Origin of the sequence: Couchioplanes azureus (assembly GCF_014648355.1) — a bacterium.
In the GTDB taxonomy this organism is placed as follows: Bacteria; Actinomycetota; Actinomycetes; order Mycobacteriales; family Micromonosporaceae; genus Actinoplanes; species Actinoplanes azureus.
Genome location: NZ_BMQY01000001.1, coordinates 1,314,575 through 1,371,272, shown reverse-complemented (window position 1 = coordinate 1,371,272; position 56,698 = coordinate 1,314,575). Strand labels below are relative to the sequence as shown.

General features: G+C 72.5%; 50 protein-coding genes and 1 pseudogene (1 of these 51 only partly in view). 24 read left to right on the top strand and 27 right to left on the bottom strand.

From position 1 onward, the window contains the following. Both IEY99_RS34025 and IEY99_RS06310 read right to left on the bottom strand, forming a co-directional pair. On the bottom strand, positions 1-873 hold the start of the coding sequence (locus IEY99_RS34025) for a hypothetical protein (RefSeq protein WP_229798170.1). Its footprint begins 2,106 nt before the window's first position; only the first 873 of its 2,979 coding nucleotides appear in the window; the start codon lies at positions 871-873; its stop codon lies beyond the left edge, outside the window. 22 nt (positions 874-895) lie between these two features. Next, complete coding sequence (locus tag IEY99_RS06310) at positions 896-1,672, bottom strand: deoxyribonuclease IV (RefSeq protein WP_189200118.1); 777 nt, start codon at positions 1,670-1,672, stop codon at positions 896-898. A 127-nt stretch (positions 1,673-1,799) separates the two neighbouring features. Here IEY99_RS06310 and IEY99_RS06305 point away from each other — a divergent pair, with 127 nt between their 5' ends. From IEY99_RS06305 to rplI, 5 genes are all read left to right on the top strand, one after another. Then, positions 1,800-2,771: a hypothetical protein gene (locus IEY99_RS06305; RefSeq protein WP_189200116.1), complete on the top strand. Its 972-nt coding sequence runs from the start codon at positions 1,800-1,802 to the stop codon at positions 2,769-2,771. A gap of 289 nt (positions 2,772-3,060) precedes the next feature. Then, positions 3,061-3,351 carry a 30S ribosomal protein S6 gene (gene rpsF, locus IEY99_RS06300; protein WP_189200114.1) on the top strand — a complete coding sequence of 97 codons (291 nt, stop codon included), beginning with the start codon at positions 3,061-3,063 and terminating at the stop codon, positions 3,349-3,351. Positions 3,352-3,416: 65 nt separating this feature from the next. Next, positions 3,417-3,953: a single-stranded DNA-binding protein gene (locus IEY99_RS06295; protein WP_189200112.1), complete on the top strand. Its 537-nt coding sequence runs from the start codon at positions 3,417-3,419 to the stop codon at positions 3,951-3,953. 39 nt (positions 3,954-3,992) lie between these two features. Further along, the gene (gene rpsR / locus IEY99_RS06290; protein ID WP_007073789.1) at positions 3,993-4,232 is read left to right on the top strand and encodes a 30S ribosomal protein S18; all 240 of its coding nucleotides are present in this window, start codon (positions 3,993-3,995) and stop codon (positions 4,230-4,232) included. 14 nt (positions 4,233-4,246) lie between these two features. Next, on the top strand, positions 4,247-4,696 hold the full coding sequence (gene rplI / locus IEY99_RS06285; RefSeq protein WP_189200110.1) for a 50S ribosomal protein L9: 450 nt from the start codon (positions 4,247-4,249) through the stop codon (positions 4,694-4,696). 111 nt (positions 4,697-4,807) lie between these two features. Here the strand turns inward: rplI and IEY99_RS06280 are convergent, their stop codons facing one another. Further along, entirely contained in the window at positions 4,808-8,665 is a 3,858-nt protein-coding gene (locus IEY99_RS06280) for a hypothetical protein (RefSeq protein WP_189200108.1), read from the bottom strand. A gap of 943 nt (positions 8,666-9,608) precedes the next feature. Here IEY99_RS06280 and dnaB point away from each other — a divergent pair. Continuing rightward, positions 9,609-11,048, top strand: coding sequence for a replicative DNA helicase (gene dnaB, locus IEY99_RS06275; protein WP_189200106.1), 1,440 nt, complete (start codon positions 9,609-9,611; stop codon positions 11,046-11,048). Positions 11,049-11,160: 112 nt separating this feature from the next. Here dnaB and IEY99_RS06270 read toward each other — a convergent pair whose 3' ends face one another. From IEY99_RS06270 to IEY99_RS06260, 3 genes are read right to left on the bottom strand one after another with little or no spacing between them, the layout of a single operon-like run. Then, positions 11,161-15,603 (bottom strand): toxin glutamine deamidase domain-containing protein, encoded by a 4,443-nt coding sequence (locus tag IEY99_RS06270; protein WP_189200104.1) that lies wholly within the window; start codon positions 15,601-15,603, stop codon positions 11,161-11,163. Further along, positions 15,600-15,929 carry a hypothetical protein gene (locus tag IEY99_RS06265; protein ID WP_189200102.1) on the bottom strand — a complete coding sequence of 110 codons (330 nt, stop codon included), beginning with the start codon at positions 15,927-15,929 and terminating at the stop codon, positions 15,600-15,602. The genes IEY99_RS06270 and IEY99_RS06265 overlap by 4 nt, the downstream gene beginning before the upstream one ends. Further along, on the bottom strand, positions 15,926-16,339 hold the full coding sequence (locus IEY99_RS06260) for a YbaB/EbfC family nucleoid-associated protein (protein WP_189200100.1): 414 nt from the start codon (positions 16,337-16,339) through the stop codon (positions 15,926-15,928). The genes IEY99_RS06265 and IEY99_RS06260 overlap by 4 nt, the downstream gene beginning before the upstream one ends. A gap of 97 nt (positions 16,340-16,436) precedes the next feature. Between IEY99_RS06260 and IEY99_RS06255 the strand changes: the two genes are divergently transcribed. Next, positions 16,437-17,669, top strand: coding sequence for an SUKH-3 domain-containing protein (locus tag IEY99_RS06255; protein WP_189200098.1), 1,233 nt, complete (start codon positions 16,437-16,439; stop codon positions 17,667-17,669). 121 nt (positions 17,670-17,790) lie between these two features. On the opposite strand, the gene IEY99_RS06250 is transcribed toward IEY99_RS06255, so the two are convergent. Genes IEY99_RS06250 through IEY99_RS06240 form a run of 3 tightly spaced genes read right to left on the bottom strand, consistent with a single transcriptional unit; the run spans position 17,791 to position 21,966 of the window. Then, the gene (locus IEY99_RS06250) at positions 17,791-18,231 is read right to left on the bottom strand and encodes a TFIIB-type zinc ribbon-containing protein (protein WP_189200097.1); all 441 of its coding nucleotides are present in this window, start codon (positions 18,229-18,231) and stop codon (positions 17,791-17,793) included. A 1-nt stretch (position 18,232) separates the two neighbouring features. Continuing rightward, a complete protein-coding gene (locus tag IEY99_RS06245) occupies positions 18,233-19,465 on the bottom strand; it encodes a glycosyltransferase 87 family protein (RefSeq protein WP_229798167.1) in 1,233 nt (410 codons plus the stop codon). Next, entirely contained in the window at positions 19,462-21,966 is a 2,505-nt protein-coding gene (locus IEY99_RS06240; RefSeq protein ID WP_189200705.1) for an EAL domain-containing protein, read from the bottom strand. The genes IEY99_RS06245 and IEY99_RS06240 overlap by 4 nt, the downstream gene beginning before the upstream one ends. Positions 21,967-22,552: 586 nt before the next feature. Between IEY99_RS06240 and moaC the strand changes: the two genes are divergently transcribed. From moaC to IEY99_RS06220, 4 genes are read left to right on the top strand one after another with little or no spacing between them, the layout of a single operon-like run. Continuing rightward, entirely contained in the window at positions 22,553-23,026 is a 474-nt protein-coding gene (gene moaC, locus IEY99_RS06235; protein ID WP_373293291.1) for a cyclic pyranopterin monophosphate synthase MoaC, read from the top strand. Further along, entirely contained in the window at positions 22,999-23,508 is a 510-nt protein-coding gene (locus tag IEY99_RS06230; protein ID WP_189200093.1) for a MogA/MoaB family molybdenum cofactor biosynthesis protein, read from the top strand. The genes moaC and IEY99_RS06230 overlap by 28 nt, the downstream gene beginning before the upstream one ends. Before the next feature lie 11 nt (positions 23,509-23,519). After that, positions 23,520-24,731: a molybdopterin molybdotransferase MoeA gene (locus IEY99_RS06225; RefSeq protein ID WP_189200703.1), complete on the top strand. Its 1,212-nt coding sequence runs from the start codon at positions 23,520-23,522 to the stop codon at positions 24,729-24,731. Between the two features lie 22 nt (positions 24,732-24,753). Further along, a complete protein-coding gene (locus tag IEY99_RS06220) occupies positions 24,754-25,185 on the top strand; it encodes a molybdenum cofactor biosynthesis protein MoaE (RefSeq protein WP_189200091.1) in 432 nt (143 codons plus the stop codon). Here the strand turns inward: IEY99_RS06220 and IEY99_RS06215 are convergent. Continuing rightward, entirely contained in the window at positions 25,172-26,527 is a 1,356-nt protein-coding gene (locus tag IEY99_RS06215; RefSeq protein WP_189200089.1) for a glycosyltransferase 87 family protein, read from the bottom strand. The genes IEY99_RS06220 and IEY99_RS06215 overlap by 14 nt on opposite strands. A 111-nt stretch (positions 26,528-26,638) precedes the next feature. Further along, positions 26,639-27,214 carry a DoxX family membrane protein gene (locus IEY99_RS06210; RefSeq protein WP_189200087.1) on the bottom strand — a complete coding sequence of 192 codons (576 nt, stop codon included), beginning with the start codon at positions 27,212-27,214 and terminating at the stop codon, positions 26,639-26,641. Between the two features lie 57 nt (positions 27,215-27,271). Between IEY99_RS06210 and IEY99_RS06205 the strand changes: the two genes are divergently transcribed. After that, positions 27,272-27,751 (top strand): GNAT family N-acetyltransferase, encoded by a 480-nt coding sequence (locus IEY99_RS06205; RefSeq protein WP_189200085.1) that lies wholly within the window; start codon positions 27,272-27,274, stop codon positions 27,749-27,751. Here the strand turns inward: IEY99_RS06205 and IEY99_RS06200 are convergent. Further along, on the bottom strand, positions 27,748-28,950 hold the full coding sequence (locus IEY99_RS06200) for an ATP-binding protein (RefSeq protein ID WP_189200083.1): 1,203 nt from the start codon (positions 28,948-28,950) through the stop codon (positions 27,748-27,750). The genes IEY99_RS06205 and IEY99_RS06200 overlap by 4 nt on opposite strands. A 44-nt stretch (positions 28,951-28,994) precedes the next feature. Further along, entirely contained in the window at positions 28,995-29,696 is a 702-nt protein-coding gene (locus IEY99_RS06195) for an LppU/SCO3897 family protein (protein WP_229798165.1), read from the bottom strand. Positions 29,697-29,834: 138 nt separating this feature from the next. Between IEY99_RS06195 and IEY99_RS06190 the strand changes: the two genes are divergently transcribed. Then, on the top strand, positions 29,835-30,536 hold the full coding sequence (locus tag IEY99_RS06190) for a prepilin peptidase (protein WP_229798163.1): 702 nt from the start codon (positions 29,835-29,837) through the stop codon (positions 30,534-30,536). Here the strand turns inward: IEY99_RS06190 and IEY99_RS06185 are convergent. Further along, positions 30,533-33,751: a UvrD-helicase domain-containing protein gene (locus tag IEY99_RS06185; RefSeq protein WP_373293290.1), complete on the bottom strand. Its 3,219-nt coding sequence runs from the start codon at positions 33,749-33,751 to the stop codon at positions 30,533-30,535. The genes IEY99_RS06190 and IEY99_RS06185 overlap by 4 nt on opposite strands. Positions 33,752-34,217: 466 nt before the next feature. Further along, positions 34,218-35,161, bottom strand: a pseudogene (locus IEY99_RS34020) (metallophosphoesterase); the annotation flags it as partial. Between the two features lie 164 nt (positions 35,162-35,325). Here IEY99_RS34020 and IEY99_RS35230 point away from each other — a divergent pair. Further along, on the top strand, positions 35,326-35,655 hold the full coding sequence (locus IEY99_RS35230) for a hypothetical protein (protein ID WP_373293289.1): 330 nt from the start codon (positions 35,326-35,328) through the stop codon (positions 35,653-35,655). Between the two features lie 226 nt (positions 35,656-35,881). Here IEY99_RS35230 and IEY99_RS34010 read toward each other — a convergent pair whose 3' ends face one another. The 3 genes from IEY99_RS34010 to IEY99_RS06165 form a co-directional block, all read right to left on the bottom strand. After that, entirely contained in the window at positions 35,882-36,118 is a 237-nt protein-coding gene (locus IEY99_RS34010; RefSeq protein WP_229798253.1) for a MoaD/ThiS family protein, read from the bottom strand. A 287-nt stretch (positions 36,119-36,405) separates the two neighbouring features. Further along, on the bottom strand, positions 36,406-37,464 hold the full coding sequence (gene moaA, locus IEY99_RS06170) for a GTP 3',8-cyclase MoaA (protein WP_229798162.1): 1,059 nt from the start codon (positions 37,462-37,464) through the stop codon (positions 36,406-36,408). 419 nt (positions 37,465-37,883) lie between these two features. Continuing rightward, positions 37,884-38,765: a fructosamine kinase family protein gene (locus IEY99_RS06165; RefSeq protein ID WP_189200075.1), complete on the bottom strand. Its 882-nt coding sequence runs from the start codon at positions 38,763-38,765 to the stop codon at positions 37,884-37,886. A gap of 56 nt (positions 38,766-38,821) precedes the next feature. On the opposite strand from IEY99_RS06165, the gene IEY99_RS06160 reads away from it, so the two are divergent. Together IEY99_RS06160 and IEY99_RS34855 are read left to right on the top strand one after the other, a co-directional pair. Beyond that, entirely contained in the window at positions 38,822-39,325 is a 504-nt protein-coding gene (locus IEY99_RS06160; RefSeq protein WP_189200073.1) for a GNAT family N-acetyltransferase, read from the top strand. A 193-nt stretch (positions 39,326-39,518) separates the two neighbouring features. Continuing rightward, on the top strand, positions 39,519-41,135 hold the full coding sequence (locus IEY99_RS34855) for a DUF4192 family protein (RefSeq protein WP_268245095.1): 1,617 nt from the start codon (positions 39,519-39,521) through the stop codon (positions 41,133-41,135). Positions 41,136-41,532: 397 nt separating this feature from the next. Here IEY99_RS34855 and fdhD read toward each other — a convergent pair whose 3' ends face one another. Then, the gene (gene fdhD, locus IEY99_RS06150) at positions 41,533-42,360 is read right to left on the bottom strand and encodes a formate dehydrogenase accessory sulfurtransferase FdhD (RefSeq protein ID WP_189200071.1); all 828 of its coding nucleotides are present in this window, start codon (positions 42,358-42,360) and stop codon (positions 41,533-41,535) included. Positions 42,361-42,898: 538 nt separating this feature from the next. Between fdhD and mobA the strand changes: the two genes are divergently transcribed. The 3 genes from mobA to IEY99_RS06135 all read left to right on the top strand — a co-directional run bounded on the left by mobA (position 42,899) and on the right by IEY99_RS06135 (position 45,331). Then, complete coding sequence (gene mobA, locus IEY99_RS06145) at positions 42,899-43,498, top strand: molybdenum cofactor guanylyltransferase (RefSeq protein ID WP_229798160.1); 600 nt, start codon at positions 42,899-42,901, stop codon at positions 43,496-43,498. Positions 43,499-43,775: 277 nt separating this feature from the next. Next, on the top strand, positions 43,776-43,970 hold the full coding sequence (locus IEY99_RS35380) for a DUF6457 domain-containing protein (protein ID WP_505661150.1): 195 nt from the start codon (positions 43,776-43,778) through the stop codon (positions 43,968-43,970). 269 nt (positions 43,971-44,239) lie between these two features. Next, positions 44,240-45,331 carry a T3SS (YopN, CesT) and YbjN peptide-binding chaperone 1 gene (locus IEY99_RS06135; RefSeq protein WP_189200069.1) on the top strand — a complete coding sequence of 364 codons (1,092 nt, stop codon included), beginning with the start codon at positions 44,240-44,242 and terminating at the stop codon, positions 45,329-45,331. On the opposite strand, the gene IEY99_RS06130 is transcribed toward IEY99_RS06135, so the two are convergent. Beyond that, complete coding sequence (locus IEY99_RS06130; RefSeq protein WP_189200067.1) at positions 45,328-47,190, bottom strand: beta-propeller domain-containing protein; 1,863 nt, start codon at positions 47,188-47,190, stop codon at positions 45,328-45,330. The genes IEY99_RS06135 and IEY99_RS06130 overlap by 4 nt on opposite strands. Before the next feature lie 36 nt (positions 47,191-47,226). After that, on the bottom strand, positions 47,227-47,685 hold the full coding sequence (locus IEY99_RS06125) for an Lrp/AsnC family transcriptional regulator (RefSeq protein ID WP_189200065.1): 459 nt from the start codon (positions 47,683-47,685) through the stop codon (positions 47,227-47,229). 67 nt (positions 47,686-47,752) lie between these two features. On the opposite strand from IEY99_RS06125, the gene ddaH reads away from it, so the two are divergent. Further along, positions 47,753-48,580, top strand: coding sequence for a dimethylargininase (gene ddaH, locus IEY99_RS06120; protein ID WP_189200063.1), 828 nt, complete (start codon positions 47,753-47,755; stop codon positions 48,578-48,580). Between the two features lie 49 nt (positions 48,581-48,629). Then, entirely contained in the window at positions 48,630-49,199 is a 570-nt protein-coding gene (locus IEY99_RS06115; protein WP_189200061.1) for a bacterial proteasome activator family protein, read from the top strand. On the opposite strand, the gene IEY99_RS06110 is transcribed toward IEY99_RS06115, so the two are convergent. The 3 genes from IEY99_RS06110 to serS form a co-directional block, all read right to left on the bottom strand. After that, entirely contained in the window at positions 49,194-50,003 is an 810-nt protein-coding gene (locus IEY99_RS06110) for an HAD family hydrolase (RefSeq protein ID WP_189200059.1), read from the bottom strand. The genes IEY99_RS06115 and IEY99_RS06110 overlap by 6 nt on opposite strands. Beyond that, positions 50,003-50,815 (bottom strand): Cof-type HAD-IIB family hydrolase, encoded by an 813-nt coding sequence (locus IEY99_RS06105; RefSeq protein WP_189200057.1) that lies wholly within the window; start codon positions 50,813-50,815, stop codon positions 50,003-50,005. Before IEY99_RS06105 ends, IEY99_RS06110 begins: the two co-directional genes overlap by 1 nt. Before the next feature lie 107 nt (positions 50,816-50,922). Beyond that, the gene (gene serS, locus IEY99_RS06100; RefSeq protein WP_189200055.1) at positions 50,923-52,185 is read right to left on the bottom strand and encodes a serine--tRNA ligase; all 1,263 of its coding nucleotides are present in this window, start codon (positions 52,183-52,185) and stop codon (positions 50,923-50,925) included. Between the two features lie 74 nt (positions 52,186-52,259). On the opposite strand from serS, the gene IEY99_RS06095 reads away from it, so the two are divergent. From IEY99_RS06095 to IEY99_RS06085, 3 genes are read left to right on the top strand one after another with little or no spacing between them, the layout of a single operon-like run. Further along, a complete protein-coding gene (locus IEY99_RS06095) occupies positions 52,260-52,688 on the top strand; it encodes an OsmC family protein (RefSeq protein WP_189200053.1) in 429 nt (142 codons plus the stop codon). A gap of 47 nt (positions 52,689-52,735) precedes the next feature. Next, on the top strand, positions 52,736-53,098 hold the full coding sequence (locus tag IEY99_RS06090) for a metallopeptidase family protein (protein ID WP_189200051.1): 363 nt from the start codon (positions 52,736-52,738) through the stop codon (positions 53,096-53,098). A 52-nt stretch (positions 53,099-53,150) separates the two neighbouring features. After that, the gene (locus tag IEY99_RS06085) at positions 53,151-53,885 is read left to right on the top strand and encodes an AIM24 family protein (RefSeq protein ID WP_189200049.1); all 735 of its coding nucleotides are present in this window, start codon (positions 53,151-53,153) and stop codon (positions 53,883-53,885) included. A gap of 284 nt (positions 53,886-54,169) precedes the next feature. Here the strand turns inward: IEY99_RS06085 and pheA are convergent, their stop codons facing one another. The 3 genes from pheA to IEY99_RS06070 all read right to left on the bottom strand — a co-directional run bounded on the left by pheA (position 54,170) and on the right by IEY99_RS06070 (position 56,623). After that, positions 54,170-55,126, bottom strand: a complete 957-nt coding sequence (pheA, locus tag IEY99_RS06080) for a prephenate dehydratase (RefSeq protein WP_189200047.1) — start codon at positions 55,124-55,126, stop codon at positions 54,170-54,172. Between the two features lie 71 nt (positions 55,127-55,197). Beyond that, positions 55,198-55,875, bottom strand: a complete 678-nt coding sequence (locus IEY99_RS06075) for a hypothetical protein (protein WP_189200045.1) — start codon at positions 55,873-55,875, stop codon at positions 55,198-55,200. Positions 55,876-56,233: 358 nt separating this feature from the next. Then, positions 56,234-56,623, bottom strand: coding sequence for an ACT domain-containing protein (locus IEY99_RS06070; RefSeq protein WP_189200023.1), 390 nt, complete (start codon positions 56,621-56,623; stop codon positions 56,234-56,236). Between the last annotated feature and the right edge of the window lie 75 nt (positions 56,624-56,698).

The following is a 56,698-nucleotide window of genomic DNA, read 5'->3' as shown; positions in this document are numbered from 1 at the left end:
CCACGGGTCGGGCGGTGCGCCGGGAGGACGGGCGGTCGGCAACGCCCCCTTCCGCCGCCGGAAGCGCCCGCCCGACACCCCACCCTCACCTGGCGTGATCGACTCCCCGACCGTGATCGACTCTCCGGCGGTGCTGGGCTCTCCGGCGGTGGTGGGCTTCCCGGCGGTGGTGGGCTTCCCGGCGGTGGTGGGCTTCCCGGCGGTGGTGGGCTTCCCGGCGGTGACGGGTTCTCCGGGGGTGCTGGGCCTCCCGGCGGTGACGGGTTCTCCGGGGATGGGCTTTCCGGGCTCGACCGCTTCTCCGGGCGGGACGAACTCGCCTGGCGCGACGGACTTCCGTGGCGCCGCCGTGGCGCCGGCTGTTGCTGCGTCGCCCTGTGTGGCCGCGACGGTCGCGGCGGCCATACGAGGCACGGCGGGCCGTAGACCTCGGCCCATGCCCAGGGGGTCGGTCACCTTCGCGACGCGGCCGCGACGCAGCCCGGCCCACCTCCGGAGCCTCGGCCTTTCGGGCACGCGCTCCTCACTCCCCGTGGCCCCGCTCCCGCTGGCCTCGGTCGGGCTCGTCCCGATCCCGATGCTCTCGGTCGGGCTCTCCCCGATCCCGATGCTCTCGGTCGGGCTCGCCCCGGTCCTGATGCTCTCGGTGGCGGCGTCGGTCTTGACACCCTCGGTGGCGTCGGTCTCGGTCGTGATGTTCTCAGTCGCGGCGGTCCCGTTTTCGGTCGCGGCGGTGCCGGTCGTGTCGCTCTCGGTCTCGACGGTCGGGGTCCCGATCGGCTCGGGCTGGACCGCGTCGGGTGTGGTGGGTTCGTCGTCCCCGGGAGGAGTCGTCTTCCCGGAGGCGCCGACCTGCGGCCGCTCGGTCGTCATCCCGCTCCCTCGTGCCGCTGGTTCAGCTGCCTGCTCGCTCCCGCAACAGAGCGATGTCCGCGGACTGGCCCTCGACCCCTCCGGGAGTCTCGACGATCGCCGGGGCGCCCGCCGCCCGGATCGCCGCCACGACCAGCTCAGGGTCGATCTTGCCATTTCCGAGGTTGTCGTGGCGGTCCCGGCCCGAGTCGAAGGCGTCCTTGGAATCGTTGGCGTGGATCAGGTCGATGCGGCCGGTGATCGACTTGACCCTGTCCACGATGTCCAGCAGTTCCTCGCCGCCGGCGTGGGCGTGACAGGTGTCCAGGCAGAATCCCGCGCCGAACTCCCCGACGGCGTCCCAGAGGCGGGCCAGGTTGTCGAAGCGGCGGGCCATCGCGTTGTCGCCACCGGCGGTGTTCTCGATCAGGATCGGGAGCGGCAGGCCGCCTTCCTTCTCCGCGTACGCAAAGGTTTTGCGCCAATTGTCGAAACCGACGGCCAGGTCGTCGCCCGCGTTGACGTGGCCACCGTGGACGATCAGCGCGCGAGCGCCGATCTCGGCGGCCGCGCGGGCGTGCGTGAGCAGCAGCTTCCGGCTCGGGATGCGGATGCGGTTGTTCAGCGTCGCCACGTTGATCACATAGGGCGCATGGACGTAGATGTCCACGTCGGACGCCTTGAGTGCCTCGGCGTCGGCGCGGGCCGCCGGGGCCTTCCACCCCTGCGGGTCGGCCAGGAAGAACTGGACCGCCTCGGCACCACGAGCGGCGGCCGCGGCGAGGGGCTCGGTGGGGTCGACATGGGCTCCGATGCGCATGGGACCGAGCCTACGACGCGGGTACGACGCTCACCCATTGTCGCGGACCGGCCACCGAATGCGTCACCGCGCCGAACGAGACGTCGTTATTCGAGGGTATTGCACCCGAACGCTTGAGGATGGTGGCATGTCGCGGCAAGTCCGACACCGGGTGGCAGCGATCGTGGTCGGCGGGTTCCTGCTGGGCACGGCGGTCGCCACGACGGGTACGGCGAACGCCGAGCAGGCGGGCGAGACCGGCCGGCAGGTCGTCTTCGCGGGCGGCGGAGTGCTGGGTCTGTCCTGCAAGTCCACGCCGTCGGTGGGCTCGATGACCGTGCCGGCGGAGAGCACCGTACGGGTGGTCAACCGCACCGGCCACGGCGCGAACCTGCTGCTCAACGGCGCCTCGCAGGGATCCATTCCGGACGACGGCTCGACCGAGGTGGTGTTCCGCCGCGGGACGACGGCGGTCATGCTCGACCCGAGCTGCGCGATCGCCGACCAGGCGACGCCCGTGCTGGTGACGGCCACGCCGTCCACCTCGCCCGCGACGCCCGCCCCGATGCCGTCGCCCTCGGACGTGGCCACCGGCGGCGGCACGGCGACGCCTTCCGGGCCGGGCACGGCGCCCACCACGGGCGGCGATCCCTCCCAGCCGGACGCCGGCTTCCCGGCCACGCGGCGTCCGGCGATGCCCGGCAACGCCGGCTCGATCGTGCTGCGGCCCGGCGCGCGCCCGCCGGCGGCCGCCGCGCCCGCCGGCTTCCCGCCCGGGTCCATGCCGCTGGGCGGTCACGCGGCGCGGACCCAGACCACCACCATGCGGGGTACGGCGGAAGGCGGCCTGCCGGGAATGCCGCCGGGTGGGGACAAGACGCTGCTCCCCGCCGTACCGTCGGCGGATCTGGGGGCGACGACCGAGGCCGTGCCCGCCCACCAGGCCGGACCGGCGACGGAGATCGCCGCGGCGGAGCCGGTGGCGGCGATGCGGCCGATGTCCGACTCGCGGCCGATCGGCCTGCTCGCGCTGGTGGCGGCGATCGCAGTGCTCGGCGTCACAGTTGGGGCAATTCGGGCAATCGTGTCGCAACGTGCATCTCGGGCAACTGTCGCGTAGACTTATCGGCACAAGCTCCGCGGGGCGGCCGTTCCAACCTCATCGGTGTGGTCGTTCCTCCCCAGGTCCCACCCAGCGAATGCGGACCGGACGCCCCGCGGCTCCACGAAAGAGAGCCCCGTCCACGGACGGGGCTCTCTTTTTGGTTGCCCCGCTCCGCGCGGGTATGCTGGCTCGGATCGCAGCAGCCCGCCGTGGGACGACCGCCCACGGCTTCTTTCTGCGATCGACACAAGACCTCCTGCCACGGAGAGACCGTGGCCGTTCAGCCCATAGGAGGTGAGACGTCTTGCGTCATTACGAACTCATGGTGATCCTCGACCCCTCGCTCGAGGAGCGCACCGTCGCCCCGTCGCTCGAGACGTTCCTGAACGTGATCCGCAACGCGGGTGGCTCGGTGGAGAAGCTCGACGTGTGGGGCCGGCGCCGGCTCGCGTTCGAGATCAACAAGAAGTCCGAGGGCATCTACGCCGTCGCGGACATCCAGGCCACGCCCGAGGCGGTGGCGGAGCTGGACCGTCAGCTGAAGCTGAACGAGTCCGTCCTGCGTACCAAGGTCATCCGGCCGGAGACCCGCTGACCCTCGTTTTTGTCGTAGGGCTCTGAGAGCCTTCTGCGAACGAGAGAAGCGGCGAGGAGAAGATCATGGCAGGAGAAACCACCATCACGGTCGTCGGCAACCTGACCGACGACCCTGAGCTGCGCTTCACCCCTTCGGGTGCGGCGGTCGCCAAGTTCCGCATCGCGTCGACGCCGCGGACCTTGGACCGGCAGTCGGGCGAGTGGAAAGACGGCGAGCCACTCTTCCTCGCGTGCAACATCTGGCGTGACGCCGCCGAGCACGTCGCCGAGTCGCTGCAGCGTGGCGCTCGGGTGATCGTGCAGGGCCGGCTGCGCCAGCGGTCTTACGAGACCCGCGAGGGCGAGAAGCGCACCGTCTACGAGCTCGAGGTCGACGAGATCGGCCCGTCCCTGCGCTACGCCACGGCGAAGGTGCAGAAGATGAGCCGGTCCGGTGGCGGCGGAGGCGGCTTCGGCGGCGGTGGTGGCAACCGGCAGTCCAGCGGTGGCGGCGGAGGCGGCAACAACTTCGACGACCCGTGGGCGACGGCGGCACCGGCCTCCGGCAACCGCTCCGGCGGTGGCGGCAGCTCCTCTTTCGACGACGAGCCACCTTTCTAAGCCCCACCACGGGCTTTCTCGAGTTCAGGAGTTAGAGCAATGGCGAAGGCTGCGGCACTGCGCAAGCCGAAGAAGAAGGTGAACCCGCTCGACAAGGACGGGATCACCTACATCGATTACAAGGACACCGCCCTGCTGCGGAAGTTCATCTCCGACCGGGGCAAGATCCGTGCCCGCCGCGTCACCGGGGTGACCTCCCAGCAGCAGCGGCAGATCGCCCGCGCGGTCAAGAACGCCCGCGAGATGGCGCTCCTGCCGTACACGGCCACGGCGCGCTGAGGGGAGGCACCGAGATGAAGATCATCCTCACCCACGAGGTGTCGGGCCTCGGCACCCCCGGCGACATCGTCGAGGTCAAGAACGGCTACGGCCGCAACTACCTGCTGCCGCAGGGCTTCGCGATCCAGTGGAGCAAGGGCGCCGAGAAGCAGGTCACGGTCATCAAGCGGGCCCGCGAGGCCCGCGAGATCCGCGACCTGGGCCAGGCCACCGAGGTCAAGGGCCAGCTCGAGGGCCTCAAGGTCACGCTGACCGCGCGCTCCGGCAACGGCGGCCGCCTGTTCGGCTCGATCACCCCGACCGAGATCGTCGACGCGGTCAAGGCCGCCGGCGGTCCGGCCCTCGACCGGCGTCGCCTCGAGCTGCCCGGTCACATCAAGACCACGGGCTCGTACACGGTCCAGGTCAAGCTGCACCCCGAGGTGACCGCGAAGTTCCCCGTGAACGTCGTGGCCGCCAAGTAACACCCGCGCCAGGAAAGCGCGTCACCCTCACCGGGGGTGGCGCGCTTTTTCCGTGTACGGCCATGGACGGCGCCACGACCGCGTCGTCCCATCCGTGGCCGGATTTGCTCGTCAGCTGAGCGATTGGCCGGTGATCGCCGACGTCAGCACCGTGGCGAGGCCGCCGCCCATGACGGCCGACGCCAGGCCCACGCTCGCCGCCTTCCACGAGCCGCTCGCCCAGCGCAGACCGACCGCCACCAGCATGCTCAGCACCAGCGACAGGCCGAACTGCGGCGCCGCGTCGGCGAGGGTGCCCAGGGCGTGCGCCCGCTGGTTGCCGTTGAGCACCAGCATGTAGAGCACGAAGAGGACGACCGGCACGCCGTACCAGACGACGGTGTAGCCGACCGCCGCCAGCGGGTTGCCGGTTTCCTCCTCGAACTCCTCTTCCGGCTCCAGCAGGTCGCTCTGCCGGGAGGTGGCCGCCGCGAACGTCCTGACCGGGCGCCGCTCGTACGTGCCCGCGGAGCTCGCCATGACCGCGCCCCGCGGCGGCCATTCGGTGTCCGGGGGGTTCTGCCAGTTCGCGCCCGTACGCTGGATGACCTCGGTGATGCCCTCGGAGGCCGAGTTGGCGACCGGCACCTTGACCGACGCGGAGGCCCCGCTCGTCGACGGCGGCCGGAACGGCACGAAGTCGTTCGTCCCGAAGCGCCGCGACTCACCGTCGGCGAGGTCGCTCTCGGCCTTGAGTTCGCGCCGCCAGTCCCCCGAGCCGCCCTCGCGGTAGGTGGCCCCGCCGCGCGCCGGCTGGTCCCGCCACGTCGCGGCCGGCCCGGCCTGCCGGGCCTCCGTCAGCCCCTCGCCGGAAGCGTCCTGCCCGCCCTGCTCCGCCCGCAGCTTGCTGCGCCATGAGTCGGTGCGCGCCGCGGCCTGCGCCTCGGCACGCCACGCGCCAGGCTGGGCGGCCTCGGCACGCCACCCGCCGGGCCCGGCCGCCTCGGCACGCCACCCGCCGGGCCCGGCCGCCTCGGCACGCCACCCGCCGGGCCCGGCCGCCTCGGCACGCCACGCGCCCGGCTCGGCCCTGCCGGCGGGCCTGGCGGACACCGGACGGGACGCGCCCGGGCCGCCACCCGGTCGCCGGTCGGCGGGCGGCGCCGAAACGGGATCCTCGTCCGAGGGGCCGGCATCGCGCTCCCGGGCCGCAGGGGCCGCGGACACCGGCCGGTCGTCGTCCCCGGGCGCCGGGGGCGCCGACGCCGGGGCCTCGGACCGGGCGCTGAGCTGCAGCGGACCCTCGAGAGCCCGCCGGCGACCGCCGACCTGCCGGCGGGGGGCGTCGTCCTCGTCGTCGTCCGCGGTACCGCGCCGGGGAGACTCCTCGTCCCGGCGCCTTCCACTCTCGATCGCCAGCGGGCCGCCCGGCGCGCCGCCGCGGCGGGACCGGCGGCGTGGCCGCTCGTCGTCCCGATCGTCCTCGTCGTCTTCGTCGTCGTCGACCTCGGCGCGGTGCCACTGCCCGGTGTCGGAATCGCGGAGCCAGACGTCCGACTCCGGGTCGCGGTGCCACTGGCCGGACTCCAGCTCGCGCTGCCAGCTGGTGTCGGGCTCGCGCCTGCGGGCGTACGCCGCGGCACCCTCGCGGCGGGGCATTCCCGCGCCGCGCTGGGCGTCCAGGCCACGGCGCGGCTCGCGCTGGGCCTCCGGACCGCGCGGGCGGCGTCCACGCGTGCCGTCGGCATCGCGCCGCCAGCCGCCGGTGCCGTCGCCCGGGTCGGCGTCCCGCCGCCTTGCGCCGCCGTCCCAGCCGTCGGCGTCGAGCCGCGGGCCGCCGCCGTCGCGGCCGTCGGCGTCGCGTCGCCACGACCCGGTGCTGTCGTCCTCGTCCCGGCGGCTTTCGCCCGTGCCGCGCCACCGCCCGGCCGGGCCGGCGTCCCCACGGCCCTCGCCCGCGTCGAGGTCGCGACGCCGCGCGCGGGAGCCGGGGTCCGATCGCCGATCGTCCCGGCCGTCGGCGTCCCGCTGCCACGAGCCGGGGCCGGACTCGACCCCGCGCTGCCAGGAACCGGTGTCGGTGCGGTCCGCCCGGCTGCGCCGGCCGTCGCCGCGCTGGTCCCGGCCCGCGTCGGGGTCGCGCTGCCAGGAGCCCGTGTCCGTACGGCTGCGCCAGCCGCCCGTGTCGCCCTCACGCGGCTGGGCCGGCAGCGGGATGACGCCCGTCTCGGCGGCGCTCTGAGCCCATGGGTCGGCCGGCGGGCGTGTCTCGCCGTCCCGGCGCCGGGAACCGGCGTCCCGCCATCCGTCGCGCGCCTCGGCGCCGTCCGTCCGGCCGTCTCCGCGCCGGTCTTCTCCGTATCCCTGGTCACCGCCGCGCCAGCCGTCACCGGCTGCCTGGCCGCCGCTGCGCCAGCCGTCACCGGCTGCCTGGCCGCCGCTGCGCCAGCCGCCGCCTGCCTGGTCGCCGCTGCGCCACGTGTTGCCGGTCTGGTCGCCGCGCCAGGTGCTGTCGCCCGTCTGATCGCCGCCGCGCCGTTCGTCGGTGCCGCCGCCCTGCCAGCCGTTGGTGCGTGCCTGACCGCCGCGCGACCACCCGTCGTCGTCGGGCTCCACGGCGCGACGGCCGTTCGGGCGTGCCGCGCCACCGCTGGCCTCGTCGGCGCTGCGCCAGCTGTCGGTGGACGGGTCGGCGGTGCGCCAGCTGTCCGTCGCGGGTGCGCTCTGCCAGCCGTTCGTGGTCGAGCTGGTGCGCCAGCTGTCGGTCGCCGGTTCCGGGAACCTGGGGATGCTGCCGGTGTCTGTGTGTCCCGCCCAGTTGTCGGCGTCCGAGCGGTCCGCCCAGCCCGTGCCTCCGCTCGTCCGGGAACCGGGTTCGGCGGCGCGGTGGCCCGCTCGGCCGGCGGCCGACTCGCGACGCCACTGGGCGCGGTCGTCCTCACGGACGAGGTGGCGGCCGTCGTCGGACCAGCTGCCGGCGTACGAGACCGGCTCGGCCGGTAGCTGTGTATTTTGCCGGTTCGGCGAGCTTTCTCCCGGCCGGTCCGGAGGGCTCTGCCATCGGCCGTTGCCCGGCTGGTCGGTCTGCCAGCTCGGGGCGTCGCTCCGGGCCGCCCTGTCGGTCTGCCAGTCGCCGCGTGAGGCCTCCGAGCGGCTGGAGCCGGTGAATTGCTGCCAGCTCGGCGGGCTGTCCCAGGACGGCCGGTCCGTGCGGGGCCGCGGTGCGTCGGCCGGCTGCGGGGACGACGCCTCCCACGAAGGAGCCGCCGCGGGCGTGGCGAACTGCTGCCACGACGGCCGGTCGTCACCGCGTGGCCGGCTCGGTGGCGCGTCGGCGGGACGTTGTTGCCAGCTCGGGGCGTCGGCGGAGCGCTGTTGCCAGCTCGGCGGCGCGTCGGCCGGAGTTTGTTGCCAGCTCGGCGGCGCGTCGGCCGGAGTTTGTTGCCAGCTCGGCGTGTCGACGGGGCGTTGCTGGCCGTTCGGTGCGGCGTCGGCGGGGCGTTGCTGCCAGGACGGCGTGTCCGGCGCCGAGGGCTGCTGCCAGCTCGGGGGTGCGTCGGTCGCGGACTGCTGCCAGCCGGAAGCCGCCGAGGTCGGCGGCGTGCCGGACTGGTCGATGATCTCCGGCGTGGGCCAGGCGGTGCCGGAGATGGCCGGCAGGCTGGAGGACGGCGGGTCGACCGGCGGGCGGAAGTTCTCGCTGTCGCCGCTCTGCCACGCCTCGGTCGTCTGGCGCCAGCCGTGCGTCCCCGAGGCGGAACGCCATTCGGTCGTCTGCCGCCAGCGGGCGGTGTCGCTGGTGGCACGCCACTCGGAGGTGGACGTACGCCAGCCGACGCCATCGGCGGGGATCGCCGGGCGGCCGGTAGCCGCGACGTCGGACCACCGGCTCACCGTGCCCGAACTGGACCTTTCGACCGCTTGATCCTCGTTCTGTGCCCAGGCCTCGGCGCGCAGCGACCAGGCGACGGCCTCGGGAATGGGCTGCATGCTGCCGGTGTCGGCGACCGATCCGGTGCCCCAGACGACCGCGCCCGGTTCCGCAGGCTCGGGCGAATCAGGACTTTCCGGGCTGTTCGAGGTTGACCAAGGGTCCGCACCGCTCCTCTCGCGCGGCAGGCGGGCGCCGAAGTCCCACTCCCGTTGGTCCACCTGAAAAGCGTGACGTGCGTTCAGCGGATCTGCAACGCCTCGGGGCGATGGCTTCGTCACGAGGGGCACCTTTTTGTTCTCTCCACATGGTGGGGACGGCAAAAGTGCTGGTCAGAACGGTACTTCCGGAGGCTTCCCCAGGCGTTGTACACAGGCTGTGCACAGGGCCGCGCACAGGTCCGGGGGCGTTGTCCACAGGTTGTCCCGAGGCTCGTCCACCGGGCTGCTTGGGCCGATGACGTGCGGGTTCGTATGGTTACCCGCGCCGGATCACGCCCTCGGGCGGATCCGGCCGGAAGCCGCCGGCACCGACGGGGTCCGCGGCCGGGTCACCCGGCCGGGGATGCGCTCACCCGAAAGTGTCGTACCCAGGCTGTTTGATCGACTGGGGCGTTGTGTCCGAGGGCTGCTGCTGGCGACGGCCGCTGCTCCGGTGGGTTCCCTGCCGTGGTGGGGTTGTCGCTCGGTGGGGTGAGGGCTGCTCCGGGTGGGGTGGACCGCTTCGGGGCCGTGGGCTGCGCGGTGCGGCTCCGCGGGGGTGCGCCTTCGCGGCGGCGGGCTGTGTGGTTCGTGGGGGCTCGGCTTCGGTCGGGTACCGCGTCGGACTCGGCGGGCGGTGTGCCTTCGGGGCGGCGGGGTGTGTGGTTCGTGGGGGCTCGGCTTCGGCCGGGTGCCGCGTCGGGCTCGGCGGGGGTGCGCCGAGTCAGCGCGGCAGGATGACGCCCGGGCCGCGCGGCCGGGGTGGTAGTGGCGTGACGTATCGCAGGAGGGGGAGGTCGGAGTGTCGATCACCGATGACGCACGGCCCGAGTCCCGGCCGCAGGCTGCCGGCGGTCGGCCGCCCAGCGGCAGGCCACCTGGCGGCGGTGCCCCCCCGCCGGTCGAGGGCGGGTTCGACAAGACGCCGCCCCAGGACATCGCCGCCGAACAGAGCGTGCTCGGCGGCATGCTGCTGTCCAAGGACGCTATCGCCGACGTCGTGGAGATCCTCAAGACCCCGGACTTCTACCGCCCGGTGCACGCCACGATCTTCGACATCATTCTCGACCTGTACGGCAGGGGCGAACCCGCGGACGGCGTCACGGTCGCGGCCGCCCTGGCCGACTCCGGCGACCTGCAGCGCGTCGGCGGGGTGCCGTACCTGCACACCCTGATCGAGAGCGTGCCGACCGCGGCCAACGCGTCGTACTACGCCCGTATCGTCTCGGAGCGCGCCGTGCTGCGCCGGCTCGTCGAGGCGGGCACCAAGATCGTGCAGCTGGGGTACGGCGCCGGCGGCAACGGCGGCAGGGACGTCGACGACATCGTCGACCTCGCCCAGCAGGCCATCTACGACGTCACGGAGAAGCGGGTCAGCGAGGACTTCGCGGCGCTCGGCGACATGCTCCAGCCCACCCTCGACGAGATCGAGGCCGTGGGCGCCCAGGGCGGCGTGATGACCGGCGTACCCACCGGCTTCTCCGACCTTGATCGGCTCCTCAACGGTCTTCACCCCGGCCAGCTGATCATCGTCGCGGGCCGTCCCGGCCTCGGCAAGTCCACCGTGAGCATGGACTTCGCCCGCAACGCGGCCATCCGCAGCAACTGCGCCAGCGCCATCTTCTCCCTCGAAATGAGCAAGATCGAGATGGTGATGCGCCTGCTGTCGGCGGAGGCCCGGGTGCCGCTGCACACCCTGCGCTCGGGTCAGCTCTCCGACGACGACTGGACCAAACTCGCCCGCCGCATGGGCGAGATCAGCGAGGCACCCATCTTCGTCGACGACACCCCGAGCATGAACCTGATGGAGATCCGAGCCAAGGCCCGCCGCCTCAAGCAGCGGCACGACCTGAAGCTCCTGGTGATCGACTATCTCCAGCTCATGACCTCCCCCAAGCGCACGGAAAGCCGCCAGCAGGAGGTCGCCGACCTGTCCCGAGGCCTGAAGCTCCTCGCCAAGGAGATCGAATGCCCGGTGATCGCGGTCAGCCAGCTGAACCGAGGCCCCGAACAACGTACGGACAAGCGCCCCCAGCTGTCCGACCTGCGAGAGTCCGGCTCCATCGAGCAGGACGCCGACGTGGTCCTGCTCCTGCACCGCGACGACTACTACGACAAGGAATCGCCGCGCGCCGGCGAAGCGGACTTCATCGTGGCAAAGCACCGTAACGGACCGACAGACACGGTGACGGTGGCGGCACAACTCCACCTGTCCCGCTTCGTCGACATGGCCATCGTCTAAGGGTGCCACTGTCCGATCACCGCTCCGAACGTCCTGTTCGGAACGGTTACCTGAGCGGTGCTGGAGCTACTCCCGAGGCGGGCCGTACGACCAGCCCATCCGGGCCCCCTCTTCACACATCGCTTCCAGGCGCTCCGGACTCGGAAGCTCGGTGTGCAGCTGCTCGCGCGCCAGCTTCTCCGCTGCGGCCCGGTCGACAGGCATCGACTCGTCTGCGTATGAATCGTCGAACAGGAGACCCGCCGCCAGAGCGGGGGCGTATATCCACTTCTTCCTCGCCGCGTGCCACATCACTGCCTTGAGCGGTTCCATCGCCCGGCTCCGGAAGGCGATGAGGCTCGTCACCTCGTTGGAGCTCGCTGACTCGAGGAATGCTTGGTATGCGAAGGTCGGCTCGCTCATCGGCTGGCTCCAACCTTTCTATGCCCGGAATGTCTTGCGGGACAAGGGTCCAATGGTGCAGCGCCTCATGGAACGTCATGCTGTCGGACGCGAGAGCCCTACGGTATTCGATCCACGGCTCTCGGCCGGCGCTGCGCGTGGCCCAGCGTACGAGTGACGTGTCGACAGGGACGATCGCATCCACCGCGTCGAGGCTGGCGGGCTGGTGTGCGGTCATCCCGCACATTTTGTTGATGGCGAGGATGGCTAGGAACGCCTCGACTCGCTCTATGCCGGTGATGTCCTCCGAGTCGATGCGCACGATCTCATAGAGTTCATGGGTCAGCTTGCCGACGCGACGCGACTGCTCGGTGGGAATCTGGAGTTCCATCCGGAAACCGTCCGGATTGGTCATCGTGATGTTCAGGCCATTATGGCGACCTCGGCCATCGCCCCAGAAGCTTGCGATCTCGTGAATCTGGTAGCCCTGGCTGTCGAGGTTACTGAGAATGCGGTGGAGTGTCTCCACATATCCGTCTTCCTGAATTTGTATCGAGAAGCGCACCCGATCGTTCGACGTCCGAAGGAACCGGTCAATGCCGGTGGCTCGGGTGGCTTCGCGCTTCGCGAACTTGCGGGCGAGGGACGGGAGTGACTTGACTCGGTGTTGCTCGTCCACGACCTGGCCGCCCACCTCGGCGGCGAGGGTGTGCATTCTTGTCAGTTCTGTTTCCGCTACTGCCTGCGCTTCGCCGAGCGCGTGCTGCAGGGCCTGGCGTTGGGACGGTGTCAGGCTGGCCAGGAGCTTGTGTTCCGCGGCTCGCGCGGTGGGATCCGGAGTGCCTGTGGGACTCGGCCGTGGCACTGGATCTCGGACGTCGGTGGCGGGGTCGACCGGGCGGCGCGGAGCCGGGATACGGGGCTCGGTCGGCGGCGAGGTCAACGGCGACGGGTCCGGCGCCGGCGTGGGTGTTGCTGGGGTCGGTTGGCGTTCCGGTCCTGGAGGTGCGGGGTTCCCGTGAGTCGCCGGTGGCTGGTGTACCGGGGCCGGTTGCAGGCTCGTCCGGCCTGGCCGCCACAGTCCGTCCGGGTGGGACGGGAAGGGCATCGGGACTCCGCCGCCGTTGACCACCAGTGCGTCGATGGCGGTCACGTTGCCGGGGTGGGGAGCGCCGTGGTGACCGTACAGGGAGGTGCCCGGTGGTGCGGTGAGCCCCGATTGCGGGTCCACGAAGAGGATCCGGCCGTTCTGGTTGACCGCCGCCCAGGCGTGGGCGGCGCCGCCTTCCCAGGCGCTGATCAGGAAGGCGAAGGAGCCGTGGCCGCCGGCGACTAGCTGGGCGGATACGGCGACCAGCGCCTGTTCCACCTGGTGTCGTGCGGCCGCCGGGTCGTGTGGGTCGACCGGCGGGCACACGGATTGGAGGCGGCCGCCGGTGGCGCGCTCGATGCGTTCGCAGCCGAGCTCTTCGCCGTACTGTGGCCTTTGCGGGTCTCCGTCCTGGTAAGCGTCGAAGGTGCGCGGTGCCGACACTCTCGGGCGCCCGTGCATGTAGGTGTCGAAAAAGGACAGTACGCAGTCCTGGCAGTTGATCGCGCGCGTCGGGTCGGCCGCCGGGCCGCCGTCGTTGATCAGGCGGAAGTACGGGGTACGCGGGTCGGCCGCGCGCACCGGGTCGCCGCCGGCGTCGCGGGGGACGGCGTTCTCGAGATCGAGCTGGTGGCGGGCGAGCGGCGGCCGTAGCCCGGCCCGCTCGCCGTAGCGGCGCGTCGCGTCGATCGGGGGCGGGTGGTCACTGCCGGTGAGTGTGGAGCGGTTACCCACGGAGATGCCACCGGGGGCCAGCCGGCCGCTGTCACGGTTGGCTCGATGCCAGTCCTGCGGCTCGACCGTCGTCACGGATCCCACCGCTGGCGGGCGAGCGTTGCGCAGGTCGCCGAGCCGCTTCTCGGCGCGGTCGGCGTCCATGCCGGCCGCGAGCGCGTCGGCCTGGAAGAACTGCGCCAGGCCGGAGTCGAACTTGACGAATCTGGCGACCTTGGCGGACCACCGGGCATGGCGGGCCCGGCGCCGCGCGCTCTCGGCCTTCCGCCCGAGCGCGTCGATCGCATCCTGCCGGCGGAACTCCGCGTAGGCGGCCCGCTGCAGGCGCGCAAACTCCAGGTAATGGCTCGCCTCCGGCGAAGGCACCGGACTGGTCACCGTGGGCGCTTCCGTTTTTTCCGGTACGGGCACAGCACGGTTGGAGAAAGTCACGGGACCTGAACCGGGCTCCTCGTCGAAAGTCCCGCCCGGAACGACGGGCCGCTTAGGCGTAACGACTTCGCGGGAGAAGGCCGCGCCGCTCTCGGTCGGCGAGGGGAGCAACCCGCTGGATCCGCTCCGCGCGGATCCGTCGGTTCGGTCGCGTGCGAGGGACCCGCCGGTCTCCTCCGCTGCCGGTGATCCGCCGGGCCTGCCCTGGGCGGGAGCGGAAGTGGACGGATCGGCCCGAAGCGAGCCTTCCGGCAAGGCTTCCAGCGGCGAGGACTGCGTCAACGACGGAGACGAAGAAGAGGAAGTCAGTGGTGGCGCAGATGGATCGGAGAAAAGCGGCGGGGAAGGGGTGGAGATCGGTGGCCCGGACGGAGGTGGGGTGGAGGGAGGTGGCAGCGACGGGGACGGGGTGGAGGTCGGTGGCCCGGGCGAAGGTGGGGCGGAGGGAGGTGGCGCGGACGGAGGTGGGGCGGAGGGAGGGGGCGGAGACGGAGTGGTGGTAGGTGGCGGCGGGGATGCCATGGCAGAAGTCAGCGGGTAGGGGGATGCCGTGGCAGGAGGGCGTAGCGACGGAGAGGACGGGGACGAGGACGAGGGCGAGGGCGAGGGCGAGGACGTTGAAGAGTGGGCCGGCGGGGAGTTGGGCAGTGAGGCGTGGGCCGGCGGGGAGTTGGGCAGTGAGGCGTGGGCCGGCGGGGAGTTGGGCGGTGAGGCGTGGGACGGTGGGGTGGTCGAGTCGACGGGATGAGGGGAGTCGGGCGGGTCCGTGGTGGACAGTGGGGTCAGCGGCGGTGGTGCGAGATCGGCTGTTCGGGCTTGCAGCGACTCGGTGAGGGCCGGGCCCACTGACTCCGTGGCCGTTCCCGCCGCTCCCGAGCTGGCCGACTTCGCCAGGTCTTCGAGATCCGGTAGGTCTCCGTTGACCGCCGCCACGCCGAGCTCCCCCAGGACCTCCGCGCCCGTTCCTCGGGTCGTTCCGGTGCGGGAGCCACGCCCGATCCCCGCGCCCGACGCGGCGAAGCCGCCCGCGAAGCCTCCGGCCGCCGAGGCGCTCATATCTCGGTAGTCGAGGCCGTCAGCTCGTCCCGTCGTGTTCTGGTAGAGCTGGATGCCCGCGTTGGTCGCCAGCTCCTCGCGCATCTCGTCCAGGCCCTCGGCCACACCTTCACGGCCCAGCCGCCGAAGACCTTCCCTGGTCGTCAGCTCGGTGGCCGCGCGCTCGGCCGTCTCCTCGAGCGTCTTCTTGACCTCCTTGCTGCCCAGCCGCTCGACGAGGCGCCGGAAGATCTGCTGGATCGCCAGGCGGGTCGCCGCGATCAGGCCGCCCGCGGCCGGGGAGGCCGCGCCCAGCGTCAGGGCGACCGCGACCGACATGCCGATCAGCTCGATGAGGAACAGGCCGATCTCGATCCACGCCTCGAGTTTCGCCGCCTCGATGTCGCAGCCGCACTCCTCGACGAGCCTGCCCAGTTCGTCCGCGACCTGCACCAACCCTTCCAGCGGCGTCCCCTCCCCCACGGCGACCCGCCCCCACGCACCGATGAAGGCCTGCGCAACGCCACCCGCACCGCCCGGTCCCGCACCGGGGAGAGTCCCGCTGCCCGGACCCGCGCCGGAGAAGGCCGCACTACTGGGTGAGAAAGCCGCACCACCCGGACCCGCGCCCGAGAGGGCCGCGCCCGGACCGGCACCGAAGCCCGCGATCACCCGGGCCGCCGCCTCGTGGGCCTCGTCCCGAGAACCCGCGAGCAGACCCGCGATGGCATACCAGCGATCGGCAACGTCCCACGTCGCCTTCTCGTCACCCTCCGGCCAGTCGAAGCCGACGACCCATTCGAGCGCCTCGTACGCCCACCCCGGCACGTCGAACGGGCAATAGTCCAGCGGGTGCGGGATCGGGCTGGGCAGAACGGTCACGACCGGTTCCCGTACGACTGCTCCACGCGTACCGATGCGGTCTGGTCCGTCTGCAGCAACTCGCGGACGGCCTGGACCGACGCGTCGCCGAGCCCCTCGACGTGACCGGCGAGCCTCTCCCAGGCCTGCAACACCTGCTGCTCGACCGGCCGGTAGTTGCGCTCGAACGCCTGCCCGATGTCGTCGCTGCCCCACGGCCGCGCGGCGCTCAGCGCCGCCACCTCCGACCCGGCCTCCGCGCGGGGCGCGGCGAGCCGCCGTCCCGACGCCGCCAGGTCGTGGCCCCCGCCGGCCGCCTGCCCGGGGTCGAGCCACAGCTCGCTCATGGACGGTCCCCGGGTGCCGGGGACGAGCGGTCGGGCAGGGAGCCGAGGTCGTCGTCGCGGAGGAAGCGCATCGGCCCGGAGTCGGCGGGCAGGTAGCCGGCCATCAGGCGCTCGACCTCGGCGGCCGCCTTCGCCGCCGCGGCGGTCGTGGTCGCGACGATGGCCCGGCTCAGGTCGGCGGGGTCGAGGTCGCGGTGGACGTGGCGGTCCAGGTGCAGGTCGACGAGCTGGCCGCGGGGCCCCACCGTCGCGCGGATCAGCCCGTCCGCGGACTCCGCGGTGGCACGTAGGCCGGTGAGGCGGCGCTGAATGTGGTCCAGATCGGACCGTAGCCGCTGGTACTGGCCGTGGATCTCGTCGAGGCGCGCTCGCAGGGCGCGGTTGCCGTCGCGGTCCGCCGTCTGCGCCACCGTCGCGCCTCCTCGCGTCTATCGACAACCTTCGACCCTAGCGGCAGACGGGACGCCCGGTGGTCCGGTAATTTCGGTTGGCACACGAGGAGGCGCGATGATCACGCTGGCCGAGGCCGAGGAGATCGCCGCCGGGTGGGCGCGGGGCGAGTCCGAGAGCCGGGGGTACGAGTGCACGCCCATGGTCAGCGAGTTCGAGTTGGGCTTCGTGGTGTGGACGAAGCAGCCGCCGTTCGTCCTGCCGGTGCCCGGTGACGGCGTCCGTACGGTGATCGACCGCGAGACGGGTGCCCTGTCGACGTATCCGGGCGTCTCCCCCGCCGTCGTCGCCGACCTGTACCGGCAGCGGCGGCCCGAGGTGGCCGCCCGGCGCCGGACCGCCGATCCCGAGGTCGAGCTGCGCCGCGGTGTGCGTCGCCGTCCGGCGCCCACCACGGCGGCTCGTCTCACTGTGGACGGCCGGGTGTTCGTCGCCCGCGGCGCCAAGGGCGATCAACGCCTCGACCACCATCCGCTGGTCGCGGACCGGTTGCGCGCGATCGAGCCGGGCGCACGGGTGCGCGGCACCGAGCGGCACGCCGAGCTGATCGTGGTCTCGGACGCGCTGTACGAGGCGGACCGCGCCCGGACCACACCCCTGACGCTGGACGAGGCTCGCACGTGGCTGCGTACGGCCGACTTCCAGGCCTTCCTGGTGCGGGAGCAGGGCGATCCGCTCGCCGGGACGCCGGCCCGTCCGTGCGAGTCCTGCCTGGTCACGCTGGTCGACCTGGCCGTGCTGCCGTGGCCGCACCTGGCGTTCGTGGAGCCGCTGCGGCCGTACTCGGAGAATGTGGCGCAGCCGGGCCGCTTCCCGGACCGGATGGCCGGTGCGCTGGCGGACGCCGGCTGGCGGCCGACGCACCGGACGGTGGCGGAGGCGCTCGCCGACGGCATCATCTCCGAGGTCGTCGCGGTGACCGGCCGCCGTCATCGGCACCGGCCGTTGCCGGCCGCCCGTGCCGCGATCATGGACTTTCCCGGGATCTTCTGCAGCCTGCGGACTCCGGGGGTACGCCGCCAGGTCCGCTGGCTGGCCCTCGAACCGTCCGCGGCGGCGCACACGGCGGACGCGCTCGGGGAGCTCGCCGAGGTGATCGGCGCACCGCTGTTTCCGCTCGGCGTGGAGGCGAGGGGCGACGCGATCGTGGCGATCGACGAGCGCGGCCGGCTGTTCGCGCTGGATCAGGGCGGCGAGTGGTATCTCGGCGAGAACCTGGACGAGGGGCTGATCAGCCTGCTCACCGGCGACGGTCCCGCCGAGCGTGTCCGCGACGACGGCACGTGGTGATCAGCGGGCAGGCGGTGGACGACCACCCCGGTGACGCCGGTGTACGCGGTCGCGACGGCGGTGGCAGCGGTCGGCCTCATGGCCGGCCTGGCATGCCGGCCGCCGTCGCGCGCGGCGTGGCTCAGTCGAAGAGCTCGTTGAGGAAGCTCTTCCGGCGCCGGTAGTGGCCGTGGTAGCCGTGCCCCTGCCGGTAGTGGCCGTGGTAGCCGGGGCGTCCGTACTGCGGGGCACCGTACGCCGCCGCGGCCGGTGGGTAGGCGGGCTGGCCGTGACCGTAGCCGGGAGGCGGCGGAGGCGGCGAGGCGTAGCCGCCGCCGGGGGCCGGCGGGGGCGGCGGGGGCGCGTACCCACCCGGGGCGGGTGCGCCGGGCGCCTGGGCCGGCCGCGGCGGGGGGCCCGCCGGCGTCTGGCTGTTGTTCCAGTTGGCCTCGGCCTCGAAGAGCTTCTCCAGCTCGCCACGGTCGAGGAAGATGCCGCGGCACTCGGTGCACTGGTCGATGGTGACGCCGCTGCGCTCGTACACCCGCATATCGCCGTGACACTTGGGACAGGTCATCTGCATCTCACAAACGGTACAAGGCCGGGTCACTCCGTGGTGCCGTTGTTCCTGTGGGTCTGCTGAAGACCAGCGCGGAGGACCAGGCGAGCAGCGCCAGGGGGTAGAGCAGGTAGCCGAAGCGGGTGGTCGGCATGAGCAGGATCGCCGTCAGCAGGCCCCATCCGCAGAAGAGCGCCGCGGACGCCGCCGTGGCCGGTCGGCGGCGTCCGAGCAGCACCCCGATCGTCACCGCGGCCGTCACCAGCAGCGCGGCGGCGATGTAGCGTCCGCCGGGCAGCGCCTGGGCGATCAGGTATCCGGGGAACGGCGACTGCGCCGGGCTCGTCACGAGGCCGTGCCCGAGCGGGAAGCGGATGACGTTCTCGACGAAGGCGTCGCCGTCGACCAGGAAGGCGGGCACCAGCGCGAGCACCGGCAGCCCGAGCGCACCCGGCAGGAACCGGCGCAGGTGGCCCGTGGTGAGGGCGAGCACGAGAAGCACCGCCACGACCGGAAGGGCGAAGAGCTTGAGCGCGGCCGCCGCGCCGACCGCGAGACCGGCGGCGCCGAAGCGGCCCGCCGCGCAGCAGGCCAGCGCGAGCAGGCAGAGGGCGAGCACGGGCAGGTCGTCTCCGCCGGTGGCGAGGGTCAGGGCGCAGATCGGCAGGACGGTGGCGAACTGCACCGCCCGGACCGGGCCGGGGCCCACCAGGCGTACCGCCGCCACCAGGGCCGCCGCCGTGACCAGCGCGAACCAGATCCGCGCGTCCGTGATCCAGGCGTCGCCGAAGGCGGCGCGAGGCAGGCCGAAGACGGCCATTCCTGGCTGGTACGGGGCATAGCCCAGCAACTGTTCCCCGGGCGGCAGCGCGCCGATCGCCTCCGGCCCGAGGTACGGGGTGCCGGTGTGCGCGAGCCGCTCCCCCATGTGCTCGGCCACGAGCACTTCCTCCTGGGCCCGGTCGGTGCGCCCGCCCGCGCGCTGCACCGCCTGCACGAGCAGCGGCAGCAGGGCCGTCGCGCCCCAGGTGACCCAGGTCAGCGCCATCCGCAGGGCGGGCCGGCGCCGTACCAGCTGGACGGCGGCGATGCCGCACGCGGCGAGATAGCCCCACGCCGCGACGGCACCCCAGGCGCGGTGCGGCAGCAGCGTCGAGGTGAGCGCCGTGATCAGGGCGAACACGGCGGACAGCCCGTAGAGCAGGACGTCGCCCGCGAGGCCGTCGGCGGCCCGGTTCACCCGGGCGAGCACACTCACGCAGGCAAGTGTGGCAGAGGCGATCTCGGATTCCGGCGGCGCGGCATCCGGACGACCGAACCCGACTTGTGCAGCGGCCGGGCGAGGAACCCGGGCTTGCCGTCCGAGCCGCGTTGCAGCGTGGCCAGCAACCGGCCGGCCCGCATCGGGCGGGCGAAGAGGTGGCCCTGGCCCGCCACGCAGCCGAGCTCCCACAGGGCGTGCCGCTGCGGCTCGCTCTCCACGCCCTCGGCGACCACCGTGAGGTGCAGGCTGCGGGCGAGGTCGACGGTGGAGCGGACGACCGCGGCCGCCTCGGGCGAGGTCTCGACGGCGACCACGAACTCCCGGTCGACCTTCAGCTGGTGCACCGGGATCCGGGAGAGGACCGACAGCGACGAGACGCCGGTGCCGAAGTCGTCGAGGGCCAGCCGGACGCCGGCGTCGCGCAACTCGGTGAGCGCCCGCTCGACGACCTCCAGCTGGCTGAGGGTCAGCGTCTCGGCGAGCTCCAGGACGAGCCGGTCGGCCGGTACGGCGTGGGCCGCCAGCCGGGCCAGCACCGCGGCCGGGAAGGTGGGGTCGAGCAGGCTGCGCGGCGAGACGTTGACGGCCACGGGCAGGTCGAAGCCGGCCTCGCGCCAGCCGCCGGCCGCGGTCAGCGCGTGTTCCAGCACGGCGTCGACGAACGCGGGCAGCTGCCCGGACCGCTCGACGGTGTCCAGGAACTGCATCGGCGTGAGGTCGCCGTGCTCGGGGTGGTGCCAGCGGGCCAGCGCCTCCGCCGAGACGACCTCGCCGCTGCCCAGGTCGACGATCGGCTGGTAGTCGACGACGAACTCCCGGTGGGCGACCGCCCGGGTCAGCTCGCCGCCCAGCACGAGCCGGCCGACGTCGGCGGTGTCGCGGGCGTGTGCGTACGTCGCGGTGCGTTGCCCGCCGCGTTTCGCCTGGTACATGGCGACGTCGGCGCGGCGCATCAGCTCGCTCACGCCCCCGCTGCCCGGCGCGAGGGCGATGCCGCCGGCCGCCTCGACCGTGAGCTGCATGCCGTCCACCTCGATGGGCTGCTCCAGGATCGCGAGCAGATCGGCGGCGCGGTGGGTGGCGACGGCCGGAGCGGGCAGCCCGGTCAGCAGCACCGCGAACTCGTCGCCGCCGAGCCGGGCGACCAGGTCGCCGGGGCGGCTGGCGTCCTCGAGCCGGCGGGCCACCTCGCGCAGCACCTCGTCACCGGCGGTGTGCCCGAGGGTGTCGTTGACCTCCTTGAAGTGGTTGAGGTCGATGAGCAGCATCGCGAACATGCCCTCGGGTGCCCGCCGGGTGAAGTGGTGGTTCGCCTGTTCCAGCAGCTCCCGGCGGTTGGCCAGGCCGGTCAGCGGGTCGTGGGTGGCGGCGTACGCGTTCTCCGCGTTGATCCGCTTGAGCTCGGCGTAGGCGCGCGCGTTGCCGAGGGCGGTGGACAGCGACGATGCGAAGGTCTGCAGCTTGTAGCGTTCCGACTCGTTCAGCTTGACGGGCTTGCGGAACCGGAGCCGGAACATTCCCGCCGGACCGTCCGGCCCGTCGAGCTCGGCCTCGATCATCGACCCGTCGCGGGCGGGCGCGTCGGCCACCGTTCCCTCGTAGCGCAGGCGTCCGGCGGACCCGCGAACCAGCCGGGGCGGCTCCTCGCTACGCAGCTCGATCTCGGCCTCGTCGGCGGAGAACAGCTCCGGTGCGAGGGTGACCGCGGCATGCAGCACGGCGGTCAGATCGGTGACGTTGAGCCGGTCGGTGGTGCCGGCGAGGCGCCGCCAGGCCTCCTGGTCCGCCCGCTGACGGATCCTGTTCTTGGCGGCGAGCTGTAGTGCCAGCACGGTCGGCACCATGGTCAGGATCAGCAGCTCCTCCTGCTCCACCACGAGTACGGTGCCCAGCGCCAGCAGGACGTTGACGCCCCGGATCCGCATCACCACGTCCCGGTTGTGGCGCAGCGCCTGCCGCCACGGGGTGCGCGTGGCCAGCTGCATCACCCTGCTGCCGAGGAGGTCGTCCACGAGCGCGTACGCCGCTGCCGCGCCGACGAGGCCGAGGGTCAACATGGGCAGGGAGGGAACGCTGATCTCGAGATCGGCGGTGGGCCGGATACCGATCACGAAAGCGACCGAGGCGGCGGCCGTGGCGGCGACGACGTCCTTGGCGACGTTGTACGTGACCTTTATCGGCTGCCGGAGAAAGACTTTGGAAGCGAGGGCGCCGAGCGCGGTGCAAATGATCGCCCAGGGCGCGGGCACGGTCGCGATGGCGAGCAGTATCGAGCCCGAGGTCGCCGGAAACACCCGGCTGTCCGCCCGGACCCGCAGTTTGATGACCGGCCCGCTGGCGGCGGCGATGATGACCGTCAAGGCGACGAGGAAGAGCAGTTTCTGCGACGGAACCGCCGGCGCGGACCTGGCCGCCACGAGGAGGCAGCCGGCACCCGCAAACGCGACTAGACCGACATACAGCCGGAGCTGCTTGTCGGTCTTCGCGTCGTTCACTGCGGACACCCCATGCCTCCATGGTCCCCCGTGGCCCGCACAGCCTGTCAATGCCTGATTGCCGATCGGTAGCGATCGTGGCGGGTCCGGCTCAGCCCCAGTCGAACTCACGCATCGTGAACCTCCGCTTTCGTAAATGGAGGACCGCCCTTCTGCGGTCGACTCCGGGTGAATCCCGCTCGCACTCCGTTCCGTTTCGTAAGCATGAGATTAGGAACGGAACGGCGCCAAGGGAAGAATGATTTGTCGGTCGTTTCATGAAATGCGAGGTTCGGGGACTTTATACTGAATCTGTGACGGAATGCTGACGCTCCGCATTCGCCGCGTCCCCTGTTTCAGCGACCATCAAACACCGGGAATGTCCTGCTGCCGAGTTCGCGAGCGGTTACGAATGTTACGACCCTTCGGATGAAGGGGCCGAAAACCGAAAGCGTGCTACGGACCAATTCACCGCGTAGAGCGGATTGCGAATCCAAATGGCTACGGAAAGTAGAGGCCCGCTGACGGCCTGCCAATGCCGGGCGCGGCGAATGTGAAGACCATCCAGCCGGTGGATACTCTGGCCCTCGTGACGAACGCAGCGAAAATGACTCATGTCGACGCCGACGGCGCGGCCCGGATGGTCGACGTATCGGCGAAAACCGTGACCGTCCGCCGGGCCGTCGCCGCCGGCCGGCTGGTCACCACCGCGGAGGTCGTCGCCCTGCTGCGCGGCGACGGCCTGCCCAAGGGCGACGCCCTCGCCGTCGCCCGCCTCGCCGGCATCCTGGGCGCTAAGCGGACACCCGATCTGGTGCCGCTGTGTCACCCGATCGGGCTGCACGGCGTCACGGTGGACCTGACCATCACCGACACCGGGGTGGACATCGTCGCCACCACGAAGACCGCCGACCGCACGGGCGTCGAGATGGAGGCGCTCACCGCCGTGGCCACCGCCGGGCTCGCCCTCATCGACATGGTGAAGGCCGTCGACCCGGCGGCGAGCATCGAGGCCGTCCGGGTCCTGCGCAAGGAGGGCGGCAAGACCGGAGAATGGGTACGCCCGGAGGACCGTCCGTGATCCGCGCCCGGGTGATCGTCGCCTCCAACCGCGCCGCCGCCGGGGTGTACGAGGACACCAGCGGTCCCCTGCTCGTCGCCGGTCTCGCCGAGCTCGGCTGCCGGGTGGACCCGGCGCCGGTCGTGGTGAGCGACGGGCCGCCGGTCGCCGAGGCGCTGCGCGCGGCGCTCGCCGACGGGGTCGACGTCGTGCTGACCAGCGGCGGGACCGGCGTCACCCCCACCGACCGGACCCCCGAGGCGACCCGGGGACTGCTCGACTTCGAGGTTCCCGGCATCGCCGAGGCGATCCGCGCGTACAGCCGGGACAAGGTGCCGGCCGCCGCGCTGTCCCGGGGGCTCGCCGGGGTCGCCGGCCGTACGTTGATCGTCAATCTCCCGGGGTCGTCCGGCGGCGCCCGGGACGGGCTGGCCGTGCTGGGGCCGATCCTGGCCCACGCGGTGGAGCAGATCCGCGGCGGCGACCATAGGCTGCACGGGTGAGCGCGCAGAGCATGCCGATCGACTGGGACAAGGCCCGAACCCTGGTCTACGAGGCGGGCCGGGCGGCGGCCGGACCGGCGGAGACCGTGCCGCTGAGCGCGGCGGACGGCCGTACGCTGGCGGAGCCCCTGGTCGCCCTCACCGACCTGCCCGCGTTCCCGACGTCGAGCATCGACGGCTGGGCGGTGCGCGGCGGCGCGCCGTGGCGCCCGGTCGGCCGGGTCCTGGCCGGTGGTACGCCCCCGCCGCTCGCCGAGGACGGCACCTGCGTCGAGATCGCCACCGGTGCCATGGTGCCCGAAGGCGCCGAGGCGCTGGTCCGGGTGGAGGAGTCCACTCGCGACGCTGCCGGCCAGATCGCCGGGACGCCGCGCCCGCAGCCGGAGTGGCGGCTTCCCGGCGAGGAGGCGCGCCGCGGCGAGGAGCTGCTGCCGGCCGGCACGCCCGTCGACCCCGCGGTGCTCGGCATGGCGGCCACCTGCGGTCACGACACGATTCCCGTACGCCGGACGCCGCGCGCCGCCCTGCTCGTCTTCGGCGACGAGCTGCTGACCAGCGGGCCACCGGGCGGCGGCCGGGTACGTGACTCGCTGAGCCCGCTGGTTCCGGCCTGGCTGCGCCGTGCCGGGGCCACAGTGGACCCCGGCGCCGTCCGCGGCCCGGTGCGCGACACCCTCGACGCGCACGTCGAGGCGATCCGGCACGGGCTGGCCGTCGCCGACGTCGTCTGCACCACCGGCGGCACCATGCACGGCCCCGTCGACCACCTGCATCCCGCCCTGGCGAGCCTCGGCGCCGAGTACGTGGTGAACACGGTCGCGGTGCGGCCGGGCTTCCCGATGCTGCTCGCCCGGCTGACCGGCCCCGACGGGCACCCGCGGTTCCTCGCCGGGCTGCCGGGCAACCCGCAGTCCGCGGTCATCGCGCTGGTGTCCCTGGTCGCCCCGCTCCTCGCCGGGCTGCAGGGACGCGAGCTGCCGCCGCTCACCCGGGTCGAGCTCACCGCCGAGGTGCCGGGCCGCGGTGGCTTCACCCACCTGGCGCTCGCGTCCCTCGACGCCGACGGCCGACGGGCCACGGCGGTCGGTCACGCCGGCTCGGCCATGCTGCGGGGCCTGGCCCGGGCGCACGGCTTCGTCGTCGTCCGTCCCGGCCGGCGGGCCGCGGCCGGCGACCTCGTCCCGTTCCTCCCGCTCCCGCTCTCGCCCGGAGAACGACCGTGACCCTGCCGCCCGGAGAACGCCGATGACCAGTGTGGACACCGTACGGATCGCCGAGGTCGGGGACACCGCCCTGGACCTGGCCGCGCACGAGGAGGCCGTCGCCGACCCGCGGGCGGGTGCGGTCGTCTCCTTCCAGGGCGTGGTGCGCGACCACGACCATGGCCGGGGCGTGACACTGCTCGAGTACGAGGGACATCCGAGCGCCGCGGCGGTGCTTCGCGAGGTGGCTGCCGAGATCGCCGCCGACCCGGAGGTCTACGCGGTCGCCGTCTCCCACCGGGTCGGCACCCTGCGGATCGGCGACGTGGCGCTGGTGGCCGCGGTGAGCACGGCCCATCGGGCGGCGGCGTTCGCGGCGTGCGCCCGGCTGGTCGACGAGGCGAAGGCCCGGCTGCCGATCTGGAAACGCCAGGTCTTCACCGACGGCACCGAGGAGTGGGTCAACTGCCCCTGACGAGCGGTTCCCGGGGCGGGGGGATGGTCATCGCCCGGCGGCTCGCGCGGCGGGTCGCCCAGCGGTCGACCGGCACGGCACTCGCCGCCCCGGGCCGCCAGGGCAGGGCGTTGACCAGCAGGATCAGCGCCAGCGCGTACGAGTTGCGCGAGACCGGGTCGGCGAAGCTGCCCATCGGCGCGAGCACCACCAGCAGGTAGACCGCGGCGGCGGCCACGGCCGGGCCGGCGCCGGGATGCCGGGGCCGTCCGGGCAGGGAGCGCCGCGCCGAGGCCCGCCGCCGCGCGGCCGCGTCGACGAGGACCAGCACGGCCGGCAGCAGCCACACCAGCTCGTGCGTGTCGGTGACCGGGCCGGCGATCGCCGCGGTCAGCCCGACCAGGGTGAAGGCCGTGATCTCGTCGCCGTCGGCGTGCGCCGACCGGGCGCGGATCAGCCCGACCGCGACCAGCAGCAGGGAGAACGAGAGCCAGAGCAGGACCGGGGTGGTGGCCGAGTCGTACAGCCGGGCGAGGACCCCGGCCAGGGACTGGTTGGCCGGTGCGTCGACCGGCCCGGTCCGGTCGATGCGCCACAGCACCTCGCCGAACCAGGCCGCCGTCTCGTGCCGGGCGATCAGCCCGGCGGTCACCGCGGTCGTGACGGCCGTGGCGACGGCGGTCAGCGCCGCCCGCCACTGCCTGGTGGCGGCGAGGTACGCGATGAAGAAGACCGGACTCACCGTCAACGCCGTCGCCAGTCCCACCCCGGCCCCGGCCCAGCCGCCCTCCGTCCACAGGCGGCGGTGCCACGGCGGCGGCGCCGCTCCCGGGCGCCGCGGCCACCAGCGTGCCCGGCTGCGCGCCCACGCGCCGCGCCGCAGCGCCACGATGTCGGCGGTGACGAGGCCGAAGGCCAGCAGGTCCAGCGTGCCGAGCCCGAGCGCGGCGCGGACCGGCTCGGCGGTCAGCGCCAGAGCGCCGGCGGCGAGCACCACCGGCCAGGGCCGGCGGCCGTAGCGGCGGGCGATCGGGCCGGCCAGCACGATGAGGGCCAGGGACAGCGCGGCGACCCCGGCGAGGGCGAGCGACCAGCCCGCGACGGCGAGCGGCAGGGCCGCGGCGGGCGCGACGAGCAGTGCCGCGAACGGCGGCAGGGCGGTGCCGAGATGGCTGCCGGCGGCGCGGTACGCGTACAGCCCGTCGCCGGCCAGCCAGTTCGTCGCGGCGTCCCGGTCGAGGGCGAGCCCGCGGAACCCGTACCGTTGGGCGATCGTGGTCATCGCGGCCAGCAGGCCGACGCAGGCGAGGGCGACCACGACGGACCGGGAGGTCGCGGGGCGCGCCGGTGTCATCGCGGGCATGCCCCACCCCCCGTGGCTCGTCCGCTCGATGCTCTGCGTGCTTAACGCCGGGACGGCCCGTTTGGTGATTGAGTTGATGTTGGATGCATCGCGGGCCGGACCCGCGGGCGGCTATCCGGGCAGCTTGCGGGCCGCCGTGGCGGAGAGCGCGGCGATCTTCGCCTCGCGCCTCGCCGTCCGCACCGCCCGCCGCGCGGACCGCTGCGAGCGTTCGACCGCGTGGCTCACCGAGCGCTGCGAGCGGCCGAGCGCGTGCGTGGTCCGGTACTTGAGGCCGGGCTTGCCGTGGGTGTCGACCGCCGCGAGCAGCAGGCCGCCGAGCAGCCCCAGGTTCTTGAGGAAGTGGATCTGGTGCTGCTCCCGCTCGGGCTGCGGCATGGTCCAGAACGAGTGCCCCGCGACGGTGGTCGGGACGAGACCGGCGGCGAGCACCGCGGCGGCCGGGCGGGTGAACCGTCCGGTGGCCAGCAGCAGCCCGGCGGCGACGTCGCTGCCGGCCTTGAGCCGGACGAGGGCGCGCGCGTCGCTCGGCAGGCGCGGGTCCAGCTTCTCGATCATCGGTCCGACCTTGTCGGTCACCCGCTTGGCGGTGTCGACCTTGGAGTCGGGATTGAGCACGATGCGGGCTCCGCTGACGACGAAGATGGCACCGAGCATGGCACGGGCGGCGGCGCGTACGGGCTTCATAGCACCGTTATACCCGCGTTGCCCGATGCCCAACTCGTGGCTGACTAGGGTGCGGTCATGAAGTTTCGAGTCGAGCGCCCGGGCGACGCCGGTCCGGTCTGGGCGGTGCTGACCGCCGCCTTCGAGACCGATGCGGAGGCCCGGCTGGTGGACGCGCTGCGGGACACGGACGCGTGGCTGCCCGGCCTGTCGATGGTGGCCGAGGAGAACGGTCGGATCCTCGCGTACGCCCTGCTCAGCCGGGTCACCGTGGGGCCGGATCCGGCGCTCGCCCTCGGGCCGGTCGCCGTGCTGCCCGCCGAACAGCGGCGTGGCCTCGGGGCGGCCGTGATCTCCGAGGTGCTCCGGCTCGCGACCGCCGCCGGCGAGCGGCTCGTGCTCGTTCTCGGCGACCCCGCCTACTACCGGCGTTTCGGGTTCGTGCCGGCGGCGCCGTACCGGATCACCAGCCCGTGGTCCGACCTGGGTGACGCCTGGCAGGTCCTGGTCCTGACCCCCGCGGAGGCCCGCTACCCCGGCCCCTGGCACCAGCTCTAGGGCTGAGTGCGCAGGTAGCGGCCGAAGTGCGGCACCGTGAACGCGACCGTGCCGCGCTCCCCCGAGTAGATGAGCCCCTTCTTGATCAGGGCGTCGCGGGCGGGCGACAGGCTCGCCGGCCGCCGGGACAGCGACGCCGCGATCTCCGACGTGGGCACCGCCGCGTCCATGTCGTGGCCGGTCTCGCCGGAGAGCGCCGCCATCGCCCGCATGTACTCCCGCTCGGCCGGGGTAGCGCGCTCGAAGCGGGAGCCGAAGAAGCCCACCGCGAGCTCCGCCTCCGCCTCCGGGGCGGCGACCCGGACGTCCTCCGCGGTCACCGGCGAGGTCGGCGCGTGGTCCCAGGTCGCCTTGCCGTACGCCTGGACGAAGTACGGATATCCGCCGGACTTCTCGTAGAGCAGGTCCAGCGCCTCGGCGTCGTACTCGACGTCCTCGCGGGCCGCCGGTGCGCACAGCGCCAGGTCGGCGGCGACGCGGTCGAGCCGGTCGATGCGCTGGTAGCGGAACAGCCGCTCGGAGTAGGACTTCGCGGCGGACAGCACGGCGGGAAGGTGCGGCAGACCGGCGCCGACCACGATCAGCGGCGCGCCGAGCTGCGACAGCTCGTGGCAGGCGGCGCAGAGCGCGGACACGTCCGCCGGGCCCAGGTCCTGCATCTCGTCGATGAACAGGGCGATGCCCGTTCCCACGTCGGTGGCCAGCGACGCGGCGTCGGTGAAGAGCTCGACCAGGTCGATCTCGATGTCGCCGGAGTCGGCGCGACCCCGGGCGGCCGGCACGTCGATGCCGGGCGTCCACCGGTCGCGCAGCTTCGCGTTGGCGTCGTTGGCACGCAGGGCGAACGCCTTGAGCACGGCGAGCACCTCGTCGACCCGGTCGGGGTTGCGGTGGTGCGGGGTCAGCTCCCGGATCGCCATGTGCAGGGCGGCCGAGACCGGGCGGCGCAGCGACTGGTCGGGCCGGGCCTCGATCTTCCCGGTGCCCCAGAGCCGGCCGATCGCCGCCGACCGCAGCGTGTTGAGCAGCACCGTCTTGCCGACGCCGCGCAGGCCGGTGAGAACGAGGCTGCGCTCGGGCCGCCCGCGCGCCACCCGTTCCAGGACGACGTCGAAGGCGTCCAGCTCGCGGCCGCGTCCGGCCAGCTCGGGCGGGCGCTGGCCGGCGCCGGGTGCGTACGGGTTCCGGACCGGATCCACGAATGGCACCGTATCAAGGTCTCTAGCGAATTACCTAGAGAGCACTAGTCGGCGCCATACTCGCGAAGACAGAGGACGAAGTCGAGGCTGTCCAGCTCGCTGTCGTAGAAGTACCACTTGGTGTACTTGGCGACCTTTCCGCACTTGTCCTCGGCGTCGGCCTCCCCGGTCGTGCGGCCGTCGACCCGCTTGAGCACCTCGTACGTGCCGCTCGTGCAGTCGACGATCTTCAGGTCCGGTTTGTCGTCGGCGTTGCCCTGGTTGCGCACGCACTGGCCCTTGCGGACGAAGCGGGCGTCCGCACTGGTCCTCGGCTCCGGGGCCGCGACCTGGTTCGTCGCCGTGGTGGCCGGCACGGTCGGACTCTGGCCCGCCACGGGCTTCTTGGACCGGGACACGAGCCACGCGGTCGTGCCGAGCCCGCCGCAGATGAGCAGGCCCAGCACCAGGACCAGAGCCACGATCGGCGCGTTGCGCCGCTTCCCGGGCAGCGGCATCTGCGGAGGCTGCTGCCAGCCCGGCGGCGGCGCGCCCGGGTACGCCGGCGGCGGGTAGGACGGCGCCGACGTCGACTGCTCCCCCCAGCCGGGTGCCGCGGCGGTCTCCGCCTCGCCCCAGGGATCGGACGGCTCCGTGTACGGCTCGTCGGACCCCGACGAGCCGCCGGTCGGCGGCCAGCTCGGGCCGGGATACGGGCCGTTCTGCGACATCGGGATTTCCTCCAGCCGGTATTCGCTGTACGCCACCGTAGCGTGGACGACCGGCGTACCCGGCCCCACCGAGCGCGCCGACCGTTGCTCAACCGCCCGGGCAGGAGGTCGCGGCCCGCGACTGTCGGCAACAAGACGCGCCGGGGCGTTCCCGCCACGGATACCGTGCGCCTCATGTCCGGTGCGGTGGCCGTCTGCTCGGCCGTCTTCGGCGCGGCCGCGGCCGCCTTCCTTCCCCGCGTCGCGGACCGCCTGGCGGTCCCGCGCGGCACACCACCGCGGTCCGCCTGCGCTCACTGCGCCCAGCCCTACCGCGACTGGGTACGCGCCGGAGCGCCCTGCGCCTGCGCCGCCCGGCCGGTCCGGACGGTGCTCGCCGGTGCGCTGGGCACCACCCTGCTGGGCGTCACGATCGGGCCGGCGCCGATGCTGCCGGTCCTGCTGCCGGCCGCGGTCCTCGGCCTCCTGCTCGCGATGATCGACCTCCGCTGCCGGCGGTTGCCCGACCCGCTCGTGGCCGCGCTGGCCGCCGGCACGGCGCTCCCGCTCGGCGCCGGGGCGCTGATCGCCGGGGAACCGGGGCGGCTCGGCCGGGCCGTCGCGGCGGCGGTGCTGTGCGGGGCGGCGTACCTGATCGTCGCTCTGCTGCCGGGCGACGGCCTGGGCCTGGGCGACGTCAAGCTCGCGACCGTCCTGGGCTTCGTCCTCGGCTTCGCCGGCTGGCCGGCGGTGGCGGCCGGCCTGGCCGCGGCGCATCTCATCAACGGCCCGGTGGCGCTCGCCCTGTTGCTCATGCGGCGCGCGACCCGCGGCACCGCGCTGCCGTTCGGCCCGGCCCTGCTGGCCGGAGCCCTGATCGGCGTGACGACGGCCTAGAGCAGCCGCAGCTGCCGGTCCTTCGGCCGCGCCGGGACGGTGTCGCCCATCCGCTCGAACAGGCCCGCGTCGATCGGGTCCAGGAACGGCGTCGGCGACTGCTCGCGCTCGCTCCCGTGCCGGAAGCGCCGGGCCGCGTGGCTGACGTAGAGCCGGTCCTGCGCCCGGGTCAGGCCCACGAAGAAGAGCCGGCGCTCCTCGGCCGTGTCGTCCTCCGACGGCGGGCTGCCCGGCCACCGCAAGGGCAGCAGCCCGTCCTCGCAGCCGATGAGGAACACCACCGGGAACTCGAGGCCCTTCGCCGCGTGCAGGGTCAGCAGGTTGACCGCCTCCGCCCGCGGATCCAGGGCATCCACCTCCGCGCCGGTGGCGATCTCCTGCAGGAAGCGCGGCAGGTCGTCGCCGAGCCGCTGCGCCAGCGGCATGAGCAGGTCGGCCGCGGTCCAGATGTCCTCCGGGGCGAGCTGCTCCGCGTCGAGCGTCGGCGCGGCATACCGCTGGGCCAGCACCTGCGCGCTGGACTTGACGCGCGCCGCGAGCGAGCCGGCCGGGCCGCCCGCGTGGCGCAGCTCCCGGGCGATCACCTGCACCCCGGGCCGGTCCCGCAGGCGGTTGTGCGAGCGCTTCTGCACGGGTACGCCCGCGCGCGACAGTGCGTCGACCACGGCCTGCGCCTGCAAGTCGGTGCGGTAGAGGACCGCGACGTCCGAGAACGACAGCGTCTGCGGGGTGACCGCGCGCGAGTCGACCCGGCCCGAGTCGAGCGAGCGGTGCGACAACCCCCCGACCAGTTCGTCCACCGTACGCACGACGAAGTCGGCCTCGTCCGCCACGCTGGCCGCGAAGTACCGCCCGACCAAGGGTGACTCCGGGTTGACCCGGGCCGGATCCAGCCGCCGGCCGCTGACCAGCGAGGTCGGCGCGATGGCCTGCACCGCCGCGGCCAGGATCGGCGCGGACGAGCGGTAGTTGCGGGTGAGCCGCACGAGCCGGGCGTCGGTGAAGTCCTCGGCGAAGCGCAGGAAGTAGCCGACGTCCGCGCCCCGGAAGGAGTAGATCGCCTGGTCGGGGTCGCCGATCGCGCACAGGTTGCCGTCCGCGGGGCTCAGCAGCCGCAGCAGCTCGTACTGGGTGTCGTCGACGTCCTGGTACTCGTCCACGAAGATCCACTGCCACTGCCGCCGGTACTTCTCGACCAGCGCGGGATCGTCGCGCAGCAGCGCCACCGGCACCGTGAGCAGGTCGTCGAGGTCCACCAGGTCCTGCTGGCGGAGCAGCTTGGTGTACGCCGCATCGTCGTCCCCGGCCTGCTCCCGCGCCGCGGCCCGCTCGGCGTCGTCGGCGATCCGCCACCCGGCGCCGAGCCCGGCCGCCTTCGCGTTCTCCTGCAGGATGCTCAGGCCGACCGAGTGGAAGGTGCCGACGGTGATGTCCTCGGCGACGTCGCCCATCAGCGCGTCGAGCCGGGCCCGCATCTCCTCGGCGGCCCGCCGGGTGAAGGTGATCGCCAGGCAGCGGTGCGGAAAGACGTTCATCTCGGCGCACAGGTACGCGATCCGGTGGGTCAGCGTCCGCGTCTTGCCGGTGCCCGGCCCCGCCACGATGAGCAGCGGTCCCCCGGGCGCCGACGCGGCCACCCGCTGCATCGCGTCCAGCCGGTCGAGCAGCCCGGTGCCGACCTCCTCCATGCCGGCGAGCATCGGCTCGAACGGCTCGTGCGGCGAGGCCGGCGGCTGGATCGGCGGCGCCTTCTTCCGGACGGGCTCCTTGGCCTTCGGTAAGGGCGCGCGCCCGATGGCCGGTTCGGCCCGGCGCTGCTGCGGCACCGGCACAGGAGCCATGTCGAAAAGGGTCTCGGCCTGCGGGGCGCTCTGCTTGGTCCGCAGCTCACCCGGCTCGAAGAGGGTGATGACGCCGTACTCGCCGTCGTAGCCGGCGATGCGCCGCACGTCGCCGCGCCGCAGCCGGGTGATCGCCTCCCGCAGGTTCTCGCCGCCGTGCCGGCCGATCTCGTCGACCGGCACCGTACGCAGGATGTCCAGCTCGGGACCGAGGGCCGCAACCAGGTGGTTCAGCTGGCCCTCGACGGTCTTGGACTTCGGGCCGACACCGTTGATCTCGCCGAGGATCTCGGCGAGCTGGATCAGATGCTCGACGGTCTGCGGCCGGGCGAGCCCGGTGTCGCGGTCGGCGAGGTCCTCGACCCGGCTCAGCACGCCGACGGTCAGCGGCTTGCCGCACTCGGGGCACCGGCCACCGGCCTCCCGGGTACGGGCCGGCTCCCAGTTCACGCCGCACGCCCGGTGCCCGTCGGCGTGGTACTTGCCCTCCTCCGGGAAGAACTCGATCGTGCCGGCCAGGCTCTCGCCGTCCTTGACCGCGAAGTAGTCCGGCGTGCCGGTGAAGAGCGTGGCCTCCCGGGCGAGCGCGGCGGGCGAATGCGCATCCGAGTTGGAGACCAGGCGGTAGCGGTCGAGGCTGGAGACCCGCCAGTTCATCTCCGGGTCGGAGGACAGGCCGGTCTCGACGGCGGTGATGTGCCCGGCGAGGTCGGCGTAGCAGTCGGCGATCGCGTCGAAGCCGGACTTCGAGCCGAGCGCCGAGAACCAGGGCGTCCAGATGTGCGCGGGCACCAGGTAGCCGTCCGGGCTGGACTCGAGCACGATCTCCAGCAGATCCCGCGAGTCGAGCCCGAGAATGGGCCGGCCGTCGGCGGTCAGGTTCCCGATCCGGCCCAGCGCGGCGTTGAAGCGCGCGGCGGCGTCGAGGTCGGGCAGGTAGACGAGGTGGTGCACCTTCCGCGTACGGTCGTCGCGCTTGTAGATCGTGGAGATCTCGACGCTGAGCATGAACCGGGCGGGGCCGGTGCCCTGCAGCGAGCCCGGGAGGCGGCGGGTGACCTCCTGCTCGGCCTCGGCGCTCAACCGGAAGAGGCCGGGCGCGGCGTCGGGGCGCAGGTTCTCCCGCAGGTGGTCGAACCAGGCGGGATGGGTGAAGTCACCGGTGCCCAGCAGGGCGATGCCCTTGCGCCGGGCCCACCAGGCCAGGTTGGGAAGGGTGAGGTCACGGCTGCAGGCACGCGAATACCGGGAGTGGATGTGCAGATCCGCGACGTACGTGTCCGCGGCAACCGAGGACCCTGCGCTGTCCGAGGGCACGCTGCATCCTGTCACGGGCGCGCCGCGCGCCAGAAGCCGCCACGCGCGAAGTGACATAACCGATCCGCGATTGAATCCTGGGGAGGTGGTTGCTGTGGCTCGGCGGATGGGCCCGAGATTCACTTCTTAGGGGTACGGCGGTTGCGCTGAGTAACGACTCTGCCCATCGGAACGGCTCAAATCTTCCTCGCCGGTCTCCCTGACCCGGCCCCCTTGGTCCGGCCTGCCTGGTCCCGCCTGCCTGGTCCCGCCTGCCTGGTCCGGCCTGCCTGGTCCGGCCTGCCCGGCCCGGGCTCCCTGGTCCGGCCTGCCTGGTCCTGCCTTGCTCACCCGGTCTATCCCGCCGGGGTCTACCTGGGCCGACTCGCTCGGCCGGCCCTTCCCGCCTTGCCTGCTCGCCCGTCCTCCGTGCCGTGGCCCTTCGTTGCCTGGCCTTCCTCGGCCGACCTTCTTCCCGGGGAGGACTATGTCCGGCCGGCTCTCGCCCCGCGGCCCCTCCGGCTGGCCAGTTGCTGGCTGGTTCCTACGGCGTGCGGAGCTCGATGACGGTGACCTGCGGCGGTGCCCCCACCCGGACCGGCGGCCCCCAGAACCCGGCGCCGTTGGTCACGTACACCGGCACCCCGTCCACCTTGCCGAGCCCGCTCACCACCGGCTGCTCCATCCGGACCAGCAGGTTGAAGGGAACCATCTGCCCGCCGTGGGTATGCCCGGAGACCTGGAGGTCGACCCCGAACGGCGCGGCGTCCCGGGCCGCGATGGGCTGGTGCGCCATGAGCACGACCGGCCGCGCGGGATCCCGGTCACCGAGCGCCCGCTCGAAGTCCGGGCCGTCGCCGACGGCGGCGCCACCGAGATCGTTCACCCCGGCCAGGTCCAACCCGGCCACCTCGAGCCGCTCGTTGCGCAACGGCCGGATCCCGAGCCGAGCTACCTCGGTCACCCACTCGGAGTGGCCGGAGTAGTACTCGTGGTTCCCCGTGACGAAGTAGGCGCCCCGCCGGGATTGGATCCCGGCCAGCGGGGCCGCGAACCGTCCGAGCTCGCCCACGGTCCCGTCGACGAGATCGCCGACCACGCAGACGATGTCGGCGTCGACGGAGTTGATGAGCCGAACGATCCGCTCGGTGTGCCGTAGGCCGGTCAGCGGCCCGAGATGAATGTCCGACACGACGGCGAGCCGGGTGCCGTCCATCGCGCGGGGCAGCTTGGCCAGGCGAATCTGCACCCGGTCGAGCTGCGGGTCCCCGAGCGCGGTCTTCACGCCGTAACCGGTGAGCCCCGCGGCGGTGAGCCCGGCAAAGATGGCGGCACCGCGCGCAAGCAGCAGTCGTCGCTCGATCCCGGCCGCCTCTTCGCCCGCGGGGGTGCTGCCGTTCGCGGGGGTGCTGCCGTTCGCGGGGGTGCTGCCGTTCGCGGGGGTGCTGCCGTTCGCCGGGGTGCTGCCGTTCGCGGGGGTGCCCCCGTCCGCGGGAGTGCCCCCGTTCGCGGGGGTGCCCCCGTCCGCGGGAGTGCCCCCGTTCGCGGGGGTGGTCTTTCCTGCGCCAGCGCTGCCCTGTGGGGCAATGCTCCTATCCGTGGAGATGGTCGCAGGTCCGTGATCTCGACGGCCTTCAGCGGCGCCTCCAGGCGTGTACTCGTGGCTGGACTCGCTGGCCGTCTTCGTGCTCTCGCCGGCGGAGTCGGCAGTCGCGGGGGCGGCGCCGTTCGTGGCGGTGGTGGTGCCGCTATTCACTGCGGGGTTGTCGAGGCCGTCGCTGTGGTCGTGGCCACTGGCGACCGAACCGCTTTCGACGCCCCCGGCAGTCATCGGACGGGCGGTCGTCGCGGCTTCGGTCCTGGCGGATTCCGTCCTGGCGGATTCGGTGGTGCCGGCTCCGGTCGTCGCGGCCTTCGAGCGCAGCCAGAGGTTGGCGGCGAGGCGCGGTATCTCCAGGACCGCGAGGACGACCAGCAGGTAGAACATCAGCGCGATCCAGAGGTAGCCGGGCCACGCCAGCCACTTCGCGACGCCGGTCCGTACGCCGATGAGCGTCGCGGGCGCGAGAATTGCCAGCAGCACGGCGGCGATGCCACCGGCACGGCGAGCCCGGCCCTTCGTGAACGGATCGCGGACGAGGCGTTTCCACAGGTAGAGGTGGATCAGGCCGACAACGACGATGATCAGCCCGACGAACCCGATCAAGTTCAACCCCCCGCGAACGGTGGCAGGACATCGACGGTCGCCCCGGCGGGCAAAGCCACCTGCCGATCATGACAAGCGAGACCGTCGACGAGGAAGCTCGCGGCCTTGAGAACCACGGCGAGCCGCTCGCCGTGGCGTTCGCTCAGCAGCTCGATGAGGTGGTCCAGCGACGACGCCGGAACGGTTTCCTCGCGCGTGTTCCCGGCGGCCGCCCGAGCTCCGGCGAAGTACCGGACCAGGACAGGTCGAGCGCCCGGTCGACTGTCCGTCGCAGAGGCGGCGTCTGCGCTCGGTAGGGGCGCCGGGCGCGGGGAGGTCACTCCTGCGTTAGGGGAGGTCGCGGGGGGCGGGGAAGGCGACGCGGATGTGGCTGCCATGGCGCGAGGGGTCGCGGGGTGCGGGGAGAGCGCTGCCGAGGTGGCTGCCGCGGTCTGGGAGGTCGTCGTGTGCGGGAAGACCGGTGTGCCGTGAGCAGCAGTGCCGCGGTTCGCCGATGCGTGCCCGGACCCTGTGGTGGTGTGCACCTTCAGCCGCCGATCGCGGACATCGGGCGGGACGGCTGGAGGAACGACGGATCGTCGATGCCGTGGCCGGCCCTCTTGCCCCACATGGCGGCACGCCAGGCGTCGGCGATCTCGTCGTCCGAGGCATTGCCGCGGACGAGCCCACGCAGGTCCGTCTCGCCGGTCGCGAACAAGCAGTTACGCACCTGTCCGTCCGCGGTCAACCGGGTGCGATCGCAATCGCCGCAGAAGGGCCTGGTCACACTGCCGATGACGCCGACCCGAGCCGGATTGCCCGCCGCGTCGAGGTGCCCCGGCACGAGCCAGGTCTCCGCCGGCGCTGTTCCACGTGAAACCGGATCGGTCTGCAGCCCGAAAGACTTCAGCGCCTCCAGAATCGCCGCCGCGGTGACCATCTCGCGCCGTTCCCACCGATGCTGGGCGTCGAGCGGCATCTGCTCGATGAACCGCAACTCGTACCCATGATCCAGCGCGAACCGCAACAGCCCCGGCGCCTCGTCATCGTTGATGCCTCGCATCAACACTGTGTTGATCTTGACGGGGGTGAGCCCCGCACCGGCCGCCCCGGCCAACCCCTTGAGCACGTCGGCATGCCGATCACGATGCGTGAGCTGCTCGAACCTCGCGGGAGACAGCGTGTCGAGCGAGACATTCACCCGGTCGAGCCCGGCGTCCCGCAGCGGCTGCGCAAGCCGCTCAAGGCCGATGCCATTCGTGGTGATGGAAAGCCTCGGCCGGGGCCGCAACGCCGCGGCGGCCGCGACGATGCCCACGAGCCCCCGTCGGATGAGCGGCTCCCCGCCCGTGAACCGCACCTCGGTGACACCCAGCCGCTCGACCGCGATCCGGATGAGCCGCCCCACCTCGTCGTCGCTGAGCTGCTGCTCCCGCGGCATCCACGCGAGCCCCTCCTCGGGCATGCAATACGTGCACCGGAGGTTGCAGCGGTCGGTCAACGACACCCGAAGATCGGTGGCAACACGCCCGAACCGGTCGGCAAGCAACCCACCCCCACGCACGGAACCCCGCGGCGGCACGGTGGGCAGGGCAAGCTCGGTCACTGGTCGAAGGTAGCGCTTGGGTACGACATTTGCCGTCGCCTGTTCCGCACTGCGATACACCGCACGCCTCGCCGCGCACCAATCCGCCCGACATGCCCCAGGGCGCGGACCGTGCGAAGCCACCCAGGCGCCCGATCACACCGTCGCCCCAGTCGCTCGGGGTGGAGGCGTTGGCCAGGTCGTTCGGGGTGGAGGCGTGGCGAGGTCGTTCGGGGTGGAGGCGTGGCGAGGTCGTTCGGGGTGGAGGCGTGGCGAGGTCGTTCGGGGTGGAAGCGTGGCGAGGTCGCTCGGGGTGGAGGCGTTGGCCAGGTCGTTCGGGGTGGAAGCATGGCCAGGTCGCTCGGAATGGAAGGCGTGGCCAGGCCCCTCGCGGTGGAAGGCGTGGCCAGGCTTCCCGGCGTAGAAGGGTGCTTACGTCCCTAATGACCGAGTAGCACATCCGCCGCAGCGCGCACGGCCTCGCGATACTGCTCCCCGAACGCCGCAGTATGCACCAACAGCAGATGAAGCTGATGCAGGGCAACCCGGTCGCGCCACCCCTCCGCCAACGGCCATGCCTCGTCATAGGCCGAGATGATCGCGTCGAGATGCGCAACTCCGCCGAACAACGCCAACTGCGCCAGGTCGGTCTCCCGATGCCCGCCATGAGCGGCGGGGTCCACGAGCCAGACCCGTCCGTCGGCACCCCACAGCACGTTGCCCGGCCACAAGTCGCCGTGGATCCGGGCGGGAGGCTCCTCCCCGCCGTACCTGTCGATCCCGGAAAGAATGCGCTCGACCACCGTGACATCGCTGCCGGAGAGCGCGCCGCGGTCGGCCGAGATCTTCAGGTACGGCCGCAGCCGCCGTTCCGCGAACCACTCCCCCCACGGGCCGGCCGATGGCGTGTTGTCCTGCCGCAGCGGCCCGATGAACCCGGTCCACGAGGCTCCGAAGCTCTCCGCGCCCGACCGGTGCAGGCCGGCCAGCTCCACGCCGAACCGCTCGGCGCCCGCGCGCGTCGGCGGACCGGAGTCCACCCATTCGAGTGCGAGCATCCCGTCGAGCGCGACGATGACCTCGGGAACCGGCACCGCATCGGCCTCGCGGAGCCACTCCAGCCCGGCCGCCTCGGTGGCGAAGAAGTGCTCGGGCGGCTCACCCGCGGGCCACGTCTTCGCGAACAGCGACGAGCCGTCGTCCAAGGTCAGGCGCGATGCCCGGCAGACGGCACCGCCTCCCACGGGGGTCTCCCGAATCCGCTGATGAGTCAGAAATGTCGGGAGATGCTGCGGGTGCGTGCGCAGATACGGCAGATCCACCGCCTTATCTTCCACTTCGGGTTACGGCGTGCCCGAATCGGAGTCAAAATGTCGGCATGACACCTGTCGCTGTGCGTTCGTACCGGCCGAGCGACCACAGTGCCGGCCGGCGACTGTGGGCGGAATTGACGGCTCAGCACAACCGGATGTACGGCGATCCGTCCGACGACAGCGGAGCCGGCTTCGAGGAGTACCTGACCCGCCTCGACCTCGGCGGTCTGTGGGTCGCCGACCACGCGGACGACGGGGTGATCGGCCTGGTGGGCCTGATCATCCGGGGGCGCGCGGGTGAGGTGGAACCGGTCGTGGTGACTGCCTCCCACCGGCACAAGGGCGTCGGCCGCAAGCTGCTGCGGCACGTTGCGCAGGAGGCCAAGAAGCGCAACATGCAAGCCCTCACGATCTCCCCTGCCTCGCGCAACGTGGATGCCATCCGCAGCCTGCACGCGGCCGGCTACGACGTCGTGTCGTCGATCGAGTTGACGATGGACCTCGACCGCCATCCACACGACTGGCAGCAAGAGGGCCTGGAGCTGCACGAACTTCAATTCCGCTCCTAGGTCACGAGGGCGACTCCGTCACGGGCAGCGATGACGGGTCGCCGGAGGCGAACGGGCCGACGGCGTTCCCGGCGGATCGGAAGCATGGCATGGGTGACCGATCCGGCGGCCCGGTTATCCACAACGCAGGGTTATCCACAGGCGGCGGCTTCTGGCACGCGGCCGCCGACCCTTCTCGGCCAACCTGCTTGCCATGACGAAGCTGAAAGTGCGCACCCCCGCTGACCTGATCGCTGCGGTGCCGTTCCTGATCGGGTTCCATCCGGCGGACAGCCTGGTCGTCGCGGCGGTGACGGGTGCCAAGCTGGCGTTTGCGGCCCGCATCGACCTGCCGGAGCCGGGCATTCCCGACCTCGAAGCCCGGGCACCGGTCCTCCACCTCGCCGCGCTGGTCGCCGAGCAGCGGCCCGAATCCATAGCCCTCATCGGGTACGGCGACAGCGACCGCGTCACACCGTCGCTCCGCCACCTGTCGCACGCCCTGTCACGTGCGGGCCTGCGGATCGTCGACGAGTTCCGGGTGGCCGACGGCCGCTACTGGTCGTACCGGTGCATCAAGCAGAGATGCTGCCCCCAGGACGGGCGGCTGTGCCATCCCCCGGACAGCGTGGTGGCAGCGGAGGCGACCTTCGCGGGAGCGGTCGCCCTGCCCAGCCGCAGGGACCTGGAAGCGCAGCTCGCGCCCGTGACCGGAGCGGATCGCGAGGCCATGGACGCGGCCGACGAGCGAGCGCTGACCAACCTGCTGGATCTGCTTCGGCAGGAACCGGCGCAGGACGACGGCGGGACGGCGTCCGAGGCCGAGGACCGATGCCGCTCGGAACGTCTGATCCTGCGGGCGGGCCGGGCGGCGGTGCGGTCTGCGGAGCGGCGCTACCGTTCTGGTGGTCGGCTGTCCGACGACGAGGTCGCCTGGCTCGGCCACCTGCTCACCTCGGTGCCCGTGCGCGACTACGCCTGGATCCGCAGCGGCATGGACGACTGGCAGATCTCGCTCTGGTCGGACGTGGTGCGCCGGGTCAACCCTCAGCGTGTTCCGGCGCCGGCATCGCTGCTCTCCTTCATCGCGTGGCGCACCAACCGGGCAGCCTTGGCGGCTGTCGCGGTGGAGCGAGCCCTCGAGGTCGACCCGCACTACTCGCTGGCCGAGACGATGAACGCCACGCTGTACTCCGCCGTCCCGCCCTCGACGGTGGCCGGCTGGCCCACTCCGACCGGCCGGCCCGCTCCGGAAGAACCGGGCTACTCCGGCGTCGAGGACGAAGATCCCCGGGCAAAGCTAGGCGGCAGCGATCCCGGCGCGCAGAACCGCGAGGCGAACCCGGACGCCATGGCGCCTGAGATGCCCAGCGATGAGGCCGCGGCACATCAGAGGACGCGGCCAGGCGAGACAGGCGAGAAGGCGGGGCCGGGCACCGAGCCCGGCCAGACGGCGGAGCATGGCACGGAGGCAGACCAGACCGCGGAGCCGGGCATCGAGGCGGGCCGGACGGTGGAGCAGGGCATGGAGGCGGCCCGGCCCGTGGAGCCGGGCATCGACGCACTGCCACGGGTGGGCGAGCAGGCGCCGGGGGCCGTCGGCCGGACCGGGGAGCCGGGCATCGGGGCAGGCCGGACGGCGGAGCCCGACAAGGCGGACCTGGGCGGCGAGACGGGAACATCGGGCTGTCGCGAGACAGGGGCACACCTGCGCAGGACAAGGCCGGTCCGCAGCGACAGGAGATCATGCGGCCGACCGGCATGGCCGGCCGGCCACAGAACCATCACCGGAGGCTCGGTGGAACGTCGTACCGTTCGCCGTCGGCGATGACACCGTCCCATTCGTCCCGTTCAGGGAGGATGGGTCTCCCGCCGTACGGTCACCGGCCGGAGGCGGCCCGAACCGGAAAGTCGCAGCGGCGCTGTCCGGTCGGGTTGTCGGCCGTCTGGTGCGGTGCCGGCACCGGTGCAGTGCGGGCACCGGGTCCTCGCCCACGGAGGTCGCTCGGTGTCCCGCGCGGAGCGCTGGTGTGCGCGGGTGTTTCTGGCCGGGTCACGTACGGGACGACCCGGAGGTCCCGCCGTGAGTGTCTCCGCGGTGCCGCGGTCGCGCGGGGCCGCATACCGCCCCAGCTGTCCATGCTCGAGACCCACGGCGGGGCCGAGTTGCCATGACGCGGATTGAGTTGCCATGACGCGGATTAATGAGTGGCTAATGCGCAGGGAACTCAGACGACTACACGATGTGCCCCTGCGTAGACGTTCATCGACCGCCCGCGGAGGAAGCCGACGAGGGTCATTCCCGCCTCGTCCGCCAGTTCCGCCGCGAGGGTGCTGGGTGCGGAGACCGCCGCGAGCACCGGGATTCCGGCCATCCACGCCTTCTGGGTCAGCTCGAAGCTCGCCCGTCCGGACACCAGCAACAAGTGCCCGGCGAGCGGCAGGCGGCCCTCGCGCACCGCCCATCCGATGACCTTGTCGACCGCGTTGTGCCGTCCGACGTCCTCGCGGAGCACGACCAGCTTCCCGCCCAGACCGAAGAGGCCTGCCGCGTGCAGTCCGCCCGTACGGTCGAAGGTCTGCTGTGCGGCGCGCAGCTTGCCGGGAAGCTCGGCCAGGGTCCGGGCGGCGACGGACACCTCGTCGGCGCTCACGTCGAAGCGAGACCGGGTGCGGACGGCGTCGATGCTGGCCTTGCCGCACACGCCGCACGAGCTCGACGTGTAGAAGCCGCGGCTCGGATCGGTCGCCGGCGGCGGGACGTGATCGCCCAGCGCGATGTCGACCACGTTGTAGGTGTTCGGCGCGTCGGTGCCCGCGCACAGCTGAGCGGTGACGACGTCGGAGGCCGACCGGATGATGCCCTCGCCGAACAGGAATCCCATGGCGAGGTCGATGTCCTGGCCCGGCGTGCGCATGGTGACGGCGAGCGGTTTCTTGCGCAGTCGGATCTCCAGCGGCTCCTCGGCGGCCAGCTCGTCGGGACGGCGACGTGGTCCCCCGGGCGCGTCCAGGTCGATCTTCGTCACGGGTCGCCGGTTCGTCGTCCGCGCCATGCCGCCAGCCTATGGTCTGCTCCTCCGCGCCCGGCCGCCGCGCCGAGGCCAGCTCGACCGGTTGGCTTTCACGCCGCCGCCCCACTGCGGTGAGGAGGGGCCGGCCGGATCAGGCCGCACGCCGCCGCCCGCCGCCCGATGTCCGCGAGGCGAAGCAAGGCAGGGCGCGGCGGGCAGGCGGTCCGGGTCGCACGCCGGCGCCGTCCGCTGTGGCGAGGGCGAGAGGCGGGTCGGGTCGCACCGGCGCCGTCCGCTGTGGCGAGGGCGGGAGGCGGGTCGGGTCGCACCGCCGCCGTCCGCTGCGGCGAGGCGACGCCGGGTCGGGTCGCACGCCGGCGTCCGCTGTGGCGAGGTGGGGGTAGGCCGGGTCGGCTCGCACGCCGCGGTCCGCTACAGCGAGGCGGGGTCGTCCGGATCGGCTCTCACGCCCTCGGTAACTGCGGCAATTGGCCGCTGACGGACCCGATCCGCGCGGCTTCTCCGGGTTGTCGGGCTCCGCGCGGTCACGCTCGCGGGCGCGGCGGGATACGGTACGTACGTGGGGGGATTCGCGGCGGTGGTGCTGGCGGGCGGTGCGGCGCGTCGGATGGGTGGGGCGGACAAGGCTGCCCTGCCGGTGGCCGGGCAGTCGATGCTGACCCGTGTGCTCGCCGCGGTGCACGATGCCGATCCTCAGGTGGTCGTCGGTCGAGTGCCTCCCGACCTGCCCGTCGAGGTGGCCTCCACGAGCGAGGAGCCGCGGGGAGGCGGGCCTGTGGCGGCCACGGCGGCGGGGCTCGCGCTGGTCCCGCGGGACGTCAGCTTCACCGCGCTGCTCGCCGCCGACCTGCCGTTGCTGACCGGTGAGGCGATCGACGTGCTGCGGCTCACCGTCGAGTCCGCACCGCTGGAGGGTGCGGTCTACCGCGACGCGGAGGGCCGCCGGCAGGCGTTGTGCGGGGTGTGGCGTACGAGCGCGCTCCGGGACGCCGTCAGCAAGCTCGCCGAGCAGCGTGGGGGCCTGCACGGCGCGTCGATGCACGCGCTGCTGGAGCATCTGCGCTTCATCGAGGTCTCGTGGCGGCGACCGGGGCCGCCGCCGTGGTTCGACTGCGACACCGACGACGATCTGCGGACCGCCGAGGAGTGGGTCCGGTGAACGTGGCTTCGCGGCACGGACGGTGCCGGGGAGGAGAGCGGGTGAACGACTGCTGCGGCACCGATGACGGCCCGCGGACCAGCGAGGTACGGCACCGATGAACGTCCTCGACGAATGGATCAAGGCGGCCGCGGCAGAACTCGGCCTGAGCGCCACCGACGTGGCACCGGCAGCGGACGCGGCCCCAGGCAGCACCGATGTGGCACCGGCAGCGGACGCGGCCCCAGGCAGCACCGATGTGGCACCGGCAGCGGACGCGGCCCCGGGCAGCACCGATGTGGCACGGGAGGCACCATCCGCGACGGCGCTGGTGCTGGACGTGGCGCGGGACGTCGCGCACAACGTCGTGCGTCCCGGCGCACCGATCTCGACCTACCTGATGGGACTTGCCGTGGGCCGCGGCGCCGACCCGGCCGACGTCGCCGCCCGCCTGAGCGAGCTGGCCAAGAGCTGGCCCACCGGCGACCGGTAAAGGCTCCGGCTCGGGTGCGGAAGGCTCCCCGAGAGCGAGGGCCGCTGTCGACGGGAGCGGATCGAGAGTCGCGACTCGTCGGCACCGCAAACGCGGCCCGACGAATGCAAACCCCCGAGGCGGCGCCCGCGAGGTCCGGACGGCGACGGGAGACCGCGGCACGAGCCGATCGAAGCGCCTCGGAGGCCCGGGAAAGACGGATCGGGATTGAGACGCGCCCGTGAGGTGGTCCGGCGGCTCGATAGGGTGACGGGGCGGAGGTGACGATCATGACGGCGGAGAACACTCCTGATCAGCCCGAGGGCGTCCTGCTCGACGAGCCGACCACGGCCGACCTGCGGGCCAAGGTGACCGAAGCGTGGCGGGAATTCGCCTCGTCACTCGCCCTGCTGCTGCCCACCCTGAGCGCCGGCGCGCACGTCGACCTGACGCTCGACCCCACCGCGTCCGGCACCGGCACCGCCGTGTACTCGGTGAGCATCCGGGTGCTGCCCGACGGGGTCATCGAGGCGCTCGCGGTCGGCAACGCCGCGCTGCCCGAGGGTTTCCGGATGGATCGCGCGTCGGTCGCCGATCTGGTGGCGCTGGGCTGGTCGCCGCCGGGGGTGCTGGCCGGTTCGGGTGACTCGTTCGGGCTGCGGACCACCATCGATGCCGCGAAGCAGCTGGCCACGATCGTCTCCCGGACCCTGCGGGACGTGTACGGCGCGCCGCACCCGGCGTTCCTGGTCTACCTCGTGCACGACGAGGACGAGGAGCCGATCGAGACGGCGCCGCTGGCCACCGCCCGGCACGAGCCGTCGATCGACCGGGAGCTCAGCCTCGACGATCTTGACGAGGACGGCGTGCTCTCCGAGGCGCTGGCCACCGCCGCCGACGAGGTCGTGCCGCTCGAGGAGCGGGTCCGTACCGTGGTCGCGACCATGTCCAAGACCACGGTCGACCAGCTCCAGGTCGACACCGACGGCGACATCGGCATCCGGGCGGGCTCGGCGATGGTGTTCGTCCGGGTACGGGACAATCCGCCGCTGGTCGACGTCTTCTCGCCGATCCTGACCGAGGTCGAGCCGACCGAGCAGCTGTACGTGAAGCTGTCCGAGCTCACCAACCGCATGCCGATCGGCCGGCTCTACTGCGCGCAGGACACGGTCTGGGCCTCGATTCCGGTCTTCGGCCGCAACTTCCAGGCCACCCACCTGATGCTGGCCGTGCAGGTCATGACGGGCCTCGCCGACGAGCTCGACGACCGGCTGCACGGCGAGTTCGGCGGCAAGCGCTTCTTCGGCGAGGGCGACAAGCCCGCCCCGGCGAAGTCCGCCCCGGCCGACGGCGACGACCACCGCACGGGGATGTACCTCTAGACGGCGGGTAGCCAGGCCAGCTTCTCCAGGGTGGACAGGCGCGACGCCTGCAGGCCGCCGGCGGAGAGCGTCCACAGTGTGTCACCGATCACCAGCGAGCGGCGGACCAGCGGCTGCCGCAGCGTCGCCAGCTCCCGAACGCCGGCGTCGGTGACCTGCAACGCCAGCGCGCCGCCCGGGCCGGCGCCGTCGGACGAGACCGTCGACACGGGTACGACGAGCAGGTTCGTCGCCGGCCACCAGAGCAGCGCGTGCGGGTCCCACTCCGCCTCGGAGTAGCCCCCGGCGATGTGGTGCTGGGCGAGCCGTCGCGGCCGGGCCGGGTCGGCGACGTCGAAGAGCGAGACCTGCGTGCCCTGGATCCTGCCGTTCGTGTCGGCCTCCTGCCCGATGCCGATGAGCCTGCCGTCACCGGCCGGCTGCAGGTGCGCCGAGTATCCCGTGATCTTCAGCTCGCCGGTGACCTTCGGCCGCGCGGGGTCGGCGAGATCGAGGCTGTAGAGCGGGTCGGTCTGCCGGAACGTCACGACGTAGCCGCGCGGCCCGACGAAACGTACGGAATAGATCCGCTCCCCCTTGCCGAGGCCGTCCACCATCCCGGTCTGCACGAGCTTGTCGCCGTCGGATCGCAGCACGCGTACGGCCGACTGTCCGGCCTGCTCGTTCGTCGTGGCCACGCGGAGATGCCCGTCCCACTCGGACATCGCGTACTGGTTGATCAGGAAGCCGGGGACGGTGCCGGCCGCCGCGTACACGGGAGGCTGGTTGCCGTTGAGCACGAAACGGTAGAGCTCGGTCTCCTGCCGGACCGGCATCCCCGCCCCGCCCTTGAACCAGCCGACCCGCCAGCGCTGGTCGTTGGCGAGGTAGAGACTGCTTCCGGTGGCATACACGGTGTCGCCGTCGGCGGTCACCGTGACCGCGTCGCCGCTGCCGAGCACCGGCTTCGTCAGGTCGAACGTGAGCACGCTGACCAGCGCGCCGCCGGAGTAGTCGGACGGCCGGCTGACCCGCCCGCAGTCCGCCGTGCCCTTCGACGTGCTCCGGCCGGTGGTGACCTCCCAGGAGGGCAGCCACGCCGTGACCGGGGCCCGGTCGATCACCTTCCGCTGGGCCTCGATCCGCTCGTCGTCGTCCCACGCGGCCGGCAGCTCCCGGAACGGGATCCGCGGCGAGGTGCGCAGGACGATCCGGGCCGTGCTGCCGGTGAGGCGGGCGTCGACCAGGCTGCCCTCGGCCCGGTAGCGGCTGATGATCTGCGGTGGCCCGGAGATGTCGACGGAGATCAGCTCGGTTCTCGTGGCGGCGGGCATCGTTGTGGAGTCCGCCGCGTAGCCGGCCCAGCCGCCCGGGACCAGGACGAGCGCCACGTCGCCGGCGAGGAGCAGCTCCAGCGGACCGCTGCCCTCTCGCAGCCGCAGGTCGAGCGTGGCGGTCTGGGTACGGGTCGCCGCGTTCACCACGCGCAGCGCTCCCTGGTCGACCGTGACGATCCGGCGCCCGTCGGTCTTGACGATGTCCGGCTCGTCGGCGTCCCGTTCGTGGTTGTTCGTGCCGGAGTGCTCCGGTGGGGCGCCGCCCGGTGCCTTGGCGGTCACCCCGGCGCTGTCGGCCATGGTGCGGGCGCCGCTGGCGAACAGCTCGGCCATCCCGCCGGACCCCGGGAGCCCGTACGGTCCGACGCTGGCCTTGGCCGCCCGCTTCAGGTCGGCCTCGAGCTGCTGACACGAGTCGAAGGCGACCAGCCGCATCGGTCCCGGCGCGGGCGGCGGCGGGGTGGGCGGCGACGATGGCGCCGTACAGCCGCTGAGGGGCAGCGCGACGGCGAGGGCGGCACAGAGCAGTGAGCGGCGCGACATGGGGTTGGGACGCGGCGTGACCGTCCGCGGTTCCGGCTAGTTCGCGGTGGGCACCGGTGTCGGCGTCTCGACGAGCCGGGAGAGCACGACCATGCTGCGGGTCGAGGTGACGAACGGCTCGGCCCGCAGGCGTTCGAGGGCCTGCTCGAGGTGCCCGATGTCAGCGGCCCGCAGGTGCACGAGCGCGTCCGCCTGCCCGGAGACGGTGTACGCGCCGACGACCTCGGGATGGCGCCGGGTGGCGACCGTGATCTGGGCGGGCGTGGTGCGGCCGGTGCAGAAGAGCTCGACGAAGGCCTCGGTGGTCCACCCGACGGCGGCCGGTTCGATGACGGTCGTGAATCCCTTGATGACGCCGCTGGTCCGGAGCCGGTCGACCCGCCGCTTGACCGCCGGGGCGGAGAGCGAGACCTTCGCGCCGATCTCCGCGTACGAGGCGCGGGCGTCGGCGACGAGCAGCGCAATGATTCGCTTGTCTACGGCGTCCATCTGCAACGATTCGCCTCCGACGAGCAAGGGATTGAGCTGTTTCGGTCGTCCCAGCGTACCTACCCTTTACTGCATGAGCCACACGGAGCGCTTGCCGCGAATCAGGACATACCTCATGTGTCCCCCTGAGCACTTCACGGTCGAGTACGCGATCAACCCCTGGATGGACACCACTGTCCCGGTTGATCCCGCTCTGGCGCTCAAGCAGTGGCAGATGCTCAAGGACACCCTGACCGACCTCGGCCACACGGTCCACGTCCTCGACCCCGTGGCCGGGCTGCCCGACATGGTGTACGCCGCCAACGGCGCCTTCTCCGTCGACGGCAAGGTGTACGGCGCGCGCTTCAAGTACCCGCAGCGCGCCGCGGAAGCCGCCGCCCACCGGCAGTTCTACGTCGGCGGACCGTGGACCTTCACCGACCCGGAGCACGTCAACGAGGGCGAGGGCGACTTCGCCTACGTGCCGGACGCACACGGCGGCCTGATCCTGGCCGGCCACGGCTTCCGTACGGACCCGGCCGCGCACACCGAGGCGCAGGAGGTGCTGGGCCGCCCGGTGATCTCCCTGAAGCTGGTCGACCCGGCGTTCTACCACCTCGACGTGGCCTTCGCGGCGCTCGACGACCGCAACGTCACGTACTTCCCGGGCGCTTTCTCGGAGTCTTCGCAGCGGGTCCTCGCCCAGCTCTTCCCGGACGCGGTCATCGCCGACCGCGCCGACGCCGAGGCCTTCGCCCTCAACCTGGTCAGCGACGGGCGCCACGTCATCCTCAACACCGAGTCCACGGCGCTGGGCGAGAAGGTGCGCGCGGCCGGCTACACCCCGGTCTACGTCGAGCTGAGCGAACTCAAGCGGGGTGGCGGCAGCATCAAGTGCGCGGTCGCCGAACTGCGCCCCTGAGACAGGGCCTGATGCGGGCCGGTGGCCGGCGCGAGGCAAGATGGATCGCATGAGCGACGACACCCACACCGCAGACAAGCAGGAAGACGGCTCCGTCATCGTGGTGGGCCCCGACGGCCGCCCCATGGGCACGGTGGAGTCCGACGGCACGATGAAGGCCGAGGAGCCGGGCAACCTGATCGAGCAGCCCGCCAAGGTCATGCGGATCGGCAGCATGATCAAGCAGCTGCTCGAGGAGGTCCGCGCCGCCCCGCTGGACGAGGCGAGCCGGGGCCGGCTGCGGGAGATCCACCAGCGTTCGATCAAGGAGCTGGAGGACGGCCTGGCGCCGGAGTTGCAGGAAGAGCTGGAGCGGCTGTCCCTGCCGTTCGAGTCGGAGACGCCGCCGAGCGAGGCGGAGCTGCGGATCGCCCAGGCGCAGTTGGTCGGCTGGCTGGAGGGCCTGTTCCACGGCATCCAGGCGGCGCTGGTCGCTCAGCAGATGGCCGCGCGGCTCCAGCTCGAGCAGATGCGCGGCGGCAAGGGGCGTCCGGCGCTGCCCATGGGACCGCACGGCATCATCCCCGGCATGCCGGGCCAGGGCGGCGAGGGCCACGGCCCGACCGGGCAGTACCTATAGCCCGTACAACCGCTCCAGGTACGCCGCGACCCCGTCCTCGTCGTTGGTGAGCGCCACCTCGTCGGCGACCTCCTTGACGGCGGGGTGGGCGTTGCCCATCGCCACGGAACGGCCTGCCCATGCCAGCAGGGGCAGGTCGTTCGGCATGTCACCGAAGGCGACCACCTCGGCCGGGTCGATGCCCTCCCGCTCGCACAGCCAGGCCAGCCCGGCGGCCTTGGTCACGCCCGCCGCGGAGATCTCCACCAGCGCCGACGAGGAGGAGTGGGTGGCCTCGGCCAGCTCGCCCAGGGTGCGGCTGACCAGCTCGGCGAACTCGTCCGGGCCGTGCTCCGCGGAGCGGGCCAGCAGCTTCACCGCCGGTGCCGTGGTGAGCTCCTCGGGCGTGGTCAGCATCCGTACCGACTGGTGCTCGACGTCCCAGTGCAGCGGCCACTTTTCCTCGTACCAGAAGCTTCTGCCGTTCTCGACCTCGACGGCCAGGGCGACGTCGGGCACGGCCTCGCGCAGCCGCTTGGTCACGTCGAGCAGCAGTTCGACGGAGAGCGGGGCGGCCCGCAGGATCTCGTCGGTGTCGGGGTCGTAGACCACGGCGCCGTTGGCGCAGACCGCGGGCAGCGGCTCGGCCATCTGGTCGTAGAGCTGGCGCAGCCAGCGCACGGGCCGGCCGGTGACGAGTACGGCGGGCACGCCACGGTCGTGCAGCCGGTCGAGGACGTCGATGGTACGGGGACTGAGCGTGCCGTCGTCGCGGATGAGGGTGCCGTCGATGTCGGAGGCGACGAGGCGGAATGGCGGATGCATCACCTCGACAGTAGCCGGTCGAGAAAGACCGCCACCCCGTCCTCGTCGTTGCTGAGGGTCACCTCGTCGGCCGCCGCCAACAGGGTCGGGTGGGCGTTGCGCACGGCGACCCGGCCCCACCCGGCCCAGGCGAACATGGGCAGGTCGTTGGGCATGTCGCCGAAGACCAGGACGTCCGCCGGGTCCACCCCGACGGCCTGCGCGACCACGGCCAGCCCGGTGCCCTTGTCCACCTCCGGCGGGCAGATCTCGACGTAGTTCAGGCCGGCCTGGGTGACCGTCGCCACGTGCGGCGGCACGATGCGCTGCGCGGCGGCGAGCAACTCGTCGACGTCGGTGTCGAACGAGCGGGCGAAGGCCTTGATCACGTCGCTGGTCAGGCATTCGTCGCGGGTACGGGGCTCGACCGTCACCGGGTAGCGCCAGGTCGGGTCGTAGTCGCCCCAGAGCGGGGCGTCGTCGTGCTCCAGCGCCTCCACCATGACGGAGAGCGGCCCGACCTCGGCTTCCAGGCTCTGCAGGACGATCGCCAGGTCGCGGCCGGGCAGGCGGGTGTTTCTGAGCAGTTGCCCCTCGTTCTGGTCGAGGACCCAGCCGCCCTGCGCGAGCACGAGGAAGTCGGCGGCGCGGATGTCGTTGCGGGTGAGCTCGGTGAGCCGTGGCCCCCGGCCGGTGGCGCCGACGATGCGGATCCCCGCGGCCCGGACCCGGTCCAGGACCTCATGGGTGTACGCGGACACGGTGTCGTCGCTGCGGACGAGGGTGCCGTCGAGGTCGGTCGCGATGAGCTTCGGCAGACCGGGCTGGGCCATCTGAACCTCCGAGGGTGGCGAACCCCCGCGGAGGGCGGAAGGAAAACGGTACACCGGACCGGCTACCAGCTGCCATGACTTCTGGTAGCCGGTTGGTGTATTCCCAGTTAGCGGATCGGCTCGAGGACGTCGCGGCCGCCGAGGTACGGCTGCAGCGCCTTGGGCACGCGGACGGACCCGTCCGGCTGCTGGTGGTTCTCCAGGATCGGAATCAGCCAGCGGGTCGTGGCGAGGGTGCCGTTGAGCGTCGCCGCCGTCTGCGGCCTGCCGTCGGCGTCCCGGTAGCGGATGTTCAGCCGCCGGGCCTGGAACGTCGTGCAGTTCGACGTCGACGTCACCTCGCGGTAGCGGCCCTGCGACGGCACCCAGGCCTCGCAGTCGAACTTGCGCGCGGCGCTGGAACCCAGGTCGCCGGCGGCGACGTCGATCACCCGGTACGGGATCTCGACCTTGGCGAGCATCTCCTCCTCCATGGCGAGCAGCTTGAGGTGCTCGGCCTCGGCCTCCTCGGGCTTGCAGTAGGAGAACATCTCCACCTTGTCGAACTGGTGGACGCGCAGGATGCCGCGCACGTCCTTGCCGTGCGACCCGGCCTCCCGGCGATAGCACGACGACCAGCCCGCGAACCGCTTCGGGCCGCCGTCCAGGTCGAGGATCTCGTTCGAGTGGTACGCCGCCAGCGGCACCTCCGACGTCCCCACCAGGTAGAGGTCGTCGGCCTCGAGCCGGTAGACCTCGCTCGCGTGGCTGCCGAGGAAGCCGGTGCCCTCCATCGCGTCCGGCCGGACCAGCGACGGGGTGATCGACGGCACGAAGCCGTGCTCCACCGCCTGGGCGATGGCCATCTGCAGCATGCCGAGCTGGAGCAGGGCGCCGACGCCGGTGAGGAAGTAGAACCGCGAGCCGGACACCTTCGCGCCGCGCTCGGTGTCGATCGCGCCGAGCGCCTCGCCGATCTCGAGGTGGTCGCGCGGCTTGTCGATGGCCGGCAGGTCGCCGACCTCGCGCAGCACGACGAAGTCGTCCTCGCCGCCCGGCGGCACGCCGTCCTGCACCAGGTTGGGCAGGGCCAGCTGGGCGCGGCGCAGGGCCTCGTCGGCCTCGCCCGCGGCGGCCTCGGCCGCCTTCACCTCGGCGGCCAGCTCCTTGGTGCGGTTGAGCAGGGCCGTCCGCTCGTCGCCGGAGGCCTTGGCGACCTGCTTGCCGAGGGACTTCTGTTCGGCCCGGACCGACTCGAAGCGCTGGGTCGCCGCCCGCCGCTCCTCGTCGGCGCGCAGCAGCTCGTCCACCTTGTCGGTGGACTCGCCGCGCAGCCGCTGGCTGGCACGGAACGGCTCGGGATCTTCGCGCAGCAGTCGCAGGTCAATCACGATTGACGAGCCTACCGGCGGCGCGGATCGGTTCTCACCCCGATATGCCGCCGGGGATGGACTAGCGTCAAGCCATGCCTATTCGCACTGCTTCCGCCCGCTGGTCGGGCAACCTCACCGAGGGCTCGGGAACCGTCAGGACCGGCAAGGGCGGTTACGAGGGGAACTACTCCTTCAAGTCCCGCTTCGAGGAGGGCGAGGGAACCAACCCCGAGGAGCTGATCGGCGCCGCGCACGCCGGCTGCTTCTCGATGGCGTTCTCGAAGGCTCTCGCCGACGAGGGCTTCACCCCCACCTCGGTCGAGACCACCGCCAAGGTCCACATGGACAAGACCGACGCCGGCTTCAGCGTCACCCGCATCGAGCTGGAGACGGTGGGCGACGTCCCCAACGTGGACGCCGGCACCTTCTCCAAGATCGCCGAAGCCGCCAAGGAGAACTGCCCGATCTCCCGCCTGCTCTCCCCGGGCGCCCAGATCACCCTGACCGCCACCCTGTCCTGAGGCAGGGCTTCGTCGTGCTCCACCCGCTTCCCGGCGGGTGGAGCACAATGGGCGGCGTGCCGGTCGAGATGAGCCGTGAACGCTTCGAGGAACTGGTCGGCGAGGCCCTCGACGAGGTCCCGCCCGAGCTGCTCAGCATGATGAACAACGTGGTCATCCTGGTCGAGGACCTGCCGCCGGACGGCACCCTGGACCTGCTCGGGCTCTACGAGGGAACCGACCTGACGCGCCGTGGCTGGGACTACGCCGGCGTGCTGCCCGACCGGATCACCATCTACCGCCTGCCGACGCTCGACGTCTGCGACACCGAGGACGACGTCGTCGACGAGGTCGCCATCACGGTCGTGCACGAGATCGCCCACCACTTCGGCATCGATGACCAGCGGCTTCATGAGCTGGGCTGGGGATGAACGTTGCCCGCTGGCCTTACTCTCTGAGAGTCAACGCCTACAGGAGGACTTCATGCGCAGCGAACTGTTCTCGGCCGAAAACCTGGAGAAGGAGTCGGCCCAGCCCGGCCTGCGTCTCCAGAACTCCAAGCTGCTCAAGGCGGAGCTGAACGGCGAGTTCATGGCCCGCGTCGGCTCGATGGTCGCGTACCAGGGGCAGGTCCAGTTCGAAGCGCTCGGCTCGGGCGGCCTCGGCAAGTTCCTCAAGCAGAAGCTGACCGGCGAGGGCGTACCCCTGATGAAGGTCAGCGGCCACGGCGACGTCTTCCTGGCGGAGAACGCCGCCGACATCCACCTCATCGACCTCGAGCCGGGCGACGGCCTCTCCATCAACGGCGCGAACGTGCTCGCCTTCGACTCGACGCTCAACTACGACATCAAGATGGTCCAGGGCGCCGGGGCGCTCTCCAACGCGGGCCTGTTCAACTGCGTCTTCACCGGCTACGGCCGCATCGCGGTGACCACCAAGGGCACGCCGGTGGTGCTGACCGTCGACCAGCCCACCTACGTCGACCCGCAGGCCGCGATCTGCTGGTCGGCCAACCTGCAGACCGGATACCACCGCGCCGAGCAGATGGGCCTCGGCACGCTCCTGGGGCGCACCACCGGCGAGCGTTTCACGATGAGCTTCGCCGGCCAGGGGTTCGTGGTGGTCCAGCCGTCGGAGGAGCCGCCGGGCGGGTTCGCCGGCGCCGCGCACGGTCAGCAGCAGCAGGGTGGGATCCTCGGGAATCTGCTCGGGAACTAGATCAAGATCAAGAGCTTCCTGTCGTAGCTCGGTGGGGGGTGCGGACCGTCGCTCCCGCCGAGGCCGGGTGCGGGGATCCAAGGAGCTGGCGCTCCAGGACGGATCCCCGCCCCCTTCCTTCTGCGTGAGTGGTCACCCTCGCCAAACCCGCGGTCGGCCGCGCTCGCCGGCGCGCGGCCGGGTCGGCGTCGGCAGAATCGGCGGCTTGCCGGCGGTCAGCGGTCGGTAGGGCCCGCGGGCTCGCCGGCGGTCAGCGGTCAGTAGGGCTCGCCGGCGGTCAGCGGTCAGTAGGGCTCGCCGGCTCGCAGGCGGGTCAGCCAGGCGGCGCTGTCGGCGAAGTCCTCGTTCGTCAGGCCCGGCTGCGACGGCGGCGGCTCCTGCTGGGCCCGCTTGGACCAGCGGTGGCGCGGGTAGGACCCGAGGAAGCGGACCTCCGCGCAGATCCGGCGCAGGCCCTGGAGCGCTTCGCCCAGCCGCGGCTCGGCCACGTGCCCGGTGCAGTCGAGGAAGAAGACGTAGACGCCGAGCTGTTCCCCGGTCGGCCGGGACTCGATCCTGGACAGGTTGATCCCGCGGACGGCCAGCTCGGTGAGCACCGACAGCAGCGCACCGACCCGGTCGTGGGCGATCATCACGGCCAGCGAGGTCACATCGTCCCCGCTGGGCGGCGCGGGCGGCGCGGGCCGGGAGAGCAGCGCGAACCGCGTCACCGCGTCCGCGTGGTCGGCGATCTTCTCGGCCAGGATGGTGAGACCGTTGCGGGGCACCCCGATCGGCGCACAGATCGCGGCGTCCACCTCCCCCACCGCGGCGGCGATGGCGGCCGCGGCGTTGGAGAGCACATCCACGACGACGGCATCGGTGAGATTCGCCCGCAGCCACTCCCGGCACTGCGCGGAGGCCTGCGGGTGCGCGGCCACCGTACGGATCGCGGCCAGCGGTGTCAGCGACGCCGAGGCCAGCACGAACTCGACCGGCAGCACCACCTCCCGGGTGATGACGAGCGGGCTGCCGGTGCCCAGCTCGTCCAGGGTCACCGGCACGGCCCCGCCGACGGAGTTCTCCAGCGGCACCAACGCGGCGTCGGCCTCGCCGGCCCGCACGGCCTCGAGCGCCTCGGGCACGCTGCGGGCCGGGGTCCGGATGCCGCGCTCGGCGGCGGGAATCGTCCGCAGCGCCTGCTCGGTGAAGGTGCCCTCGGGCCCCAGATACACGAATCGGGTGGGTGGCGTACCGGGCATTCCCCCACCCTAAGGCCCCACCGAGCCCGTTTCCGCACCACGGTTGCCGCCGGAGCCGTCGCGCCGCGGTGTCAGACCCCGCAGGCGAGGACGCGGATGCCGGGGGGAGCGTCGGCGCGTACCCGCTTGGTGCACACGTCGGTGCCGGCCTCCACCAGCTCCAGCGCGGCGGGCTTCCCGGTGGTCACGACGAAGAGGGGTTCGGGCTTCTTCTCGCCGGTGCGGGGCACGATCTCGATGGTGGAATATTGCCACGTACCCGAGCAAAAAGGCCCAGCGGTCACGGTGAGCGGGCGATCGGGAATCCCGGCGGTTCCCCGCACCACGGCGACGATCTGAGCCGGGCTCGGTCCGGCAGTGCACCTGGGGGCGGGCGACGCGATCGGGGTCGCCGGAGTGGTCGTCGTCCCGGGGACGGGAGGCGTGTTCGGCAGCGGCGGCAGGCCCGTGGGCGGCCCGCCGGGCGGCAGGCCTCCGGTGGGCAGGCCCGCGGGCGGCACTCCGGCCCCGGGCGGCAGCCCGCCGGCAGGTGGCACGGTCGGCATCGTCGGCAGCCCGAGCGACGGAAGTGCGGAACTCGACGGGCCGGCCCCGGCGCTCCCCGCCACCACCGGGGGCGCGGTCACCGCGGGCGCGGGCGGCTCACCGCACCCGCCCAGCAGTGCCACCCCGCCCAGCAGCACCGACGCGCCCATGACCGGCATCGGCAGCGTCCGGGACCGGGCCCGGCGGCGACCATCGTCCCGCACCCGCCCATGGTAGGTCGTCCACCGGCACAAAAGGGATCTAGCCGCCCAGCCCCGCCCATCCGTTCAGCGCGGGCACTCCCGCGCCGCCGTGGTGGACTGCGGTTCCGGGTCGACATCACCAGTTGCCGGCGGCGAGCTCGCCGCCGGGCCGGTCGCGCCGCCCGCCGCCTGCGGCGACAGGGCGCGAAAGCCGCCCGCCGCCTGCGGCGACAGGGCGCAAGCCGCCCGCCGCCCGCGGCGACAGGGCGCAAGCCGCCCGCCGCCCGCGGCGACAGGGCGCGCGCCGCCCGCTAGGGCTGCCGTTCGCTGTCCATGTGTCTGTGCGGTGCCGCGTCGGCGGCGGGCGGTGCGGTCTTGGTCAGACCGCCACTCGGTGACCCGCGGCCGTGAGGGTGTCGACGGCCTCGCTGAGGCGTACCAGGGGCACCAGCAGATAGTCGGTGTCGAAGGTCGAGAACGCGACGATGTTCACCCGGGCGTCCGCGAGCGGCCCGACCAGGGACGCCAGGACGCCGGTCAGGGCGAGGTCCAGGGGCCCGACCACGCGCAGGCATCGCCAGGCGGCCTCGATGGTCGCGCCCTCGGGGACCCGGGTGGTGGGGCAGATGACGGAGATCTCGTCGGGGGCCCAGGTCACCGAGATGACGCCCTTGTCGTCCGGACCGCTGCTCAGGGAGGTGGGCAGGGCGGTTCCGGCGGGCAGCCGGCACACCGCGTACTCCTCCGGGAGCAGGTCGAGATCGAGCATAAGGGCACACTACGGTCAAGGGCCCGGTCATCCCAATGGGTTACCGGTGCGTTCAATGCCACACGAACGACCGGG

Coding starts and splice junctions, on each gene's coding strand:
- IEY99_RS06115 (WP_189200061.1), top strand. CDS start 48,630: ATGAGCGACGACACCCACACCGCAGACAAGCAGGAAGACGGCTCCGTC.
- IEY99_RS06070 (WP_189200023.1), bottom strand. CDS start 56,623: ATGCTCGATCTCGACCTGCTCCCGGAGGAGTACGCGGTGTGCCGGCTG.
- IEY99_RS06110 (WP_189200059.1), bottom strand. CDS start 50,003: ATGCATCCGCCATTCCGCCTCGTCGCCTCCGACATCGACGGCACCCTC.
- IEY99_RS06210 (WP_189200087.1), bottom strand. CDS start 27,214: ATGAAGCCCGTACGCGCCGCCGCCCGTGCCATGCTCGGTGCCATCTTC.
- IEY99_RS06265 (WP_189200102.1), bottom strand. CDS start 15,929: ATGAGCGAGCTGTGGCTCGACCCCGGGCAGGCGGCCGGCGGGGGCCAC.
- pheA (WP_189200047.1), bottom strand. CDS start 55,126: ATGCCCGGTACGCCACCCACCCGATTCGTGTATCTGGGGCCCGAGGGC.
- IEY99_RS06185 (WP_373293290.1), bottom strand. CDS start 33,751: ATGTCACTTCGCGCGTGGCGGCTTCTGGCGCGCGGCGCGCCCGTGACA.
- IEY99_RS06190 (WP_229798163.1), top strand. CDS start 29,835: ATGTCCGGTGCGGTGGCCGTCTGCTCGGCCGTCTTCGGCGCGGCCGCG.
- IEY99_RS06085 (WP_189200049.1), top strand. CDS start 53,151: ATGCGCAGCGAACTGTTCTCGGCCGAAAACCTGGAGAAGGAGTCGGCC.
- IEY99_RS06095 (WP_189200053.1), top strand. CDS start 52,260: ATGCCTATTCGCACTGCTTCCGCCCGCTGGTCGGGCAACCTCACCGAG.
- IEY99_RS34855 (WP_268245095.1), top strand. CDS start 39,519: ATGACGAAGCTGAAAGTGCGCACCCCCGCTGACCTGATCGCTGCGGTG.
- IEY99_RS06215 (WP_189200089.1), bottom strand. CDS start 26,527: ATGCCCGCGATGACACCGGCGCGCCCCGCGACCTCCCGGTCCGTCGTG.
- IEY99_RS06205 (WP_189200085.1), top strand. CDS start 27,272: ATGAAGTTTCGAGTCGAGCGCCCGGGCGACGCCGGTCCGGTCTGGGCG.
- IEY99_RS06230 (WP_189200093.1), top strand. CDS start 22,999: ATGGGTACGCCCGGAGGACCGTCCGTGATCCGCGCCCGGGTGATCGTC.
- IEY99_RS06105 (WP_189200057.1), bottom strand. CDS start 50,815: ATGGCCCAGCCCGGTCTGCCGAAGCTCATCGCGACCGACCTCGACGGC.
- IEY99_RS06280 (WP_189200108.1), bottom strand. CDS start 8,665: ATGCAGCCCATTCCCGAGGCCGTCGCCTGGTCGCTGCGCGCCGAGGCC.
- IEY99_RS06255 (WP_189200098.1), top strand. CDS start 16,437: ATGATCACGCTGGCCGAGGCCGAGGAGATCGCCGCCGGGTGGGCGCGG.
- rplI (WP_189200110.1), top strand. CDS start 4,247: ATGAAGATCATCCTCACCCACGAGGTGTCGGGCCTCGGCACCCCCGGC.
- IEY99_RS06220 (WP_189200091.1), top strand. CDS start 24,754: ATGACCAGTGTGGACACCGTACGGATCGCCGAGGTCGGGGACACCGCC.
- IEY99_RS06090 (WP_189200051.1), top strand. CDS start 52,736: ATGGGCGGCGTGCCGGTCGAGATGAGCCGTGAACGCTTCGAGGAACTG.
- IEY99_RS06160 (WP_189200073.1), top strand. CDS start 38,822: ATGACACCTGTCGCTGTGCGTTCGTACCGGCCGAGCGACCACAGTGCC.
- IEY99_RS06295 (WP_189200112.1), top strand. CDS start 3,417: ATGGCAGGAGAAACCACCATCACGGTCGTCGGCAACCTGACCGACGAC.
- IEY99_RS06310 (WP_189200118.1), bottom strand. CDS start 1,672: ATGCGCATCGGAGCCCATGTCGACCCCACCGAGCCCCTCGCCGCGGCC.
- IEY99_RS06130 (WP_189200067.1), bottom strand. CDS start 47,190: ATGTCGCGCCGCTCACTGCTCTGTGCCGCCCTCGCCGTCGCGCTGCCC.
- moaC (WP_373293291.1), top strand. CDS start 22,553: ATGACTCATGTCGACGCCGACGGCGCGGCCCGGATGGTCGACGTATCG.
- IEY99_RS06135 (WP_189200069.1), top strand. CDS start 44,240: ATGACGGCGGAGAACACTCCTGATCAGCCCGAGGGCGTCCTGCTCGAC.
- IEY99_RS06225 (WP_189200703.1), top strand. CDS start 23,520: ATGCCGATCGACTGGGACAAGGCCCGAACCCTGGTCTACGAGGCGGGC.
- IEY99_RS06250 (WP_189200097.1), bottom strand. CDS start 18,231: ATGCAGATGACCTGTCCCAAGTGTCACGGCGATATGCGGGTGTACGAG.
- rpsR (WP_007073789.1), top strand. CDS start 3,993: ATGGCGAAGGCTGCGGCACTGCGCAAGCCGAAGAAGAAGGTGAACCCG.
- IEY99_RS06305 (WP_189200116.1), top strand. CDS start 1,800: ATGTCGCGGCAAGTCCGACACCGGGTGGCAGCGATCGTGGTCGGCGGG.
- ddaH (WP_189200063.1), top strand. CDS start 47,753: ATGAGCCACACGGAGCGCTTGCCGCGAATCAGGACATACCTCATGTGT.
- fdhD (WP_189200071.1), bottom strand. CDS start 42,360: ATGGCGCGGACGACGAACCGGCGACCCGTGACGAAGATCGACCTGGAC.